At 39.5% G+C, this 57,671-nt stretch carries 53 protein-coding genes, 1 pseudogene and 2 riboswitches; of the genes and pseudogenes, 37 read left to right on the top strand and 17 right to left on the bottom strand.

Annotated elements, in window-relative coordinates:
- Positions 1 to 159: 159 nt before the first annotated feature.
- The 3 genes from aceB (at position 160) to FS608_RS25070 (ending at position 3,711) form a co-directional block, all read left to right on the top strand.
- The gene (aceB, locus tag FS608_RS25080; RefSeq protein ID WP_144555294.1) at positions 160 to 1,752 is read left to right on the top strand and encodes a malate synthase A; all 1,593 of its coding nucleotides are present in this window, start codon (positions 160 to 162) and stop codon (positions 1,750 to 1,752) included.
- Positions 1,753 to 1,796: 44 nt separating this feature from the next.
- Positions 1,797 to 3,080 (top strand): isocitrate lyase, encoded by a 1,284-nt coding sequence (aceA, locus tag FS608_RS25075; RefSeq protein ID WP_144555293.1) that lies wholly within the window; start codon positions 1,797 to 1,799, stop codon positions 3,078 to 3,080.
- A 193-nt stretch (positions 3,081 to 3,273) separates the two neighbouring features.
- Positions 3,274 to 3,711, top strand: coding sequence for a YueI family protein (locus FS608_RS25070; protein ID WP_260871816.1), 438 nt, complete (start codon positions 3,274 to 3,276; stop codon positions 3,709 to 3,711).
- Between the two features lie 69 nt (positions 3,712 to 3,780).
- Here the strand turns inward: FS608_RS25070 and FS608_RS25065 are convergent, their stop codons facing one another.
- Positions 3,781 to 4,233, bottom strand: coding sequence for an OsmC family protein (locus FS608_RS25065; protein WP_144555291.1), 453 nt, complete (start codon positions 4,231 to 4,233; stop codon positions 3,781 to 3,783).
- Positions 4,234 to 4,324: 91 nt separating this feature from the next.
- Between FS608_RS25065 and FS608_RS25060 the strand changes: the two genes are divergently transcribed.
- On the top strand, positions 4,325 to 4,819 hold the full coding sequence (locus FS608_RS25060) for a VanZ family protein (protein ID WP_144555290.1): 495 nt from the start codon (positions 4,325 to 4,327) through the stop codon (positions 4,817 to 4,819).
- 22 nt (positions 4,820 to 4,841) lie between these two features.
- Here the strand turns inward: FS608_RS25060 and FS608_RS25055 are convergent, their stop codons facing one another.
- Positions 4,842 to 5,498: a lysozyme family protein gene (locus FS608_RS25055; protein ID WP_260871815.1), complete on the bottom strand. Its 657-nt coding sequence runs from the start codon at positions 5,496 to 5,498 to the stop codon at positions 4,842 to 4,844.
- Positions 5,499 to 5,731: 233 nt separating this feature from the next.
- Between FS608_RS25055 and gatC the strand changes: the two genes are divergently transcribed.
- From gatC to gatB, 3 genes are read left to right on the top strand one after another with little or no spacing between them, the layout of a single operon-like run.
- The gene (gene gatC, locus FS608_RS25050; protein ID WP_144555288.1) at positions 5,732 to 6,031 is read left to right on the top strand and encodes an Asp-tRNA(Asn)/Glu-tRNA(Gln) amidotransferase subunit GatC; all 300 of its coding nucleotides are present in this window, start codon (positions 5,732 to 5,734) and stop codon (positions 6,029 to 6,031) included.
- A 3-nt stretch (positions 6,032 to 6,034) separates the two neighbouring features.
- Positions 6,035 to 7,492, top strand: coding sequence for an Asp-tRNA(Asn)/Glu-tRNA(Gln) amidotransferase subunit GatA (gene gatA / locus FS608_RS25045; protein WP_144555287.1), 1,458 nt, complete (start codon positions 6,035 to 6,037; stop codon positions 7,490 to 7,492).
- Between the two features lie 12 nt (positions 7,493 to 7,504).
- Positions 7,505 to 8,932 (top strand): Asp-tRNA(Asn)/Glu-tRNA(Gln) amidotransferase subunit GatB, encoded by a 1,428-nt coding sequence (gene gatB, locus FS608_RS25040; RefSeq protein ID WP_144555286.1) that lies wholly within the window; start codon positions 7,505 to 7,507, stop codon positions 8,930 to 8,932.
- A 619-nt stretch (positions 8,933 to 9,551) separates the two neighbouring features.
- Here the strand turns inward: gatB and FS608_RS25035 are convergent.
- The gene (locus FS608_RS25035; RefSeq protein WP_144555285.1) at positions 9,552 to 9,983 is read right to left on the bottom strand and encodes a VOC family protein; all 432 of its coding nucleotides are present in this window, start codon (positions 9,981 to 9,983) and stop codon (positions 9,552 to 9,554) included.
- A 153-nt stretch (positions 9,984 to 10,136) separates the two neighbouring features.
- On the opposite strand from FS608_RS25035, the gene FS608_RS25030 reads away from it, so the two are divergent.
- Positions 10,137 to 10,670, top strand: coding sequence for a DUF1697 domain-containing protein (locus FS608_RS25030; RefSeq protein WP_144555284.1), 534 nt, complete (start codon positions 10,137 to 10,139; stop codon positions 10,668 to 10,670).
- 34 nt (positions 10,671 to 10,704) lie between these two features.
- Here FS608_RS25030 and putP read toward each other — a convergent pair whose 3' ends face one another.
- Entirely contained in the window at positions 10,705 to 12,186 is a 1,482-nt protein-coding gene (gene putP / locus FS608_RS25025; RefSeq protein WP_144555283.1) for a sodium/proline symporter PutP, read from the bottom strand.
- Positions 12,187 to 12,413: 227 nt separating this feature from the next.
- On the opposite strand from putP, the gene FS608_RS25020 reads away from it, so the two are divergent.
- Positions 12,414 to 12,968 (top strand): thioredoxin family protein, encoded by a 555-nt coding sequence (locus FS608_RS25020; protein WP_144555324.1) that lies wholly within the window; start codon positions 12,414 to 12,416, stop codon positions 12,966 to 12,968.
- A gap of 45 nt (positions 12,969 to 13,013) precedes the next feature.
- Here the strand turns inward: FS608_RS25020 and plsY are convergent, their stop codons facing one another.
- The gene (gene plsY / locus FS608_RS25015) at positions 13,014 to 13,637 is read right to left on the bottom strand and encodes a glycerol-3-phosphate 1-O-acyltransferase PlsY (RefSeq protein ID WP_144555323.1); all 624 of its coding nucleotides are present in this window, start codon (positions 13,635 to 13,637) and stop codon (positions 13,014 to 13,016) included.
- A 259-nt stretch (positions 13,638 to 13,896) separates the two neighbouring features.
- Here plsY and FS608_RS25010 point away from each other — a divergent pair, with 259 nt between their 5' ends.
- From FS608_RS25010 to FS608_RS24980, 7 genes are all read left to right on the top strand, one after another.
- Complete coding sequence (locus FS608_RS25010) at positions 13,897 to 14,535, top strand: pentapeptide repeat-containing protein (RefSeq protein ID WP_260871814.1); 639 nt, start codon at positions 13,897 to 13,899, stop codon at positions 14,533 to 14,535.
- A gap of 188 nt (positions 14,536 to 14,723) precedes the next feature.
- Complete coding sequence (locus FS608_RS25005; protein WP_395947825.1) at positions 14,724 to 15,242, top strand: sigma-70 family RNA polymerase sigma factor; 519 nt, start codon at positions 14,724 to 14,726, stop codon at positions 15,240 to 15,242.
- Positions 15,239 to 15,757 (top strand): anti-sigma factor family protein, encoded by a 519-nt coding sequence (locus FS608_RS25000; RefSeq protein ID WP_144555281.1) that lies wholly within the window; start codon positions 15,239 to 15,241, stop codon positions 15,755 to 15,757. The genes FS608_RS25005 and FS608_RS25000 overlap by 4 nt, the downstream gene beginning before the upstream one ends.
- Positions 15,754 to 16,833, top strand: a complete 1,080-nt coding sequence (locus FS608_RS24995; protein WP_144555280.1) for a DUF6677 family protein — start codon at positions 15,754 to 15,756, stop codon at positions 16,831 to 16,833. The genes FS608_RS25000 and FS608_RS24995 overlap by 4 nt, the downstream gene beginning before the upstream one ends.
- An 84-nt stretch (positions 16,834 to 16,917) precedes the next feature.
- Positions 16,918 to 17,838: a hypothetical protein gene (locus tag FS608_RS24990; RefSeq protein ID WP_144555279.1), complete on the top strand. Its 921-nt coding sequence runs from the start codon at positions 16,918 to 16,920 to the stop codon at positions 17,836 to 17,838.
- Positions 17,839 to 18,019: 181 nt separating this feature from the next.
- Positions 18,020 to 18,961: a diacylglycerol kinase gene (locus FS608_RS24985; protein ID WP_144555278.1), complete on the top strand. Its 942-nt coding sequence runs from the start codon at positions 18,020 to 18,022 to the stop codon at positions 18,959 to 18,961.
- A gap of 205 nt (positions 18,962 to 19,166) precedes the next feature.
- Complete coding sequence (locus FS608_RS24980) at positions 19,167 to 20,051, top strand: cysteine hydrolase family protein (RefSeq protein ID WP_144555277.1); 885 nt, start codon at positions 19,167 to 19,169, stop codon at positions 20,049 to 20,051.
- A gap of 284 nt (positions 20,052 to 20,335) precedes the next feature.
- Here the strand turns inward: FS608_RS24980 and FS608_RS24975 are convergent, their stop codons facing one another.
- From FS608_RS24975 to FS608_RS24960, 4 genes are all read right to left on the bottom strand, one after another.
- Entirely contained in the window at positions 20,336 to 21,574 is a 1,239-nt protein-coding gene (locus FS608_RS24975; RefSeq protein WP_144555276.1) for an NAD(P)/FAD-dependent oxidoreductase, read from the bottom strand.
- Positions 21,571 to 21,903: a (2Fe-2S)-binding protein gene (locus FS608_RS24970; protein ID WP_144555275.1), complete on the bottom strand. Its 333-nt coding sequence runs from the start codon at positions 21,901 to 21,903 to the stop codon at positions 21,571 to 21,573. Before FS608_RS24970 ends, FS608_RS24975 begins: the two co-directional genes overlap by 4 nt.
- Positions 21,896 to 22,171 (bottom strand): (2Fe-2S)-binding protein, encoded by a 276-nt coding sequence (locus tag FS608_RS24965; protein ID WP_144555274.1) that lies wholly within the window; start codon positions 22,169 to 22,171, stop codon positions 21,896 to 21,898. The genes FS608_RS24970 and FS608_RS24965 overlap by 8 nt, the downstream gene beginning before the upstream one ends.
- Before the next feature lie 76 nt (positions 22,172 to 22,247).
- The gene (locus FS608_RS24960; protein ID WP_144555273.1) at positions 22,248 to 23,861 is read right to left on the bottom strand and encodes a sigma-54 interaction domain-containing protein; all 1,614 of its coding nucleotides are present in this window, start codon (positions 23,859 to 23,861) and stop codon (positions 22,248 to 22,250) included.
- 214 nt (positions 23,862 to 24,075) lie between these two features.
- Here FS608_RS24960 and FS608_RS24955 point away from each other — a divergent pair, with 214 nt between their 5' ends.
- The 7 genes from FS608_RS24955 (at position 24,076) to FS608_RS24925 (ending at position 33,114) form a co-directional block, all read left to right on the top strand.
- On the top strand, positions 24,076 to 25,251 hold the full coding sequence (locus tag FS608_RS24955; protein ID WP_144555272.1) for an NAD(P)/FAD-dependent oxidoreductase: 1,176 nt from the start codon (positions 24,076 to 24,078) through the stop codon (positions 25,249 to 25,251).
- Positions 25,251 to 26,288 carry a proline racemase family protein gene (locus FS608_RS24950; protein WP_144555271.1) on the top strand — a complete coding sequence of 346 codons (1,038 nt, stop codon included), beginning with the start codon at positions 25,251 to 25,253 and terminating at the stop codon, positions 26,286 to 26,288. The genes FS608_RS24955 and FS608_RS24950 overlap by 1 nt, the downstream gene beginning before the upstream one ends.
- Positions 26,285 to 27,238, top strand: coding sequence for a proline racemase family protein (locus FS608_RS24945; protein ID WP_144555270.1), 954 nt, complete (start codon positions 26,285 to 26,287; stop codon positions 27,236 to 27,238). The genes FS608_RS24950 and FS608_RS24945 overlap by 4 nt, the downstream gene beginning before the upstream one ends.
- 29 nt (positions 27,239 to 27,267) lie before the next feature.
- Positions 27,268 to 28,161: a 4-hydroxy-tetrahydrodipicolinate synthase gene (dapA, locus tag FS608_RS24940; RefSeq protein ID WP_144555269.1), complete on the top strand. Its 894-nt coding sequence runs from the start codon at positions 27,268 to 27,270 to the stop codon at positions 28,159 to 28,161.
- Positions 28,162 to 28,181: 20 nt separating this feature from the next.
- Positions 28,182 to 29,684, top strand: a complete 1,503-nt coding sequence (locus tag FS608_RS24935; protein ID WP_144555268.1) for an aldehyde dehydrogenase family protein — start codon at positions 28,182 to 28,184, stop codon at positions 29,682 to 29,684.
- Positions 29,685 to 29,841: 157 nt separating this feature from the next.
- Positions 29,842 to 31,344: an alanine/glycine:cation symporter family protein gene (locus tag FS608_RS24930; protein ID WP_144555267.1), complete on the top strand. Its 1,503-nt coding sequence runs from the start codon at positions 29,842 to 29,844 to the stop codon at positions 31,342 to 31,344.
- Positions 31,345 to 31,632: 288 nt separating this feature from the next.
- Positions 31,633 to 33,114, top strand: a complete 1,482-nt coding sequence (locus tag FS608_RS24925; RefSeq protein ID WP_144555266.1) for a nicotinate phosphoribosyltransferase — start codon at positions 31,633 to 31,635, stop codon at positions 33,112 to 33,114.
- A gap of 202 nt (positions 33,115 to 33,316) precedes the next feature.
- Here FS608_RS24925 and FS608_RS24920 read toward each other — a convergent pair whose 3' ends face one another.
- Positions 33,317 to 33,640, bottom strand: coding sequence for a hypothetical protein (locus FS608_RS24920; protein WP_144555265.1), 324 nt, complete (start codon positions 33,638 to 33,640; stop codon positions 33,317 to 33,319).
- A 188-nt stretch (positions 33,641 to 33,828) separates the two neighbouring features.
- Here FS608_RS24920 and rlmD point away from each other — a divergent pair, with 188 nt between their 5' ends.
- Both rlmD and FS608_RS24910 read left to right on the top strand, forming a co-directional pair.
- Entirely contained in the window at positions 33,829 to 35,208 is a 1,380-nt protein-coding gene (gene rlmD / locus FS608_RS24915; protein ID WP_144555264.1) for a 23S rRNA (uracil(1939)-C(5))-methyltransferase RlmD, read from the top strand.
- A 189-nt stretch (positions 35,209 to 35,397) separates the two neighbouring features.
- Entirely contained in the window at positions 35,398 to 35,655 is a 258-nt protein-coding gene (locus tag FS608_RS24910; RefSeq protein WP_144555263.1) for a hypothetical protein, read from the top strand.
- 203 nt (positions 35,656 to 35,858) lie between these two features.
- On the opposite strand, the gene FS608_RS24905 is transcribed toward FS608_RS24910, so the two are convergent.
- Together FS608_RS24905 and FS608_RS24900 are read right to left on the bottom strand one after the other, a co-directional pair.
- The gene (locus FS608_RS24905) at positions 35,859 to 36,401 is read right to left on the bottom strand and encodes an RNA polymerase sigma factor (RefSeq protein WP_144555262.1); all 543 of its coding nucleotides are present in this window, start codon (positions 36,399 to 36,401) and stop codon (positions 35,859 to 35,861) included.
- A 241-nt stretch (positions 36,402 to 36,642) separates the two neighbouring features.
- Positions 36,643 to 36,912: a hypothetical protein gene (locus FS608_RS24900; protein ID WP_144555261.1), complete on the bottom strand. Its 270-nt coding sequence runs from the start codon at positions 36,910 to 36,912 to the stop codon at positions 36,643 to 36,645.
- A 1,122-nt stretch (positions 36,913 to 38,034) separates the two neighbouring features.
- Here FS608_RS24900 and FS608_RS24895 point away from each other — a divergent pair.
- From FS608_RS24895 to FS608_RS24840, 12 genes and pseudogenes are all read left to right on the top strand, one after another.
- Positions 38,035 to 38,364, top strand: a complete 330-nt coding sequence (locus FS608_RS24895) for a hypothetical protein (protein ID WP_144555260.1) — start codon at positions 38,035 to 38,037, stop codon at positions 38,362 to 38,364.
- A gap of 311 nt (positions 38,365 to 38,675) precedes the next feature.
- A pseudogene (locus tag FS608_RS24890) lies at positions 38,676 to 41,793 on the top strand (ATP-binding cassette domain-containing protein).
- Between the two features lie 79 nt (positions 41,794 to 41,872).
- Positions 41,873 to 42,054: riboswitch (cobalamin riboswitch) on the top strand.
- A 178-nt stretch (positions 42,055 to 42,232) separates the two neighbouring features.
- On the top strand, positions 42,233 to 44,524 hold the full coding sequence (metE, locus tag FS608_RS24885) for a 5-methyltetrahydropteroyltriglutamate--homocysteine S-methyltransferase (protein ID WP_144555259.1): 2,292 nt from the start codon (positions 42,233 to 42,235) through the stop codon (positions 44,522 to 44,524).
- 118 nt (positions 44,525 to 44,642) lie between these two features.
- A complete protein-coding gene (locus FS608_RS24880) occupies positions 44,643 to 46,814 on the top strand; it encodes an outer membrane protein assembly factor BamB family protein (RefSeq protein ID WP_144555258.1) in 2,172 nt (723 codons plus the stop codon).
- 123 nt (positions 46,815 to 46,937) lie between these two features.
- A riboswitch (TPP riboswitch) is annotated at positions 46,938 to 47,046 on the top strand.
- Between the two features lie 111 nt (positions 47,047 to 47,157).
- Positions 47,158 to 47,802, top strand: coding sequence for a thiazole tautomerase TenI (gene tenI, locus FS608_RS24875; RefSeq protein ID WP_260871813.1), 645 nt, complete (start codon positions 47,158 to 47,160; stop codon positions 47,800 to 47,802).
- The gene (gene thiO, locus FS608_RS24870) at positions 47,786 to 48,916 is read left to right on the top strand and encodes a glycine oxidase ThiO (protein ID WP_260871812.1); all 1,131 of its coding nucleotides are present in this window, start codon (positions 47,786 to 47,788) and stop codon (positions 48,914 to 48,916) included. The genes tenI and thiO overlap by 17 nt, the downstream gene beginning before the upstream one ends.
- 10 nt (positions 48,917 to 48,926) lie before the next feature.
- Positions 48,927 to 49,130 (top strand): sulfur carrier protein ThiS, encoded by a 204-nt coding sequence (gene thiS / locus FS608_RS24865; protein WP_144555256.1) that lies wholly within the window; start codon positions 48,927 to 48,929, stop codon positions 49,128 to 49,130.
- Position 49,131: 1 nt separating this feature from the next.
- Positions 49,132 to 49,899, top strand: coding sequence for a thiazole synthase (locus FS608_RS24860; protein ID WP_144555255.1), 768 nt, complete (start codon positions 49,132 to 49,134; stop codon positions 49,897 to 49,899).
- Complete coding sequence (locus FS608_RS24855; protein ID WP_144555254.1) at positions 49,896 to 50,918, top strand: thiazole biosynthesis adenylyltransferase ThiF; 1,023 nt, start codon at positions 49,896 to 49,898, stop codon at positions 50,916 to 50,918. Before FS608_RS24860 ends, FS608_RS24855 begins: the two co-directional genes overlap by 4 nt.
- A gap of 251 nt (positions 50,919 to 51,169) precedes the next feature.
- The gene (locus FS608_RS24850) at positions 51,170 to 52,243 is read left to right on the top strand and encodes an ATP-binding protein (protein WP_144555253.1); all 1,074 of its coding nucleotides are present in this window, start codon (positions 51,170 to 51,172) and stop codon (positions 52,241 to 52,243) included.
- Positions 52,244 to 52,458: 215 nt separating this feature from the next.
- Positions 52,459 to 53,154: a Na-translocating system protein MpsC family protein gene (locus FS608_RS24845; protein WP_144555252.1), complete on the top strand. Its 696-nt coding sequence runs from the start codon at positions 52,459 to 52,461 to the stop codon at positions 53,152 to 53,154.
- Positions 53,155 to 53,272: 118 nt separating this feature from the next.
- Entirely contained in the window at positions 53,273 to 53,953 is a 681-nt protein-coding gene (locus tag FS608_RS24840; protein WP_144555251.1) for a Na-translocating system protein MpsC family protein, read from the top strand.
- 80 nt (positions 53,954 to 54,033) lie between these two features.
- On the opposite strand, the gene FS608_RS24835 is transcribed toward FS608_RS24840, so the two are convergent.
- From FS608_RS24835 to FS608_RS24815, 5 genes are all read right to left on the bottom strand, one after another.
- Positions 54,034 to 54,783 (bottom strand): amino acid ABC transporter ATP-binding protein, encoded by a 750-nt coding sequence (locus tag FS608_RS24835; RefSeq protein ID WP_144555250.1) that lies wholly within the window; start codon positions 54,781 to 54,783, stop codon positions 54,034 to 54,036.
- Positions 54,784 to 54,796: 13 nt separating this feature from the next.
- Entirely contained in the window at positions 54,797 to 55,483 is a 687-nt protein-coding gene (locus FS608_RS24830; protein WP_144555249.1) for an amino acid ABC transporter permease, read from the bottom strand.
- Positions 55,484 to 55,497: 14 nt separating this feature from the next.
- On the bottom strand, positions 55,498 to 56,298 hold the full coding sequence (locus tag FS608_RS24825) for an amino acid ABC transporter substrate-binding protein (RefSeq protein WP_144555248.1): 801 nt from the start codon (positions 56,296 to 56,298) through the stop codon (positions 55,498 to 55,500).
- 171 nt (positions 56,299 to 56,469) lie between these two features.
- The gene (locus FS608_RS24820) at positions 56,470 to 56,838 is read right to left on the bottom strand and encodes an SET domain-containing protein (RefSeq protein WP_144555247.1); all 369 of its coding nucleotides are present in this window, start codon (positions 56,836 to 56,838) and stop codon (positions 56,470 to 56,472) included.
- Positions 56,839 to 56,965: 127 nt separating this feature from the next.
- Positions 56,966 to 57,190 (bottom strand): hypothetical protein, encoded by a 225-nt coding sequence (locus FS608_RS24815; RefSeq protein ID WP_144555246.1) that lies wholly within the window; start codon positions 57,188 to 57,190, stop codon positions 56,966 to 56,968.
- Positions 57,191 to 57,671 lie beyond the last annotated feature (481 nt).

Here is a 57,671-nt window from a genome sequence, read left to right as displayed (position 1 = left end):
CTGCGGACATTCTTTTTTTGTGGACATTAATCCAAGGTCAGGTAGTTTTTACCTATTTTTATAAAAATTTTCAGAAAAGTAGTTCCATTTTTAAAAAGTGTGTTATATAATACAAAACGTAGATTGTTTCTGTATTATAACAAAGAGGTGATGTAGTTCATGTCGACGCAAACAACAGGAATTGAAGTGGTGGGGGCAATGAAAGCCCAGTATGAAGAGATCTTAACAGATGAGGCATTAAATTTTATTGAAGAGCTAGAGCGAAAGTTTGGCGGGCGAAGAGTAGAACTGTTACAGTACAGGTCAAAACGCCAAGCGGAAATAAATAATGGAACATTGCCTAATTTCCTCCCGGAGACAAAGCATATACGGAACGGGGACTGGACGATTGCTCCTTTGCCTGATGATCTCCAAGATCGCCGGGTCGAAATTACCGGACCGACCGAACGGAAAATGGTGATCAACGCTTTGAACTCTGGCGCAAAAGTATTTATGGCCGATTGCGAGGACGCCACTTCACCAACCTGGGAAAACATAGTCGAAGGACAAATCAACTTAAGAGATGCAGTAAATCGGACGATATCTTTTGAAAATGCCAATGGCAAGAAGTATGAACTAAAGGACGAGACAGCGGTGCTGTTTGTGAGACCACGCGGCCTGCATTTAGAAGAAAAGCATATTTTGCTAGATAGCAAACCTATTTCAGGAAGTTTCTTTGATTTTGGAATGTACTTTTTCCATAACGTAAACCAACTGCTTGCGAGGGGAACAGGTCCCTATTTTTACCTGCCAAAGCTAGAAAGTCACTTGGAAGCAAGGCTGTGGAACGATGTATTTGTATTTGCGCAAGAGAAACTGGGGATTCCGAATGGAACTATTAAAGCGACCGTTTTACTTGAAACCATCATGGGCGCCTTTGAAATGAACGAGATTTTATTTGAGCTAAAAGACCACTCCGCAGGATTGAATTGCGGAAGATGGGATTATATCTTCAGTTACTTGAAAAAGCTGCGTCAACAAAAGGATGTTATACTACCCGATCGCTCACAGGTAACGATGACTGTTCCGTTTATGCGTTCTTATTCGTTACTAACGATTCAAACCTGTCATCGCCGCAAGGCACCAGCGATTGGCGGAATGGCTGCCCAAATTCCAATTCGCAATAACCCGGCTGAGAATGAAGAAGCCTTTGCTAAAGTGCGCGCTGATAAAGAGCGTGAAGCCCGTGACGGTCATGATGGAACATGGGTAGCACATCCAGGTCTGGTCCCGGTTGCTCTGGAGGTATTCAACCGTGAAATGCCGGTTGCCAACCAAATCCATACGAGCAAACAACTGAAGATTACTGTGACCGCTCAAGATTTGCTTGAGTCACCAGGTGGGACGATTACGGAAGAAGGCGTTCGTTTGAACATCAATGTCGGGATTCAATATGTAGCTTCGTGGCTAAGAGGCAATGGCGCAGCCCCGATTCACAACTTGATGGAGGATGCAGCAACTGCTGAGATTTCACGGGCCCAGCTGTGGCAGTGGATTCGCCACCCCAAAGGGATTCTGAACGACGGAAGGAAAGTCACAGTGGAAATGTATGAGCAATATAAGCTGGAGGAATTGCAAAAAATTAAACAGGAAATGGGTGAACCGGCCTTTGAGGGCGGCCGATTCGACGAAGCTGTTGAATTGTTTGACCGGTTGATTCTGAATGAGGAGTTTGCGGATTTTTTAACTCTGCCGGGGTATGAGCTGATCTAGTTTTTAACAAAAAATACTTAATAGATTAATAGGAGGAATAGAAAATGACAAATTCAAGAGTCACGCAATTACAAGAAAGCTGGGAAATGGATAGCCGTTGGAGAGGGATTACGAGACCATACACTGCCGAGGATGTTATCAAACTTCGCGGGTCGATTGATATTGAGCACACATTGGCTCGAAAAGGGTCCGAAAAACTTTGGAAACTATTAAATGAAGAAGACTATGTAAATGCCCTAGGTGCGTTAACCGGTAATCAGGCAGTCCAGCAAGTAAAAGCAGGGCTAAAAGCCATCTACTTAAGCGGCTGGCAGGTAGCAGCTGACGCCAATCTGTCCGGACATATGTACCCTGACCAAAGCTTATACCCAGCGAACAGTGTACCAAATGTGGTCAAAAAGATTAACCAGGCCTTGCAGCGTGCAGATCAAATCCACCATGCGGAAGGCGATCACTCTGTCGATTGGTTTGCCCCAATTGTCGCTGATGCTGAAGCCGGCTTTGGCGGTCAATTAAACTGTTTCGAGTTAATGAAAGGCATGATTGAAGCAGGTGCATCCGGCGTCCACTTTGAAGACCAGCTTTCTTCCGAGAAAAAATGTGGTCACTTAGGAGGGAAGGTATTGCTGCCAACACAAACAGCGGTTCGCAACCTGATTGCTGCTCGTCTAGCTGCGGATGTTATGGGGGTCCCAACTGTACTAGTAGCCCGGACAGACGCTAACGCAGCTGACTTAATCACCAGTGATATTGATATAAATGATGCACCGTTTATTACGGGTGAACGTACAGGCGAAGGTTTCTTCCGTGTGAAAGCGGGGATTGACCAAGCAATCTCCCGCGGGCTGGCTTATGCGCCATATGCAGATCTTGTTTGGTGCGAAACATCAGAGCCGAATCTTGAGGAAGCAAGACAATTTGCAGAAGCCATTCATGAGCAGTTCCCAGGTAAGCTTCTGGCATATAACTGTTCACCATCCTTCAACTGGAAAAAGAAACTCGATCAAGAAACGATTGCGAAATTCCAAGTAGAACTTGGGAAAATGGGCTACAAGTTCCAGTTCGTTACTCTCGCTGGCTTCCATGCTCTAAACCACGGCATGTTTGAGTTGGCCCGCGGCTATAAAGAACGCGGCATGGCAGCATACTCCGAATTGCAGCAAGCTGAATTTGACAGCGAAAAATATGGCTACACGGCCACACGTCACCAACGTGAGGTAGGTACAGGTTACTTTGACCAAGTTTCCATGATTATTACAGGTGGGACTTCATCAACAACCGCATTAAAAGGCTCAACTGAAGCCGAACAGTTTACAGGGAAAAACTAAGAGACGATCCTTCTCTCCGTTTTGGGGGGAAGGATTTTTTAATGGGGGTTTACTTGGATGGGTTTACTGCCGGATAAGCCAAATTTACTCTCGAATAGACTAATTCGCCCAGCTTGAACCCCCATTTTTGGTATGTAACGTTTTTTAGGTTATCATCATAGATAATAATAGCCTTTATATGGAGTTGATTTATTTGAAAAAGACAACCGTTGACGAGGTTTTACAGCAGGGAATCTATGGACCGCTAGAAACAAAACCAGATGAGCGGCGGAAATTCTTAGGTACGCTCCGAGAGCGGATTGTCGTAGCTCTGACAAAAAGCCAAGTGGGAGAAGCAAACGTATATCCTCAAGTTGAGAAGCAGATGAAAGAAAAGCCGAAGTCCCACCTTTTCTTAAATGGGAATATGAGTTATGAAACCCTTTCGAAATATGTAAAGCTAGCCACAAAATATAAAATTGAACACACTCTTGTGACCAATAAAGACCACGACTCGGAAATCGGCTTAGTATTAGCCATGGACCACGCGATTGATAAGGAAGATATATATATCACAAACAAGGAACCAAAAGCGGTCAAGCAGGAAGGTAAAAAGAGTAAGGGCTTTTTTTCAAAAATATTTAACCGATAAAAACATGGTCCTCTTGAGATATTCATGAGGACCAATATCGTCAAACTGTCTTTAATACTCCTCAGATTTTTACTCAACTGCCACTTCCACTGTAGCATGCAGCTCAATCCCCACATTCCCCTGAATCGCACGGCTAATCATACATGATGTCTCCGCCTTTTTGGCCAGTCTCTTAGTCATTTCCACTTCTTTATCAGATGCACCTGGTTGCAAGACAATCAAAGGTCGATGAATAATCCTTTTATAGGTAAAAACCCCCTTGGTAACATCGACAATCCCCTCTGACTCCATTGTTAGGCTTTCCTTCTCTAAACCGCTCCGTTCCATCATCGCCGCAAGGGTGATAATATAGCAGGTCGCAGCAGCCCCCAGCAGCATCTCGTCGGGATTGGTGCCGACACCAGGCCCATCCATTTCTGGTGGGATGGAGATCTTCGTGACCAAATTCCCTGCCTTAATCTCTCCAACATCGTTCCGTAAACCCGGCCAGTTTGCCTTTAAACGAAAAACATGTTCAGCCATTCTAAATTCCTCCAATTCCAGTTTGAGTCCCACGACTCGTAAAAAATATGGTAAGGTTATTTTTGATATGTAATAAATGGAGCAGTGATGAATGAAAATTATTTATAAAATGACCCTTTTCCTAATTCTTTGTTTATATTTAGCCATTCTTTCGAAATTCATTTTGTTTAAATACATCCCGTTATCTGAGATTATTAATCATTTCAACTTTACGTATGATGAATATCATTGGCGGTCGAATAATTTTGTCCCTTTTAAAACGATTAAGTTTTACCTGTTCTTAGCTGATATCAATTTAATTATTCGGATTGAAAATCTAGCAGGGAATATCATCGGTTTTATGCCATTTGGATTTATCTTACCATTGCTGGCGAGGAAGTTTCAAAAACTTAGCGCCGTCACCCTTGCCACCTTCGGCTTAAGTCTGGCATTTGAACTGCTGCAGCTGATTTTTGAATTCGGCAGCTTTGATGTAGATGATTTAATATTAAATACGCTGGGTGGAATCCTAGGGCTTTTGCCTATTAAACTTGTTCTTCTGGTGAGCCGTTTTAAAAAGAAGACCATGACCGAAAATATCAATTAATGAAAAAACCACCGATGAATCCTCAAAACGATTCACCCGTGGTTTTTTCTTCACCCGAAACAGGAACACTGTCTGCTAACAATTGAATATTTTTCGTTACCTTTGTGCTATAGGTAAAATCACCATAGCAGTACGGGTAGCGGAAATTAGTTTTATTGCCGCCACACGTATAAATGGTTGGCTTTTCTTTTACCCGCTGGAGAGAAAATTCCTTCGCCAACGCCTCACTATGTTTCCCGCCATGCTGAGCTACAAAGTTAATATAGCCAATTCCCATGTTGTAAGATTGAATAACGGTCTGGAAATCTACTTTTTTCTTATTCCCATAACTGAGGACGCGCTGAAAATGTTTCACACCAACCTGAATACTTTTTTGTGGATCTGTTATTGTATTTCTTGCCAAACCTGCCGATTCTGACGCCTGCATAGGGTCCCCGCCTTTGCCGCGGCTTTCCTGCTGCATTAAGGCGACAACTACTGTGGTATGACTTTCGAGATGATATTTCGCTAATTCATCATGTATGATAGGTTGATATTTTTTTACATCAGCAAATGGATCCTTTTCGACAAGAAGAGGGGAGCCTTGTTTTTGAAAATAATTTTGGAACATGGCTAACGCGCAAAAAAGGATGAACAGCACAAAAAAGGTTTTGAATTTCTTCCGTCTACGTTTTTTCAAGCAGAGCCCTCCCATCCATGACCATTATAAGGGATGTTGCCAATAATGTCTGTGATAAACTTATTAGAAAAATTTGTATTATTAGGAGAAAAATAGATTGAAATTTCAGGAATTGTGAACAAAAATAAATTCCCTTGACCATACTGATGATGGAATCATTGCGGTAAAGCGGAAAAGTTTGGTATCATCATTAGTATTGATATGACAAGATTGAAGGGATAGGGGGTTATACTATGTCACGAATTTCAAAGGATCAGGTAAAGCATGTAGCCAATCTGGCAAGATTGGCCATAACCGAAGAAGAAACAGAAAAGTTTACGAAGCAGCTGGATGCAATTATTACCTTTGCTGAGCAGTTAAATGAATTGGATACGGAAAATGTGGAGCCTACATACCATGTACTGGATATGAAAAATGTCTTACGTGAAGATAAATCCAAACCTGGATTATCGCGTGAAGAGGTACTAAAAAATGCGCCTCTGCATCAGGACGGACAGATTAAAGTACCATCGATTATGGGGAAGGAGGATTAAAAGGTGAGTTTATTTGATTATAAAGTTGCAGACCTACATGAACTTTTTACAAAAAAGGAATTAAAAGTATCCGACCTTGTCGATGAATCCTATAAGAGAATTGGACAAGTTGAAGATAAAGTTCAGGCATTTTTAACGTTAGATGAAGAGCGAGCACGTCTTTCTGCTAAAGCTTTAGATGAGAAGGTCAATGGTGAAAATGCCAAAGGTTTGCTATTTGGGATGCCGATTGGCTTAAAAGATAACTTAGTTACAAAAGGACTTCGGACAACCTGTGCGAGTAAAATCCTTGAAAATTTTGATCCGATTTATGATGCGACTGTTGTTCAAAAACTGCAGCAAGCAGAAACAGTAACGATTGGAAAGTTAAATATGGATGAGTTTGCCATGGGGTCTTCCAACGAAAATTCCCATTACCAAACGACACGTAATCCATGGAATCTTGAGAGAGTTCCAGGCGGCTCTTCAGGCGGTTCAGCGGCAGCTGTAGCAGCAGGAGAGGTCCTATTTTCACTTGGTTCCGATACGGGTGGTTCCATCCGTCAGCCAGCTTCTTTTTGTGGTGTTGTAGGATTGAAACCAACCTATGGCCGAGTTTCCCGCTTCGGTCTTGTTGCCTTCGCTTCATCCCTTGATCAAATTGGCCCTATTACTAGAACCGTGGAGGACAATGCCTACCTGCTTCAAGCAATTTCCGGCCTCGACCCTATGGATTCGACCTCTGCGAATGTAGATGTGCCAAACTTTGCGAGTGGTTTAACTGGTGATGTGAAGGGCCTTAAAATTGCTGTACCAAAAGAGTATCTTGGTGAAGGTGTCAGCGAATCAGTAAAACAGTCCGTCTTAAATGCCTTAAAAGTACTAGAGGGTCTTGGAGCAACATGGGAAGAAGTTTCCTTGCCGCACTCGAAGTATGCGCTCGCAGCATACTATTTGCTGTCTTCCTCAGAAGCATCAGCAAATCTTGCCCGTTTTGACGGAGTCCGTTACGGCTACCGTTCAAAGGATGCTGAAACATTAATCGATTTATATAAAAAATCCCGTGCAGAAGGCTTCGGTGATGAAGTAAAGCGCCGGATTATGCTTGGTACATTTGCATTAAGTTCAGGGTACTATGATGCATATTACAAAAAAGCGCAGCAAGTTCGAACATTGATAAAGCAAGACTTTGAAAATATCTTTGCAAAATATGATGTAATCATCGGTCCTACTACACCAACACCTGCTTTTAAAATTGGTGAAAATATTGAGGATCCTTTAACAATGTATATCAATGATATATTAACGATTCCGTTGAACCTTGCGGGCTTACCAGGAATTTCAGTACCGTGTGGTTTCGATGGCGGGTTACCGTTAGGATTACAAATCATCGGCAAGTATTTTGATGAAACAACGATCTATCGAGTAGCACATGCATTTGAACAGGCAACAGACTTTCATAAAGAAAAGCCTGTATTATAGGGGGTGAAGAGAATGGAATTTGAAACAGTGATTGGACTTGAAGTCCATGTTGAGTTAAAAACAGAATCTAAGATTTTCTCGGCGAGCCCTAACCATTTTGGGGCCGAACCAAATACAAATACAAGTGTCATCGACCTTGGCTACCCAGGTGTATTACCTGTCCTTAATAAAAAAGCAGTAGAATTCGGGATAAAAGCAGCGATGGCGATTAATTGTGAAGTTGCCACCCATACCAAGTTTGACCGGAAGAACTATTTTTACCCGGATAATCCTAAGGCCTATCAGATTTCCCAATTTGATAAGCCAATCGGGGAACATGGCTATATAGATATTGAGGTAAATGGCTATACGAAGCGAATTGGCATTACACGTATCCATTTGGAAGAAGATGCAGGAAAGCTAAACCATGGCAAAGGGTATTCACTATGTGATTACAACCGTCAGGGCACTCCGCTTGTTGAGATTGTTTCTGAACCAGATATCCGCACTCCTGATGAGGCTTATGCGTATCTTGAAAAATTAAAATCGATTATTCAATATACAGGTGTTTCTGATTGTAAAATGGAAGAGGGCTCACTTCGTTGTGATGCGAATATTTCGATTCGCCCAGTAGGGCAAAAAGAATTCGGAACGAAAACAGAACTGAAAAACCTTAACTCCTTCAATTTCGTCCGTAAAGGTCTTGAATTTGAAGAGAAGCGTCAACGAGAAGTGGTTACTGCGGGTGGAACAATCGAGCAGGAAACACGCCGTTTTGATGAAGCAACGGGGGCTACTCTATTGATGAGGGTCAAAGAAGGTTCGGATGATTATCGTTACTTCCCTGAGCCGGACTTAATGGATTTGTACATTGATGAGGACTGGAAAGCCCGCATCCGTGCTGAAATTCCAGAGCTTCCTGATCAACGTCAAAAGCGTTATATAGACGAACTGGGACTACCTGTTTATGATGCAAAGGTGCTAACGGTTACGAAAGAAATGGCGGATTTCTTTGAAGCGACTGTGAATGGTGGAGCGGATGCAAAGCTTGCCTCAAACTGGATCATGGGGGATGTTTCTGCCTACTTGAATGCTGAGCAAAAGGAACTTCATCAAGTAGCATTAACTCCAGAAGGTCTAGCTAGCATGATTAAGTTGATCGAAAACGGCACGATTTCTTCAAAAATTGCTAAAACCGTATTTAAAGAGTTAATTGAAAACGGCGGCGATGCCGAGCAAATTGTGAAGGAAAAAGGGCTAGTCCAGATTTCCGATGAGGGCACCCTTCTTAAAGTCATTTCAGAGGTGCTAGATGCAAATCCACAATCAATTGAAGACTTTAAAAATGGCAAAAATAAAGCTGTTGGCTTCTTAGTAGGGCAGTTAATGAAAGCAACGAAGGGTCAGGCCAATCCTCAAATAGTTAATAAGTTGTTGCAGCAAGAACTACAAAAGCGTTAATACGAAGGCTGGCAGAGTGCAATCTGCCAGCTTTTTTATGTCGAGCGAAGTTCGACATTGTTTTCGCCATTTCCCGGGAAAAAACCTATATGTTAAAAGGGTTTATCCTTTATCTAATCAAACGTTTGGTTAGTAAGGAATAATAAGGAATGGTGTCGAAACAAAAGAATTTCCCTAAGGAAATCTTAGTATCGACAAGTTTTTTATTTTTTCGTGTGAAAAATGATAACTGGTTCGACAAAGAGTTTTCACAATATAAGGCTGATACCCTTTAGTTATATGGCTTCATAGCTAACTAATTAAACGTTTGGTTAGTTTTATTAAAGAGTGTTAATTCAGCAATATTTTTAGGCCTTTTTGCAGTAAAAACTTAATTCATAAGGGTAACCAGCTAATTTAATTAAACGTTTGATTAACTTGTAGTGAGTCGAAGGATATGGAAATTAAAAGAAAAAGGACGAATAGGAGAAATTGTTACCCTATTTACCGACAAACTTCTTACCTGATTCCATAGAAAAACCCTTTATTTAAAAGGGCTGGAACCAGAACTAATTAAACGTTTGGTTAGTATTATTTTTAGATGAAAATAGTCGAGTCGTGTAAGAATTTAAGCTTTGTCTTAAAAGGCTATCATCGCACCGCGCTCATCAAAAATGGCAGTAGGGTTCCAAGCTACTTCCCAGAGATTGTTTTCTGGATCGGCAAAATAGGCTATGCGTCCGCCCCAGAAGACATCACTTGGCTCTCGCAGTATCTTTGCCCCTGTGCTGCGAATCTTTTCTATCGTTGTATCAACTTGTTCCTGTTGATCAACGTTAATGGAAAAGGTCACACCATGAAAGCTGTTTGGAGAGTATGTAAATTCAATTCCGGTATCCTTTGCTAACTCGGCAATCGGGTATAACGAAAGCAGGACGCCCGCCGTTTTAAAGACAGCGAATTGTTCCGAGCTTATCTCCGTTTCCTCCCATCCCAACGTTTGATAAAACTTTCTAAGAGCAGGCAAATCATATGCGCCGATCGTAAGTAAACTAACTCTTTGTGGAACCATGAGCGAATCCCTCCATAAAAATGATTATTTATCTAATTTTCTCCCAATGACTCAAATTATCCTTCAAAACCAGCAAATAGTAGATAGTTTAAACCAACGAATAAATGGTAAGATTTTAGGAAGGTGAATATCTAAAAAAAGTGAGGTGCACGGATGACCATTTATATTGCGCTGCTGAGAGGAATTAATGTTGGTAAGAATAATCGAATCAAAATGGCCGATTTAAAAATTTTATTAGAAACGCTGGGTTTAGAAAAAGTAAAAACATATATTCAAAGTGGCAATGTTTTGTTTGAATCAAGTAACGATGCATCCCAACTTAGCCGACAATTAGAGGAAGAAATAAGTAAGACGTTTGGTTTTCCGGTCCCTGTTATTTTAAGAACAGCCGAGGAATACGAGCAGATTATCCGTGATTGCCCCTACTCTATGGAATCATTGAAAGAAGGAGAGAGTATCCAACTTGCTTTTTTAGCAGACGAGCCTTCCCAAGAGAAAATAGATCATTTACGCAGTTTCAAAAGTGAACCGGACGAATGTTTTATTAACGGAAAGGAAGTATATCTGTATCTAAGGCAAAGTATTCTCGATTCAAAACTAGCAGGACAGCTCCCAAAACTAGAGGTTCCTGCAACAGTGCGAAATTGGAAAACTGTCATCAAACTATCGACCATGATCGAAAAGTAAATACGCTCGGATCAATGGGATCCGAGCGTGTTTATTATTTTTCGCTTTTTAACAAGCGAACACTTTCAGTAAATTCTTTTTCAATCTCATCATTTTTTCGATACGTCAGCATACTGACAACGACAGCGACAATAAGGTTGAAAACAAAGCCTGGAACAATTTCATAAAGAGTGTCACCAAGGCCGACATTTTTCCAAACGATAACGGTGACCGCCCCGACGATCATCCCGAATAGGGCGCCCCAATTCGTAATCTTTTTCCAGAATAAACTTAGCAAGATAACTGGACCGAAAGAAGCACCGAAGCCTGCCCATGCATATGCGACAAGATCTAAAATCGTGCTATTTTGCTTGAATGCTAGTGCCGCGGCAATGATTGAAACGAGCAGTACTGCCATTCTTCCTAAGAAGACAAGCTGTTTATCCTTAGCATTTTTGTTCATCACCATTTTATATAGATCTTCAACAAGTGCACTGGAAGTAACGATTAATTGGGAAGAAATCGTACTCATAATCGCTGCGAGAATGGCAGCTAAAGCAAATCCTGCGAATAGAGGATGGAATAAAATTTGGCTTAATTCAATGAAAACTGCTTCTGGATTCTTTAAGACATGCTCAGGATTGTTATGGAAAAAGGCAATACCAATAAATCCTGTAAAGATCGTACCAATAAGCGAGATAATCATCCAGCCCATACCAATGCGACGGGCGCTTTTTGTTTCTTTAATTGTTTTGATTGCCATAAAGCGGACAATAATATGCGGCTGTCCAAAATAGCCTAGGCCCCAGGCCATTGCTGAAATAATTCCTAAAAAGGTTGTCCCTTTTAATAAATCAAGTTTCGTAGGGTCAATCGCGCGAATCGTTTCCATCGTTTCAGCAGGGCCTCCTGTGTGGAAGATACCAATTGCTGGAACAAGGGCAAGGGCAATCAACATCATTAACCCTTGAATAAAGTCTGTATAGCTTACTGCCAAGAATCCACCAAATAAAGTGTAGGCAACCGTAACGCCGCCAACAATAAGAAGTCCGGTATGATAGCTTGTGCCAAATGAACTTTCAAAAAAGACAGCTCCAGAAACCATTCCTGATGAAACATAGAAAGTAAAGAAAATAAGAATAACAATACCTGAAACAATACGGAGTAGTTTTGTGTTGTCTTTAAAACGGTTCTCAAGGTAGCTTGGAATCGTAATTGAGTCATTGGCCACTTGAGTGTAAGAACGCAAGCGAGGTGCCACCAATAGCCAGTTTAGATAAGCTCCAATTGTTAAGCCTACGGCGATCCACGCATCTGCTAAACCGGTTACATAAATTCCGCCGGGTAATCCCATTAGAAGCCAGCCGCTCATATCAGCTGCCCCTGCACTTAATGCGGTTACAGCAGGTCCTAAAGACCGTCCCCCAAGCATGTAGTCTGTAAGATTGCTAGTCTTTCGATAAGAGTACCAACCGATAAAAAGCATAGCGGCAATATAGATTCCAATCGAAAGTAGTTGTAGTGATTCATTAGACATAGGTGCCCTCCTTCATTTACTTATCGTAGAAAATACTTTCAATAATATTTCCTATTTATAAAATATTCTATCAACTTTAATTTTCTATTACTAGTGTTAAAATATAGTTTTTTTGAAATAGGAAAAAATACTTGTGGAATAACATTGGCGTATCTCACTAAGCAGTTCTATTGTAACTGATTCTTAAAACGACTATTATAGGATAAAATGAAAGAGGTGCAGTGAAATTGGATTTAAACCAATGGTTTCAAAAAGGATTAACTGTTGATGGGTACATAAATGCTATGACTACCAATAAAGAGGAAATGCTTGCGATCTATGAGGGCTTCACCTTAACGGAAGAGGATAAGAATCGGATTGAGGCATTAAGGCCGCAAAACCTACGTGCGATTGTCCTATCAGAAGATTGGTGCGGCGATGCGATGCTGAATAACCCCATCTTACTAAAAATAGCTGAAGCGGTCGGGATGGAAGTTCGTTTTGTACTCCGAGACTCGAATTTGGAGTTAATGGACCAATACTTAACTAATGGTACATCGAGGGCCATACCTATCTTTATTTTCATTAATGAAGAAGGAAATGAAGTCGGTGTCTGGGGACCAAGAGCACCTGAATTGCAGGCTTTCGTAATGGAAAAGCGTGCTGCCTTGCCAAATAAGGATGCAGAGGATTTCCAAGCGAAACAAACAGAATTGTTTAAGAGCCTTAGAGCAACCTATCAAACAGATGCCTCCATTTGGCAGACAGTTGCTAATAGTATCCTGGCGACACTTATAAAATAAAATGAGGATCCCTAGGCAGTTATAACTGCCTAGGGATCCTTTTACTTACATTTTAAAGCCGCCCTTTGGCGGGATGCGATCATTGATCAAATTTTTATCATTTATTTTAGGCTCGATGCCCAACATAAAATTGCGTATGTTAGAGCGATGCAAATAAATTAAGAATAGCGAGAAAAAAATAAAGATAAGGTCCAATTCGATTTTAGAAGATACTAAAGAATAGATGAGAAGACTAATGCCAACCGTGATGGATCCAAAAAATACATATTTGGTTAAAAAGATAACTAAAAAGAAAGCAACATACGCGATGACCAGGAGATAGACGTTGGCGATTAACAAAGCCCCGGCAGTGGTGGCGATCGCTTTTCCGCCTTTAAAGCCTGCAAAAATTGGAAAGCAATGACCAACAACAGCTATTAAACCACAGTAAAGGGGTTCCACATCAAGATTGAAGTAAATTGGCAGGTAGGCTGCAACAGCGCCCTTAGCGAGATCAATAATAAGGACGAATACAGCAGATTTTTTACCAAGAACCCTCAGGGTATTGGTAGCTCCTGGATTTTTACTGCCATGTTCGCGGATATCCACTCCAAAGATCAACTTGCCCACAATCAAAGCTGTGGGAACGCTTCCGATTAAATAGGAAGCCAAAAGCAACAACCACAACATATGCATCATTCCCTCAACCAGTATTTTAGTAGTAAATTCCCATTATTCCTAGATTCTATCATATTTAAGTGGTATTATTTTGTAGAATTCTGAGTCTTATGTAAAGAAAAGGGATCATTCGAAATGTGATCAATAGATTTTGGCCAAGTTGCTAATACCTATGCAAGTTCATGAGAAGATATTCCGATGGCCTTAATGGGCCGTCTAGTTCTTCTATTGAGATGATATACCACTAATACCTATGAAAAGGATGATCGATTTGAGTCAGAAGCTAAAAATTCAAAAACCGAAAATGCCCTCCAGCTTAACTCCATTTGATTATAATGATAGAGAAGATTCTTATATTAACATGGCGATTATAAGCGACTGTTCGATCTCACAAGAGGAAGTTGAAAAAGTGAGATTCGAAGAGGTAGTGTTTAGAAATGTTACCTTCCTCGATGGCTCGTTTCGCTTTATTCAATTAACCGATGTGATTTTTGAACGATGCGATCTATCCAATGTGGATTTTACGGATGGAATTATCCACCGGGTCGAGTTCCGTGATTGCAAATTATTAGGGTTAAATCTTTCAGATGCTACCCTAAGGAATGTCCTATTTGAAAACTGTAATCTGAATATGGGCTCGTTTGGATATGCCGACTTGAAGGAAATGAGATTTGAAAATTGTTCTCTTAGGAGTGCTGATTTCTACGAAGCCAAATTTAATAAACTTGATTTTAAAGATTCCGATCTTGATGATGTGAACTTTACTGGTACTACACTAAAAGGAGTGGACCTAAGTACTTGTAAGTTTAACCGCTTAAATCTATCACTTGATAGTGTGGCCGGATGCATGGTTTCTCCAGATCAGGCGATTGGATTTGCGAGGTTATTAGGATTGGAAATTAAAGAATAGTAATTGTTAAAACCGTGCGGCCGATACCCGCACGGTTTTTAGGTTCAACCTCATGGTATGATGAAGAGAATTAAAAAAATAATTTTTTTAAATAGTGTAGGGGTAGGTTTCTATCCTTTCGTCTATTAAGTAGTAAGAAAAAAAGAAAGGGGGAGAGAACGATTAGTGATGCAGCCTTAATAGAAAATGTGCTGGACGGCAATGATCATGCCTTTCGACTTTTGGTTGAGAAGTACCGCAATGATGTGTTCCGGACCATCTTTGCTGTGCTTCGAGACCAAAAGGAAGCAGAAGATGCCGCACAGGAAGTATTTATGAAAATCTATACTTCTCTCCCCCAATACCAAAATCAAGGATTTAAAACATGGGTGACTCGAATTGCCGTTAATCATGCCATAGATGTAAAACGAAAACAGGTGCGAAGACGAGAGGAAGTGGCGGAGGACCTCGAACAACAATCTGCCGGGTCACCGAGAGACAGTGTCGAAAAAGAGATTATCGAACTAGACCGGAGAAGGCTCGTCAGGAAAAAGCTTGATGAACTGCCCGAAAATTATCGTGATGTGATTTACGGATTTTACATCGCGGAAAAAAGTTATCAGCAAATGGCAGATGAACAGAATGTACAGGTGAAAACAATTGAAACGAAGCTGTATCGGGCCCGTCATTGGATGAAGAAGAATTGGAAGGAGGACGATTTTTCATGAAGCATTACAGTTTTGAAGAGTGGTTGCAATACGTAAACGACGAAGTTAATGAGAATACCAAAGAGGAATTAGAAAACCATTTATACTCGTGTGATCAATGTCTTGACCAGTATTTAATAGCTGTAGAAGCCAGTGAATCATCACTTCCAATTCTTTCAGACAGTAGTGACTTTACCGACTTAGTCATGGCAGAGGTTTCGAGGCAGAAAACTGTGGTGCCTGACACCGTTAGAAACCTGAACACTATGTCAATTGTTCCTCCGGTGCCTGACACCAAAATGACCAAAATGAAGGAAAAACCTTTTTATCAGCAAGCGGTGTTTCATTATTTATTAGCCGCGGCAGCGACATTATTATTAACCTTTTCAGGAGTCTTTCAGTCGCTAGCGGCGTATGCGAATTCGATTGATAAGCCGCAAATTCAGGAAAAGAAGCCTTCGGTGACGGAGGGCGTTATTAATAAAACTTTTGCATGGATGGATTCACTAGAAAAAAAGGAGGCAAATAAGAAATGAAAAATCCGACAAAAGCATTGACCTTGTCCTTATTTCCAGGTCTTGGCCATATTTATTTCGGCAATATGTTTCGCGGCGTATTTTATCTACTAACCGTGATGGGATTGGCATTCGTCACTGTCATTGGGTTGGTTACGAATAATGAGGAAGTTGCCATCGTGACCTTTATGTTAGGATTGTTCCTTTACCTCGTTAGTTTTATTGACATGGGGGTGCAGGTTTCCAAACATAAGAAGGCGCTGAAGTCAGCTAATCTAGAGGGGCAGCCAAGCCAGGCTTCCCAAGATTCAGAACGGTTTTATACGATTGTTTTATCATTTATCCCAGGTTTAGGCCACTTCCAAATTGGGTTAATGACCAGGGGATTAACGCTTTTGGCGACTTTCCTAGGACTTGGGGTCATGGTCATATTTGTGACAGCCCTATCCAACCGCGCTGAATTTATGGTCTTTCTGGCAGCTCTGCCAATTATCTGGGTGTATGGATTTTTTGACGCTGTGCAGCAGGTAAACAAAAAACAGCGCGGAGAGGAACTTGTTGACCGGACGATATTTGAAGACTTTGAGATGCGCCGGGAAGATGGTAAAAAGAGCAAATCAATTGCGACCTTTCTCGCGATTTTTCCAGGGGCGGGACATCTGTATCTTGGTCTGCAGCGCCGTGGAATTCAATTAATGGCCGCGTTTCTGTTTTCCATTTATATATTAGATACATTACGACTAGGGATCTTCTTATTCTTAATTCCGATTATCTGGTTTTACAGCTTTTTTGATGCAATGCAAAAGGTTTCAAGATACGGGGAAGAAACGATTGAGGATGTACCAATTATTGCATATTTCCTCAATCATCAAAAATGGGTTGGCATCGGGCTTGTCTTAATGGGTCTTTACTATCTCGTGATGAACATCTTTCTTCCAGCTTTTTCACCATTCCTAAACAGGCTTATCAATATTGATGTGATGTATTGGGTCCAAGGATATCTTCAAACAGGACTTGTTTGTCTCTTGTTGATTGGCGGGGGAATTAAGCTTTTATCTGGAAGCAAACAAAAGCGGGAGGCTAAGAAGCATGAGTAAATGGGGAAAAACAATTGCAGGTGCAGCTATAATCGGATTTGGGATTGGGTTCCTGTTTAGAAAAAGAAAGGGTGGGGAAGAAGCATGAGAACTTGGCGTGTTGGAACATTTTCAATGGGGGCCTCGCTTTTATTTCTTGGCCTCTTTCTCTTTTTTTCAAAGTTTTTAGGGTTAGAACTTGTCCAAGTAATGACAGCTTGGTGGCCGCTATTATTGGTCGTCCTCGGGATAGAGATTCTCCTTTATCTATTTTTGTCACGACAGGAAAAGCCGGTGTTAAAATATGATTTCCTAAGTATCTTCTTTGTAGGTGTCATCGGAATGGCGGGGATTGTATTTGCAATCGTAAGTACGACAGGCATCTTGGATAAAGCTGAAGAAGTGATGGCAAGGGAAGAGCGCTCGTTCGAATTGCCTGCTTTTTCCTACCAAATGGATAACAGTATCAAACGAGTGGTGGTTAGGACGGTGGACCATCAGATGACGGTCGAATCTACCGATGGAAAAGAGGTTTCGATGTTCGGCACCTATCGGCTGCAAACCTCCAAGAAGGCAGAGTTATTAAAAAATGCAGAGGATCTGGTTTCCGTAAATCAAAAGGGGGATACACTTTATTTAAACATGAAGTCACTGCCAAACGAAATTGGTCCTTTCCATGCATATGGGGAGGTTGCAGCGACACTGCTGGTTCCAAATGATGTGAAGCTTGAAGTGATAGGCAGTGATAATTCACTGATCTTAAAGCCGCGCTCTCTTGTCAGCGACTGGAATATCGAGAGAGCCTCATCCATTGCGATCAATGTACCCGCAAAAAGTAATTTGAAAATTGATGCAGTGGGTGTAGGAGAGGTAAGAGGAAAGGAGGGTGACTGGAGGGTCTCAAAGGTAAAGACGGCTGATGGAATCGATAATGGCAGGAAAAATGCGGTATATCAGTCTGGCGAAGGAAAGTATCACATCAGCATTGCGGATGCTTATGATATTAGTCTTCAAACAAATCAGTAAAAATCTTGAGTCTATTTTTGCAAAAAAATAAAAAAACGTTATGATAAGAGATGGATGTTTGAAGGTAATATAGTATATACGCATGTCTTGATGTTTGTAAGCAAGAATAATAATTGGTAGAATATTGAAGTGAGCGGATAGCTATTACCGATGTTGATTTCAAAAATAGGATGATGAAACGATGAAAAGAGCAAGACTGATTTACAATCCTACTTCAGGCCGTGAAATTCTAAAGCGGAATCTTCCAGAAATTCTTCAAAAGCTAGAATTGGCTGGATATGAAGCATCATGTCACGCGACAACAGGTGCAGGGGATGCGACGGAAGCAGCACGGATAGCTGTAGAGCGTAAGTATGATATTGTTATTGCAGCTGGCGGCGACGGAACCATTCATGAAGTGGTTAACGGTCTCGCTGAACAGGAATATCGACCGAAATTAGGGATTATTCCGGCAGGTACGACGAATGATTTTGCCCGAGCTCTGCAAATTCCAAGAGATATTGGAGCGGCAGTGGATATTATCACCAAAGGGGAAATGATTCCCGTCGATATTGGGCGTATCAATGATCGGTATTTTATTAATATTGCTGGCGGCGGTAGAATCACCGAGATTACATACGAAGTACCAAGTAAATTAAAAACGATGCTCGGTCAATTGGCTTATTATCTAAAAGGAATGGAAATGCTTCCTTCCATTAAGCCTTCGAAGGTGTCGATTGAGTATGATGGGAAGTTATTTGAGGGCGAGGCGATGCTGTTTCTTGTCGGGCTGACCAATTCCATTGGCGGCTTTGAAAAACTAGCACCTGATGCCTCCATTAACGATGGGCTATTTTCGCTTCTGATTTTGAAGAAGACGAATCTTGCTGAATTTATTCGGATTGCGACACTAGCTCTTCGCGGGGATCATATCCATGATCCAAATGTTATCTACACACAGGCAAACCGGATTAAGGTTCATGCCACGGAAAAAGTTCAGTTAAACTTGGATGGTGAGTTTGGCGGATTGTTACCAGCTGAATTTGAAAACCTCTATCGTCACTTAGAGGTGTTTGTGCCACTTGAAGATATTCGCCCGAATGACCGCCCAACAGATTGGGAAGCGGGGAAAAGATATAGTTAAGAAAGTTCGTTCCATCGGGACGGGCTTTTTCTTTTTAAAAGGCACTATTACATTGCAATCAACATTCAGTTATAACAAAGCCTTTTAAAAAAGGAAAATGTGTAAGAGCCCTAGAATATTTTGTATCATGGACGAAAAATGGTTGAAGCGGTGGCAGAAAATGAAGGCGTTAATAACATTAGGTTTTTATAGGAGAGTGGACTAATTGAATATTTTATTTGAAGAATTATTTGATGATGATCTAGTCGGGAAAGCGAATACGAAAAAACCGAATTTAACAAGTTTAAAGTCTAATCCAACAATGAATAACGAAGTGGCTGTAATAGGTATTGATTTTCAAAATGATTTCTTGGAAGAAGGGAATTTAGGTGTTGCAAACTCTTATCAAGACGTAAGAAACTTTGCCAAGTTTGTTTATGAAAATATTGATGTGATAGATGACATATTTATGAGCTTAGATATTCATCAGCCGAAGCAAATATTTCATCCTGCTTGGTGGGTGAATGATAAAGGACAGTATCCAGAGTCTTTTACAGTTATTACCTATCAAGATGCGTTGGAAGGTAATTGGAAACCCCTTTACCAAGAAAAAGAAAGTATAGAGTATCTACGTGAACTTGAGGCAACTGGAAAGAAATCCTTAATCATTTGGAGTTACCATTGCCTCCAAGGTACATTTGGTGCCGCAATTGAAACGCAATTATCTAATTTGTTATTTGCTTTTTCTTTATACAAAGAGAAGGATGTACACTACGTGACAAAAGGGTTAAATCCTATATCCGAAATGTATGGGATAGTGAAACCCGAATATTCAAAAACAGATTTAACAGACAAAAATCTGCTAAGTAAATTGATGAATTATAAAAGGTTAGTTATTGGTGGAGAGGCTAAGTCTCACTGTGTTCTAGAGACGGTTAAACAGATTGTAGAAGAGTTTGAAAAGGTCAATCACAATGATTATATAATTTATGTTTTAGAAGATTGTACATCTTCCATAGCAGGGTTTGAAGAAACTACAGAAGATGAATACAAAAAATTAGCTGTAAGATACCCGATCAAACTAACAACAACTAAAGAACTTAAGTTTTAGTAGAGAAAGACATGGCAGATAATCGATAATAGTTAACTTCTGCAATATCCTTTCAGTATAATCTGAATCTTTTATATATAGATCTCAGTTTTGGGGGTTTCACTTTAGCTTGATTTTTTTCAGGATCCTCTTGTGCATTCTTCTAAAAACAAAATGACCCACCTTGGTCCGCATTGTTAAGAGGCGTGGTGGGTTCTGTTAATAGTAACATCTATCGGTTAGATTGTTTTGTCAATGGTAGAAGAGATGGTAAGTATATGTTCGAAATTCCAGAATCACTTTATTTATCCTATCTCCTGTAAGGAATCCTGTTCTTTCCTATAAAGATTGTCCCATAGCACATAAATTTTTCTGCGGCCGTTTGCAATGTCAGGGTTGAATTGGATAGCAGCGTTTTGACGGACAGTTTGAACGTTCTTCATTGCCTGTTCAAGCTTCTCATTGATATCATCGCTATCTATTCCAGCGTGTTTTGCAATCGAAATGCCAGCTGTTGTTCCTTGGGCCATGGCGATTTTCCCACTTTCAATTCCGGTGATATTTCCGGCAACAAATAATCCTTCGAGTGGAGTTTCCATTTTTTCAGAATGATGCGGAACATGTCCACCTAGTTCCGGAACGTATTCGAATGGGCAACCGGCAACCGCTGTAAGCTCTGCTAATGGATACAAGCCACCTGCGATACATACGAAATCGGCTTCAAATACTTTTTCCGTACCTTTGATTACATTTCCATTCGCATCAATATCTGCAGTGAGGACGCCTTCCACGTGCTCCTTGCCAAGAATTTCAAGAGCTGCTTTTCTAAGCTGCAATGGTGTGCCATTTACCTTAACACCGCCCTTAGGGAAAAACTTCATTGCTAATTTGCGGAATCCTTCATTTTTCATAAAGCGGCTGCCAAAACGCAACATTGCTGACGGGGCAAGATGGGCCGCATTTAGAAGCGACTTCATGACTTCCTCTGGTTCTCCGGCATTTTTGCTAAGCGGGCTCTTTTCAGGTAAAACAATGCGTTCCACATTAATTCCGGCTAATTGCAACTCGTTTAAAATCGCAAATGCTAGAATGTTAGCACCAATGATGATGCCTTTTTTGCCGACCTCGACACGATGTACATTGGTCATGACCTGTGCAGCGCCAATGGACATAACGCCTGGAAGAGTCCAGCCTGGCACAGGAATTGGAAACTCAGCTGCACCAGTTGCCACTAGCACATAAGGAGCTGTTAGTGTTCCTATATTAGTATGAACATTCCATGAAACCCCATCTTTTTCTAGGTTGTATACAGAAACACCGCAGCGGATATCTACTGATAGTTTTTGAGCTTCATTGTGCAGACGCTCTGATTCTTTTATTCCATTCCACCATTCACCAGACGGTTCCTGGTGTAATTGGCCGAGTAATCTTCCACCTGGTCTAACAAATTCATCAATGACGGTTACTTTTAAGCCATTTTCAGCACAGGATATGGCACCAGCTAAACCAGCTGGACCTGCTCCTACTACGATTACATCTATCATTGCTTCTCCACCATCCTTTTAACAATATTAGGATGCTGTTTCCCGCTTGCAACAACCATATTTTCCGTCACAACAGTTAAACAGGCTCTTACATTGGCCTGACCATTGACATTTACACGGCATTCCATGCAGTGACCGATATTGCAGTAGAACCCTCTTGGTGTTCCGCCTTCCTCATGAAAACGCAGTGTTCTCGCACCGTTTGCTAGCATGGCTGCTGCGATTGTTTCATTTTCATGGGCTTCATATTCTTTTCCATCAAATGAGAAAGGAATCTTTTGCCTATCGTCTAATTTTCCTAAAATAGGATGATCTATAATTCTAGTCATTATTTTCGCCCACTGTTCCAAAAGTTACAGGGCGAATTGGAGGCTGATATTTAAGTGGGATTTCGGCTTCGTTTGTATTCGGTACGACACTTTCAATGATCCGATCGACCGTTACTCTGCAAGTACGTCCTCCGCAGAAACCCATTCCTGCCCTTGTTCTAAGCTTTAGTTCCCTGGCTGTGCATTGATATTCATCCGCTGTTGCGAAAAGCTGTCCATAGGTAACTTCTTCACAACGACAGATCACAAGTGCTTCTTTGTTAGTCATTTGGAAAATCCCCCTCTTAATTATATGTAAAAATATAATGCAAGAATCGTACCAACTTTGAAGCCTGAATGTTAAATTAGCCTAAGCCGAGGCGTTTTAGACGATTGTAAAGGGTCGCTCGGGTGATTCCCAGTTTTTTCGAGCATTCTAATTTGTTGCCATGGGTTAATGTCAACGCTTTTTCAAGCACCTTCTTCTCATGCTGATCCATTTCCTCCTGAAGCGGCAAAATATCTGTGTCCAATTCCAAATAGTTTTCCTGAGGGTCCTTATCAGCCCCATCCGAGTGGATCAATCCCGAATGAAATGGTAAATATTCTTTTCGAATGACGCCATCTGTCGCAAAAACAACAAGACGTTCAACGACATTACGCAGCTCCCGGACATTGCCTGGCCAATCATATTGAAACAATTCCTTCATCACTTCCTGTGGAAAATGATGAATAGGACGCTGATAGCGCAGTGAAAAATCTTTTAAAAAATAATGAATCAGTTCAACGATATCCTCGTTGCGTTCTCTTAATGGAGGAAGTTTTAAACTGACAACATTGAGCCGATAATATAAATCCTCGCGAAATTGACCTTCTCTTATTGATTCCTTTAAATCCCTATTGGTTGCGGCAATGACCCGGAAATTAGCTTCTAGTTCCTTTTCGCCGCCAACTTTGTAATACTTTCTTTCCTGAAGCACTCGAAGCATCTTGACCTGCATGTCTAAAGGCATTTCGCCAACTTCATCTAGAAAAAGAGTGCCGCCTTTTGCGAGCTCAATTTTTCCTTTTTTCCCTCTATGATCAGCACCGGAAAAGGCACCACGTTCATAGCCGAATAATTCGCTTTCAAATAATGTTTCAGGAATAGCGCCACAGTTGATGGAAATAAATGGTGCGTCTGGCCCCTCGGTTGCCTCATGAATAGCTTTAGCAAAGACCTCCTTACCGACCCCGCTTTCTCCTAAGATCAATACAGTTGATCGAACGGTGCACACCTTTTTCGCCATTTGCACCGTTTTCTCCATCACAGTACTTTTCCCTTTAATGCTATTAAAAGGATCTGAAGGCCTGTATTTCGCCATCTCCTGTTCTAAACGGCGAACTTCTGAAGACATATTAAACAATTTTTCATTAAGAACAACTTGGCTTGTCACATCGGTTTCCGAAACAACTGCCCCAATAATACTCTCATTAAAGTAAACAGGGTTTGCATTTATAAGAACAAATAGATTAGATCTTGCTTGGTGATGCTTTCCCCGAATTCTTTTTCCATTGTGCAAGGATTCCAAGATTTCTAGATTCTTATGTTCAAAGAATTCTATGATTGGTTTGCCAATAATCTCATCTTTTTTAACAGAGAAAATTTTTTCTGCTCCTTGTGTCCAAGTACGGACACGCTCATTAGCATCAATCACTGTCACTGAGGCGTCCATCGTTTCAATGACAGTTTCATAGAAAGCCTTTAATTGATTGTAGGAATCATGCAAAAAATCAATGATTTGTTCATTTGTAATGCAGCCAAGGTCTTGACCGCTTGAATCTGTGACGGTAACGGCTGGATAGTGCTTGCAAACATCAGCCAGTACAGAGAAGGAGTCATCCAAATGAGCCCTTCCTAAAGTGCTTTCATTATCTACTTGATTTAGGTGGATAAAATTATTTTCAATTATTTCTTTGACTGACGGTAATTCAAACATAACAGTCTCCTTATAATGTAAAAATATTTTTACACTGTTTAATATTTTATACACTAGTTTATCAATAAATTTGACAATTGCAAACGGATACAAAGGGAATATTCGGAATAATCGTAAAAATAGTATGGGATTTGTTGTTTTTAAACATTTACCAAAGTTGGCACGCAATTTGCATTAATAAAATGATGTAACAAGAAGAAGGGAGGTTGGTTCTGTGAGACATCATTGTGATGTTTTGGTTATAGGCGGTGGAATCATTGGCTGTGCAATTGCCTATTATACTTCTAAATCTGGAAGAGATGTAACAGTAATTGAAAAAGGTGAATTTGTCAGTGGGACTTCATCCCGCTGTGATGGAAATATTTTAGCTATTGATAAAGATCCTGGCTTTGACAGTCAAATGTCACTTGTCAGCCAGAAATTAGTAGATGAATTAAGCAGAGAATTGAAACAACCTTTTGATTACCGCGCGCCTGGAAGCATCCTTGTCTGTGAAACAGAAGAAGAAATGGAAGCCGCACAAAAATGGGTTGACCGTCAGAAGGAGGCCGGTTTGCCATTCAGGATGTTGGATCGTCAGGACATCCGCCAAGATTCAAAGTATTTTGCTGATGATTTATTAGGCGGCTTAGAGTGTGCAACAGATTCAACAGTTAACCCATATCTTCTTGCCTTTAATCTTCTTGATGGTGCAAAGAAGATGGGCGCTAAAGTCCATAAACAAACTGTGGTTACGGGGATGAAAAGGGAGGCGGAGGGTACATTTACCGTTGAAACAACCAATGGGACGTTCACCGCGAACTATGTCATTAATGCTGCAGGTGTATGGGCTCCATATATTGGCGAGATGCTTGACTTGTCGATTCCAATTAAACCGAGAAAAGGCCATATCATTGTTGCATCACGCCAGGAATTTGTTGGGCCAAGAAAAGTGATGGAATTTGGCTATTTAATATCCAAATTTGGCGGCAAGCGCCAGGTGGATCCGATTACAGAAAAATATGGCGTAGCACTTGTTTTCGAACCAACAGAAAGTCAAAACTTCTTAATTGGAAGCAGCCGTGAATTTGTTGGATTTAATACAAAGGTCAACAATGAAATTATTAAAAGCATTGCCAATCGCGCCATTAGATTTTATCCGAAAATGGCTGACATGATGGTCATACGTTCCTATGCAGGTTTACGCCCTTGGACGGAGGATCATTTACCTATTGTGTCAGAAGTCGAGGGGATTCCAAATTATTACATTGCTGCTGGTCATGAGGGAGACGGAATTAGTCTTGCTGCTGTAACTGGAAAAGTGATAGAGGAAATGCTGAATAAAAAAGAGACATGCATCCCGATTGATCCGCTAAAATTTTCTCGATTTAAGGAAAGGGTGTTGATCTGATGAATGCAAATCGAGTTTTTACAACGATTGATACACATACGGGTGGAAATCCGACAAGGACTTTGATTAGTGGACTCCCTGAGCTAAAAGGAGCAACAATGTCCGAAAAAATGCTACATATGCAAAAGGAATATGACTGGATTCGTAAGCTGCTGATGAATGAACCAAGAGGACATGATGTAATGTCAGGTGCGTTGTTGACAGATCCATGCCATCCGGAAGCAGATATCGGAGTGATCTATATTGAAACAGGTGGATACTTGCCAATGTGCGGTCATGACACAATCGGTGTTTGTACAGCATTAGTGGAAGCAGGGCTAATCCCAGTTCAAGAACCAGTGACTTCAATCAAAATTGATACACCAGCAGGCCTTGTGGAGGCTGAGATTAAGGTAGAGAACGGAAAGGCAAAAGAGGTTTCCTTCTGTAATGTCCCTGCCTTCCTGTTAAAGAATGTGTCAGTTGAGGTCGAGGGAATTGGAATCGTTGAAGCAGACATTGCCTATGGCGGTAATTTCTATGGAATCATTGATGCCGCATCTGTTGGATTAGAGCTAATACCGGAGAATGCATCAAAAATCATTGAAAAAGCGATCAAAATTAGAAATACGATTAACGAAATAACGGATATCGTTCATCCGCAGTATCCATTTATACGTGGTTTGACTCATATTGAGTTTTTCACTGAGCCAACTCATGAGGAAGCAGATGTGAAAAATGCAGTTATCGTTCCTCCAGGCGGGATCGATCGTTCACCATGCGGTACAGGTACATCAGCCAAATTATCTGTCCTTTATTCCAAAAAGGAGATCGGCATCGACGAGGAATTTGTGCATGAAAGTATTGTCGGCTCTTTATTCCGTGGAAGAGTCCTTGAAACAACAGATGTTCAGGGTGTGGAGGCCGTCATAACTAGAATCGCTGGTTCAGCATGGTTAATGGGAATGCACCAGTTCTTTTATAACGAGGAAGATCCGCTTAAAGAAGGCTTTTTACTCATTCCCCCAATGGAACATGAAATGGAGGATGTGAAATGAACATTCAAAAGGCTTACACAGCAACTGATGTCCACGTAGCAGGCGAGGCTTTTAGAATTATTAAGGATGCACCATTTATTCATTATCAAAGTTTACAAGAGTTGAATGAACAATTTCCGCATGCCTATGAGGAAGAAATTAAACTTCTTTTAAATGAGCCCCGCGGATTTGCAGGCTTGAATGGTTGTTTGGTCATTCCGCCTTTTAAAAGCGGCGCCGATGCAGCGGTTGTCTTTTTCAATCATAACGGAACCGTTCCCATGCAATATGGCGGAATTGTGGCTGTTATCACTGCATTACTGGAATGTGGTCAATTAAAGGCAAAGCCGTCAAATGAATACAGCATTGAAACAGTCAGCGGTATTGTTACGGTTACGGCTGTGATGAAAGCCAATGAAGTGAAATTAGTTAAGTTAATAAGCGAGCCATGCCAGGTTGTACAAACCCATGTGGCATTGTCTTATTTAGATTTACAGACAGAAGTTACTCTTGTTCAAGCCGATCAGCAATATGCCATTTTTGATAAAGCAGAACTGCCTTTTGAGATTGAGATAGACAACCTTACTGACATTAATCAATGGGGACAAAAGGCGATTGAAGCCTTAGAAGGCAAAAATAAGGTGGATCGAGTAGTCATTCTGGATTATTCACAAAGAAGTGAAGGGAAAATCAAAACGGTCACATTCCGACCGGATGGCTATATTGTGCGTTCCCCAGGATTTGGTACAACAGCTGCTTGCAGCACCTACTTATTAGGAAATGGTGATGTTTCTGTATATAGTCCTATTGAAAATGAAAGCATTTTTAATGGCAAGCTGACAGCAGAACTTTTATCACAAATTGAAACTGATTACGAGTTTAGATTTTCAGCCCGTGGATTTATTACGGGTATGCAGACATATGTATTAGACCCGACAGATCCTTTATCAGCAGGGTTTTTACTAAAATAAAAAATTAAAAATTTAAGGAGGAAAATAAAATGACTAAAATTAGAGGAGCTTATCCAGTATTAATTACACCAATGACACAGGAGCAAGAAATCGATTGGGGCGGAGTAAAGAATAATGTTAATTACTTCATCGATCAAGGTGTGGCAGGTATTGTCATCAATGGAAGTACTGGCGAATTTGTCAGTCTATCAAAAGAAGAAAAATATCAAATGGTAGAAACGGTAATGAAGGAAGTAAACGGACGCATCCCTGTGATTGTGGGCACTTCAGGTGAGACAACAAAAGAAACAATCGAGAATACAAAGCAGGCTGAAGCGCAAGGAGCGGATGCTGCTCTCATCATTAATCCTTATTACATGAAGCCGAAGGAAAATGAAATCTACTACCATTTCAAAGAAGTATCTCGTTCTGTTAATCTACCAATCATGCTTTATAACAACCCATTTACTTCTGGGGTTAATATGAGCACAGATTTAATGTTACAGATTGGTAAGGAATGTGAAAATGTCACTCACATTAAGGAATCAAGCGGTGAAATTGGCAAGGTAAGAGATCTTGCAAGAAAAGGTAAGGGAGATTTTGAAGTATTCTGCGGTGCTGAAGAGCTTGTGATGGAGTCTTACTTAGTTGGTGCAACTGGCTGGATTTCTGTTGCTGGAAACATCGTACCAAAGCTTGTTACAGAAATGTATAACCATTTCCAAAACGGGGAGCTTGAACAAGCGTGGGCAATCAATGATCGTATTTTACCGCTTTGTGCATTCCTTGAAGGATCTGGAAAGTACGTGCAAATTGTGAAGAGAGCGATGGAATTAAATGGACAAGCCGGGGGTCCTGCACGTTACCCTCGTTTAGGTTTATTACCTGAGGAAGATCAACTGCTAAAAGAACTACTTGCCAATTTAGAAACAGTAAATAACTAAAACAGCAAAGGAGAGAGAACATGCAAGCGACAAACTACAATTTGAAACCGAAAGTTCAAGAATTCTTGGAAGGTGTGAAAGGATTATATATTAACGGTGAATATGTACCGGCAATTAGTGGTAAAACGTTCTCCGTCGTTAATCCTGCCAATGAAGAGGTTATTGCACGAGTAAGTGAAGCGCAAGAGGAAGATATTAACGTAGCGGTAGCTGCAGCAAGAAAGGCGTTTGATGAAGGCGAATGGACAACAATGGATGCCGCTGAACGCTCTCATCTAATCTATAAATTTGCTGATCTCTTAGAAGAGAACCGTGAAGAGCTTGCACAGCTAGAATCATTGGATAACGGAAAACCATATACAGTCGCTCTGTCAGATGACGTCGACGGAACGATCCAGCATTTTAGATATTATGCCGGCTGGGCTACGAAAATATTTGGTAAGACCACTCAAATTTCAAAGGATTATGTAACCTATACTCTACACGAGCCAGTTGGGGTTGCAGGGCAAATTATTCCATGGAACTTCCCGCTTGCAATGGCTGCTTGGAAGCTTGGATCTGCACTTGCAGTTGGCTGTACAGTTGTCATTAAGCCGGCAACAGAAACACCACTTTCTCTTCTTTACGTAGGAAAACTATTCAAAGAAGCTGGATTTCCAGATGGAGTTGTGAATATTGTGCCTGGATCAGGAAAAATTGCGGGAGAAGCGATCATCACACATAAAGATGTCAATAAAGTAGCCTTCACTGGATCAACAGCTGTCGGAAGAGAAGTCATGAAAAAGGCTGCGGATCAAATTAAAGGCGTTACACTAGAGCTTGGCGGTAAGTCCCCAGCGATTATTTTAGAAGATGCCTATCTTGAAGAAGCGATTGAAGGGGCGTTTAACGGAACGATGTACAACCATGGCCAAAACTGCAGTGCTTGTACACGTGTATATGTACAACGAAACATTTATGATAGAGTGGTAGAAGCTCTAGCAGAGAAAGCAAACGCTCTAAAGGTTGGGCCAGGTATGGATCCTGAAACAGAAATGGGCCCACTTGTTTCAGCTAAACAGCATCAAACGGTTCTTAATTATATTGAACAAGGGAAAAAAGAAGGGGCACGCCTTGTTGCTGGCGGTGAAAAAGCATTTGAAAAAGGATATTTTGTTCAGCCAACCATTTTTGCTGATGTCGAAGATCATATGGTGATTGCTCGTGAAGAAATATTTGGTCCAGTTATGTCGATTTTCGTGTTCGACACGATTGAAGAGGTGATTAAACGAGCAAATGATAGTGATTACGGCTTAGCTGCAAGTGTTTGGACAGAAAATATCAAAAAGGCTCACTACATTTCAGGTAAACTTCAATCAGGTACAGTCTGGATTAATGATTTTGGTCTTGAATGGGAAACAATGCCATTCGGTGGCTACAAACAATCAGGAATCGGCCGCGAAATGGGTGGAGAGTATGGTTTACAAAACTATACAGAAGTGAAAAGTGTATTTGTTAGCATCAAACAGGATGGGTCAATATAAGCAACAATGGGACAAGTGTATAAATGAACGGGAGCGGGACAGCATGCCTGTCCCATGTCCCTTTCCAAATCCTTTTATTATCTGAAAATTATTAATGTTATAAAAACGAATAACATATATAACGATTTATTTGAAGCGCTTACATAGGAGGGATAAGATGGAAGAATTGGTGAATAAAGCGTCGGGTATGGTTTGGAGTCTGGGGTTGGTGGCGTTTGCACTTGGTGCTGGATTGTTCTTTTCCATTATTACGCGTTTTGTGCAAATTAGATATTTTAAGGAAATGATTAAGCTTCTTTTTGATAAGGGTGAACCGGAATCTGGTGTGTCCTCTTTCCAGGCGTTTTGTATGGCTTTAGCAGGTCGGGTCGGTATTGGAAATATCGCTGGGGTTGCTACTGCGATTGCATTTGGCGGTCCGGGAGCAGTTTTTTGGATGTGGATCATGGCTTTATTGGGAGGAGCAAGTGCTTTTGTTGAATCGACTCTAGCTCAGGTCTATAAAGTAAAAGATGGGAACCAATACCGAGGCGGAACTCCTTATTTTATTGAAAAAGGTTTAAAAATGAAGTGGTTCGGGGTGTTGGTAGCGATTGTTGTTACACTGTGTTATGGAATATTAGTTCCAGGTATTCAGGCTAACACGATTGCTGTTGGATTTGAAAACACAATGGGTCTCAATAAAAGCATCACTGGTATCATTCTTGTGTCATTACTTGGCATCATTATTTTTGGCGGTGTTAAGCGAATCGCTTCTGTTGCAGATAAAGTTGTACCTTTTATGGCTTTAGGATATGTGATTGTCACGTTCGTTCTTTTAATTGCTAATGCATCAGAAATTCCAGCAATGTTTGGGTTAATTATTTCAAGTGCATTTGGAACAAATGAAATGTTTAGTGGTATGTTCGGTGCAGCGATTGCATGGGGTGTTAAGAGAGCTGTATTTTCCAACGTGGCTGGTGTAGGGGAAGGAACTTATAGTTCAGCCGCTGCTGCTGTATCTCATCCGGCAAAACAAGGTCTTGTTCAAGCATTCTCTGTTTATATTGATACGATCATTGTTTGTACAGCTACGGCACTTATGATTTTAATCACGGGCATGTACAACATTACTCCAGAAGGACAGTCTTCGATTGTCGACAATATCCCAGGTGTTGAAGCTGGTCCGATGTGGACACAAGCGGCTGTTGAAAGCGTTATCCCTGGATTTGGTGGTTTGTTTGTTGCGGTTGCGATCTTCTTCTTTGCCTTTACAACGCTAATGGCTTACTACTATATTTCTGAAACAACCCTCTTTTACCTTGGAAGAAATAGAAATTTAAAAGGGTTTAAAGCAGGCTTAATGATTCTTTTCTTAGGAATGATCTATATTGGAAGTGTCGAAAACGCATCCCTATTATGGGGACTTGGTGACTTTGGCTTCGGAAGCATGGCTTGGCTAAACTTAGTGGCTATATTAATGCTAACGAAAACGGCCTTAAAAGTATTTAAAGATTATGAACAACAAAGGAAAGCAGGAATTGAACCAGTCTTCGATCCTGTTAAACTAGGAATTAAAGGTGCTGATTTTTGGGAGGAGAAATTGAAAGAAAGTAAATCAAAAGATAAGAAAAACATAGAGGAAATGCGAGCGCGAACAGGAAATACCCTACATTTATAAATCTAATATTCCCTTATTGCCGTTGGGGATAGCTTAGCTAGTACTTCCCCCAACTTCTGGATTGATTCATTGATAAATATAAAAAGTGAGATGAGGATTAGTAAATTAAAAATTTGCTGGTCCTTTTCTCGTATGGGATTGTGAATTTAATCTAAAAAATTCACGCTGGCCATGAATGGGCGCTCGGACATTTTGAACAATCGCAAGGAGCCCTAGTTAAATAGACTTCCGGGTGTATTATTGGGTATAATGATGAAAAAGCTGAAATAGTACTTCGGAGGTCAGATGATGAAACACTTTTACCACGATGATAGTTTAACTCTGCATACGGATCTATATCAGATCAACATGGTGGAAACGTATTGGAGAGATGGGATACATAATAAACGAGCGGTCTTTGAACTATTTTTCCGCAAGCTTCCGTTCGGAAACGGTTATGCCGTATTTGCTGGTTTGGAGAAAGTGATTCAGTTTATTCAAGGTTTCCGTTTTAGCGAGGAAGACCTTGAATATTTGAAAAATGAAGTAGGTTACCAGGAGGATTTCATTCAATATCTGAAAGATATCCGATTTACTGGAACCATCTGTGCCATGGAAGAAGGCGAGCTTGTTTTCGGCAACGAACCCATTATTCGGGTGGAAGCACCACTAGCAGAAGCGCAATTGATTGAAACAGCCTTGCTTAATATTGTGAATTACCAAACATTGATTGCGACCAAGGCATCGCGTATCAAGCAAGTTGTAGGCGAAGAAGTAGCGATGGAATTTGGCACAAGACGGGCACAGGAGATGGATGCGGCGATTTGGGGAACAAGAGCAGCTTATCTGGCTGGTTTTGAATCGACAAGTAATGTCAGAGCGGGCAAGCTGTTTGGTATTCCCGTATCTGGAACACATGCCCATTCGATGGTCCAGGCATACAAGGACGAATATACTGCCTTTATTAAGTATGCCGAATCACACAAAGATTGTGTTTTTCTAGTAGATACATACGATACCCTCCGTCTCGGTGTGCCAAACGCGATCAAGGTGGCTAAGGAGCTCGGAGATAAAATTAATTTTATTGGTATCCGCCTTGATAGCGGTGACCTTTCCTACCTTTCAAAAGAAGCACGCAAATTGCTCGATGAAGCCGGATTTACTGATGCCAAAATTGTCGCCTCCAGTGACTTAGATGAATACACGATAATGAGTTTAAAATCACAGGGTGCCAAAATTGACAGCTGGGGAATAGGGACCAAACTGATTACGGCCTACGATCAAGCTGCGCTTGGGGCGGTTTATAAAATTGTATCTATTGAGGACGATAACGGTAAAATGGAAGATACGATTAAGATCTCATCCAATCCCGAGAAGGTGACGACACCTGGGTTGAAGAGGATTTATCGAATTATCAATAATACGAACAACCACGCCGAAGGGGATTATATTGCACTAGCCGATGAAAAGCTCCCTGAAAAACGGCTGCGGATGTTCCATCCAACCCATACGTTCATGAACAAAGTGGTTACCAACTTTACCGCAAAAGAATTACATGTGAGAGTTTTTTCAGATGGGGAACTTGTTTATGAAGTACCTTGCTTGGAGGAATCCCGTGATTATTTGAAGCAAAACCTTGTTGCCCTTTGGGATGAGTATAAGCGGATTACTAATCCTGCAGAATACCCAGTCGACTTGAGTCAAAAATGCTGGGATAACAAGATGAGGAATATTGAAGAGGTCAAAGATAAAGTTGCGGCCATGAAAGGCGACCAAGAAGAGAGCTTTTAATTAAAAAGGGCAGACTCCGGCGGGGATTAAATAATCCCCGCCGGAGTTTGCCCTTCATTTATTTTTGCTTAAAGAAATCCGTAAACGCATGGAAAATTTCAATCCCCTGGTAGGTAAGCATGCTTGCAGCTGATACGGAAAAAAAGCCAATAATAATAAAGCGAATCCACATTATAATTTCCTCCCTTATCATTGATTGGTATCAGAATGATTCGGGAGCACAGATCACATAGTTAGATTGATGAAATTTCGGTATTAGAAAAATAAAGCTTCTGATAAAAATGATGGATAAATAAACAAGTGGAGCGTCAATTACTGCTAGGATAACAGGAAGAACAAAAAGAAAGGGTAAGTCCATGGGCAGCTTCTTGTCATCATCCCATTGCCCTTTCACCTTGGCATCATCTATATTGATGATGGCCTTGATATTGGTATGAGAGTGGGAAAGTGAATATGAAAAGTGAAGAAAGGTGAAAGCAAGAAAGGCAAGGAGTAACGAAATCGTAAGGTTATTTTTCATCTTCAACATTATCCACTCCTTCCAATAATGAGATTGTTTTAATCATATACACTTTTAATATATTTGAAAATAAAAATATTCTGACAATTTTCTTGGTTTTTTCGAAAAAAAGGCTCTTTTCCTGAGCAAGTTTCGCAATCAACTATGCTTTGTGTTACAATCTTAGCAGTCAAAACGTGCAAAGGAAGAAACGAATGAGCAGAATCGTACCGGTTAATAAAAATGATTTTATAGATGTAGTGTTTGAAGATTTAACCCATGATGGGTCGGGTGTAGCTAAGGTAGATGGGTACCCGTTATTTGTTCCAAACGGACTGCCTGGAGAAAAGGCAAAAGTGAAGGTCATTAAGACAGGCAAAGGATATGGCTTTGGGCGGTTGGTGGAGCTTTATGAAAAAAGTCCTGATCGAGTCGAGATTGAGAGTCATGATATCCATAAATATGGCGGCTGCCAGCTCGAGCATATTAGCTATGAAGGTCAGCTAAAATACAAGGAAAACCAAGTTCGACAGGTACTTACACGGATCGGTAAACTAGAGGATGTCGTTGTCCATCCCATTTTAGGAATGGACCAGCCCCTTCATTACCGCAACAAGGCACAGGTGCCGGTGGGGGAAAAGGACGGTAAACTAATTGCTGGCTTTTTTAAACCAAGGAGCCATGAAATTGTTGATACGAACGAAAGTGTCATTCAACTGCCTGAAATTAATGAGGCAGTACAGACGGTGAAGGAAATTTGCAGTGAGTTAGGGATTCATGCCTATCATGAGGAATCACATAAAGGTGTGCTAAGACACATTATGGCACGTTATGGTCAGCAAACAGGCGAACTCATGGTAGTCATTATCACAAGGACGGCTGACCTTCCCCAAAAAGACAAGCTAGTGGAACAAATAGTAGCGCGGCTCCCAAAAATAAAGTCGATTATTCATAATGTGAATTCCAAACGGACCAATGTGATTATGGGGGCGAAAACAAACGTCTTATGGGGCAATGAAGTCATTTATGACTATATCGGCGATGTGAAATTCGCGATTTCCGCCCTGTCCTTTTATCAAGTTAATCCTGTTCAAACAAAGGTTTTATATGATAAGGCGCTTGAATACGCGGATCTTAGCGGAGAAGAAAGCGTGATTGATGCCTACTGTGGAATCGGAACAATTTCTTTATTTTTAGCACAAAAAGCACGGAAGGTATTTGGCGTGGAGGTAGTTCCAGAGGCGATTGAGGATGCGAAGCGAAATGCCGCATTAAACGGAATGGAAAATACCGAGTTTGCTGCTGGGGAAGCGGAGGTTGTGATTCCAAAGTGGTATAAGGAAGGGAATGACGCCGATGTCTTGGTCGTTGATCCACCACGTAAAGGCTGCGATGAGGCTTTGCTGCGAACGATCATCGAGATGAAGCCGAAAAAAGTCGTTTATGTATCCTGTAATCCAGCTACCCTGGCGAGGGACCTGCGGATATTGGAGGACGGAGGATACAAAACGGTGGAAGTACAGCCGGTTGATATGTTTCCGATGACGACGCATGTGGAGTGTGTCACGCAACTCATTTTAAAGGAAGGCAACTAACCCTTTGGGCGTTGCCTTCTTACGTTTCTTGTTTTATTTACGTGTGTCGAGAGCAGCACATTTCTTTTTTATTGGCTCTACGGATACTTATCAGTTAATGATTGGAATATAGTTCTCCTTGAAAGTGCTATTTACTGAAATATTCAATATGGTTTATTATGGAAGTTAAGGGTATGAAGGGGGGCTGACATGAAGACTATTATTCAATCATTAGTTATTTCCATTGTAATTCATTTAATCTATATAGTTGGAACTTTGGTAGTTGGCTATATAAAAACAAAGAGTTATATGCCCGATATTGAGAATAAGTGGGAAAATGTAGAAACACTTCAAAATGAAGTAGCTTTCGGGGCAGTAGGGTCTCCACTGTTTTTCCTATTTACCTTCATCGTGGTAGCATTGATTTGCGGATTAATAATTATTTCCTATGGGAAAATTGTTGGGTAAAAAATAATTAAATATCTATATATATATAAGAAACAAGATAGGAGAACCTACAATGATTGTAGCTTCTCTTTATTTTATTTTTCAACTTATTGATGGTTTCTTCTGTTATTCCATTTGACCAAGGTAACGAGGTAATCGGTCGATGTTGATCCGTAAATAAGCACTCTTTGGAACTTGTCGAAAGGGTTAGAACTCCTCTCATTTTACTCAAATTGTAATGCATGTAAGTTGTTTTTTAATAGTAGTTTCCCTCTATGTAATCTTGTTTTTATCGTACTATAATTTACCTTTAAACTATTGCTTATTTCCTTATAGCTTAAATCATCTAAATAATAAAGAGTTATTACATCTTTATAGATTTCAGGTAATTGGTTGATTTCAGTAATAACTTCCATTATTAAATTCTTATTCAATACTACAAATTCTGGTGTGAATTCCATTGAAGGCATATTTTCAAATAACGAGGAAGCAATTAACGACTGTTTATACGATCTTTTCCTTAGAACATCTATGCATTTGTTTGCAGTAATTCGATAGATCCAAGGTTTAATAGAATCACCTCTTAAGGTATGTAATTGCTTATAACAGGTTAAAAAGACTTCTTGCGAAATATCTTTTGCAATCTCAATATCTTTCATATAATAATAGGCTAATCTTTTTACATCATTTTCATATTTCTTAAAAAGCAAAGTTGCTATTTCCTCTTTATCTTTAAGTTTATTTCCTGTCAAAATATATCCTTGCATAATAAATTCCCTTTCTTGCTGAGCAAACAAGTCTAAGTGGTTTATACCCTTTAACTATTCTAACATAAAACAAATGGAATATATGTATTATTTTTACAATTATGGGTTTAATGCTCAATTTAAAACAACATTTAAAAATCACTCCAAATAGTGTTTGCTACCAACAATGTTTTCGTGCTTAGCAAAATAGTAAATCACCCTTAATACCAACGGAGTATTAAGGGTAGGAACTGATACTAATTTATTTTAAAGGGGATTCTTTAACAACCTTTACACCATCTAAAATAATTAATGTTGAATCATGAGCTAATTTTTTTATTTCTTTTAAATCACTGAATTCCTTTATTTTATATTCAACGTGTAAAGAACCTTCCGCCCCAGGATCAATCATTCCAGTACCGCCACTACCCATCGGAAGCATTTTTACATATTTACTTTCTTCTACCAGCTCCATTTTTGCAGCTAACTTTTTATTTGGTTTTATTACTACTTCGATCCCGTAATGATGCATACCAGGGTAATCAAAGTCACTCTGGAATGGAGTAGTTCCAGTATTTTTTATCTTAATATCGTAATGGAGAATCCTTTCTGATTAATTATTGTCGTTTCAATCCTTGTTATTTCAAATTGGTCTACTCTATTGAATCCAGTAAGAGTAAACAATGGAAGAACCAAGAATACCAATGTGAATTTTCTAATAGTGACGAACCTTCTTTTACATATATTATTTTCCTATTATTATTTATTTTGATTTTAAGTAATTATACAAATTGATTAAGGGTTTGGAGATAATACTTTCAGAATAACAAAGGAAAATGAGTTACTTATGAAGGCTATTCTCATTACCCTATTGGACGAAAAAGCAAGGAACAGAAAAGGGTTAAAGGAAGCTATTAAAAAATTAGATAGCAAAGGTAAAATAAGCGGAGAATTTCCGGTTATATGCAGAATGGAGCTCGTTTCGGGGTAAATAAGGGAAGGTTTTCCGCTTATGCAAAGAAAAATCTCCCATTTTCACGTATTTCAAGTCAATAGGCGGAATTTCTCCGTCTATTAATGCTTTTTTAAATAATCATTTCTAATTAAGCGGAATATTTCCGTCTATTTATCAGTTCAGTTTCTTAACCTGATCCCCGACCGAAAAGTGAGGACCCTCTTAATCCTAGATGCGGGAATCAGCAGCTTAAAGATCTTGAATTAAGAAAGCGTTCACACAATTGTAGAAAACCTTTTGAAAAGACTAAAATTAAGAGAATTCTAATGTGATATTATTTTATCTGTAGGAGGTAGCAAAATGGAAACAACACAATAAAAATAATTACTTCTTCAAACTTTGGCGTTTCTGTCCTTCATAATTTTCCCCATCAAAACAATGATCCCATGAAATCCTTATAGAATGATAACAACTAATTAATTATTCCAACGTTCCTGCACACCTCTTAATTGAATCTTCTCATTTTTCTTCCTGACCATTCTTTTTCCAACATTATGTTTCAGCCATAATATTTCAATCTATAAACAAACCTGAAAGGGGTGGTAAGCGATGTAAACTACTTATTTACATTTATAAGATTTCTATGGCCAAGTATATCATTTCTGGTTTACAAATTAATATTTAAAGGAGACTAAATAAATGGGCCACGATATATCAGGTTACAATAAAGCAGGCAAAGAAATTGCTTATGCTCGTTTCAGCATGGGGAATTATAATGCTGTCATACTGTACAGTTTACTTGGTGCAAATAAATACTATGCAGGAGTTAGTGGGTCTGGCGGCAGTGCTACTTTTTCAATACAACAAATTGAAAAGGCTTTGAATGCCTACAAGAAATTATATAATAATGATGGTTCCAAATCAGATAGTGATTTGAGAAATTGGGATCAAAACCAAATCAAGAATTTTATACTAAACTGTTTAGCAACAGCACGAAAAGAAAAGAATGTAAGAGTGTATTTTGGCTAAAATTTTTTAAGACTGTTTGCTGAATTCCTCCATTTCGCGACTTATCCTTATAATAATATGCCATGCATCCCCAAACCATTTTCTGAATTTCTTTTATCCCACAAAAAACACCTACTAAACTTAGACATTTAAGGGTTATCCCATCCTAATGAAAGGGCGCTTTTCTTGAAGAAAGAAGGCGTCTTTTTGTATGGCCCAAATTAATTTAAGAGGATAATAAAATACAACTATGATAACAAAATGAATAGAATGTTCATTTGAAGTTGTGCTAATATGGCAATACTAGATTTAGAGAAGGGGGAAGACATCCGATGAAAATAAATCAATTGATTGCCAACAATATTAACCGTTTAGATGCGGTCTTGCCGGAAAATCAGACGATCGGAATTGCTGGTTTGTCCGGATCTGGTAAAACCACTTTTTGTCAAACCATTGGTGAAGAATCCAAGAAGCGTCTCGTGTCCTTGTTGCCTAAGGCTGAATACCAGTATTTGTTTCCTAATATAATGGAAACGAATTTTAGTGCCATCAAGATGGAAGACATGCCTTTAGTTCTATTCCTAGGAAAATCATCGATCTCTTCTAATCCGCGTTCAACGATTGGCACACATACGGGCGTTTTTAAAGAGATTCGCGTTAGGCTTGCTGAAAAGTTTCAACTCTCGCCAGAAGTTTTTTCCTTTAATAATGCACTAGGCTGGTGTCCTGAGTGTAAAGGACGCGGTACGACCAAAAATGTCGAATGTAAAAAGTGTGAGGGCAGGCGCTACAATCCGGAAGTTGAACAAAAAAGAATAGAATTATGGAATCAGCCACATAGTATTTCCGATATCAACAACTTAAGCATTGAATCAATTTTTTCCCTTTCAGAGGAATTACATATTAGTGAAGCGAAACAACATATTCTTAAAAATATTATCAATATGAATATTGGTTATTTAACATTAAATCGGATCATGGGTACCTTGTCGGGTGGGGAAATCACACGGCTCTACTTGGCTGAATTTATGGCAGCTAGTGAAAATACTGTGATTATTATTGATGAAATCTCAGTGGGCCTTGATCATCAAACCTTATTGAAAATTATAGATCAGATTAAGCAATTGGGTTATAAGAATCAGATTTGGCTAATTGATCATTCTGATACGGTGCTAGATACAGCTGATGAGCAATTGTTCTTTGGACCTGGCAGTGGTAAATACGGCGGGAAAATTGTCGAAGAATCCCCTCGTCCCAAGCCCGTTTTTTGGGAACGAAATCAGGCGATACCAACAGAATACTATCAATTTCAAAACCTTTACTGTCGCAATATTCAAATGGATGAAATTCAAATTCCAAAAAATAGACTTGTAACCTTTACGGGTGAATCTGGATGCGGTAAATCGACCCTAGTCAATGAGTGTATCTCAAAGGATTTTCTAAAGCGATATCCAAAAGATAAACTGGTCATGGTAGGACAAGATCGAAACCAATCGATTACCAGCCGGTCAACCGTTGCGACGTTTCTTGATATTAAAAGGAAACTCACGAAATACAGCGACGAAATTGATGATATTTTTCAACGCTCCATTGAAGACATTATTGAGGACCTTCCAAATGAAGACATCGCTCATAAACGCTTGAGCCTATTAATCAAACTTGGACTTGGGTATTTGACACTGGAAAGGAAAACACAGTCCTTATCGACCGGCGAATTTCAATGTGTTCATTTAGTTTCTGAGCTGTTTTTAAACGCAAGAAACCCACATACCCTGTTTATTTTCGACGAACCTTCAAAGGGGTTATCACAAAATATTTTAAACCAATTCATTGATAGTATCAGGGGAATCCTAAAAGATGAATCTATCTCCATCATGATGATTGAACATAATGCCTATATGCTAGAAAGCTCAGATTTTATCGTTGATTTTGGGAAAAGACAGCTGGAACCTGTCAGGTATCTTGATGTTGTCAGTCATGATGATTATTTTCTTCAACATAATAGCACTAATAGTGTTGCTTCCTTGCATATTTCTTCAACACTAGAATCAAAGAAAGCGATTAACTACCTAAAAGAAAATCATATTAGCTATTTTAAAAACGCAGAAAACATCTATAAAGGCGGTATCTTGAAAAGCTTATCATCAATGGCCCGTTTGATTTATGGTGAATACGAATCTGATAAAATCGCACCCGTTATCGCGATTGATCTTGAAAGACACTTGTATAGTCAGTATAGTTTTCTTTATGAAATGGGTGGATTAATCAACCATATTGTGGCTGCACATCCAACCAATAAAGATACAAAGAGCTTCGATTTCTTTAGATTTTAATGTGGTCATACAAGACAAAACAGTGCCATTTTGGGATGGCTTATTACATCCGGACGTAATGGAAGTATTAAAATATTATCAATATCCGAAATTGCAATTCCTTTTTGATGAGATCAAGAATGAACTTGGTCAAGATATTAGTAAAAGCTACAATGAGATGACAGAAGCTGAAAGACATACTTTTTTATACGGCTATTGGGAAAAGTCATTTTATGATAAAGCAGGCAAGGCGCAGAGAAAATGGGAAGGTTTCAATACCATCATTGGGCGGTATATGTTCATTTCAAAATCTATTATTAAAGAGCATATGAAAGCATCAAAAGAGATGATTACCTGTCCAGTCTGTCAAGGAACCGTGCTAAACCACCATAAAAAACTTAAATTTGGTGACACGGATATTCGTGAGATTATTCAACAGCCTATTGATCAGGTCATTAAAACAGTAGGGAAGATACCAGAGCTTGAAAAAATAAAAGCAATTGTTGGTGGCGAGATGACACTTACGGAAGATGTCTCCTTGCTCCCAAGGGAAACACAAGTATCGCTGAAAATGCTTGAATTAGAACTAGCAAGCTTCGCCGGTTATGAAATGGTAATACAAAATGTTTTACCATTCTGGGATAGAATTAAAGGAAATATCGAGGCAATAAGCAGCAAAAATCTGATCACAATCTGTGACTTTGCCAATATTGACGAAACTAGAGAAACCATTATTGATAAGTATTTCACCAATGGAAAATACAAAAAACTAACATATGTCTATGAAGCGTTTAGTTACAAAAGAATTGTTACCCAAATTAATAAGATTAAAGCAGGTCATCCGTGTCCATTCTGTAAAGGAAAGAAAATAATTTCTGAAGATAATCTCCATGATGGCGTGTATAAATTAACGATCCCATGTGTTAGTTGTCATGCGAGCGGCATCAATGAAGAGGGTCGAAAGGAAATAGTCGAGGGCATACCAGTACAAACATGGCTAACTGGTAGCCTAGGTGATGTTGTTGCTGAAAGGTTACTCACGGAGGCTGTTGCAGATATTCCCATCTTCAATCGTATTCGTGAGTTGAATAAGCGAGAAATGATGGCGGTTTATCAATGCCTTGAGCAAAATAGTTAAATTCTAATCATGTTAATCTGACCCTTTATCAGAAAATTATGTACACCAAATTATTAATATGTTATAGTTAGTGAAAATTCCATATCGTGTAAGAATTGGTGCCAAGCTAAGGCTTGGCTTAAAAGGGAAGAACGGTGTAATTCCGTCGCTGTCCCGCAACTGTAAATCGGAGTGAATCACAAATACCACTGTCTATACGACGGGAAGGTGTGAGGAACTATGATGATAAGCCAGGAGACCTGCCAAATTCCAGTACACACCAAATACCTACGTGGAAATAGGTGGTGACATTCATTTGTACGACAAACGAGTTATGAGCAGCGTTGTTTAGGCATGCTGTTTAGATAAACTTTAACTTGATTGTAAAGCCGTTTCCATTTTGTGGAGACGGCTTTTTTGTATTTGGGAATTTTGTAACTATAAAAAGGAGGAATGAATAATGAATTTAGTAAGTACAGCGATTGGTTACCCGTACATTGGTGATAACCGGGAGTGGAAACGGTGTCTAGAATCTTATTGGAAGACAGCGTTAACAGAGGAGCAATTTAGTATAGAAATGAAAACGATTCGCTTAAATAATTTGAAGCGTCAGCAATCATTAGGCTTGGATTTACTAACAGTTGGAGATTTTACCTTTTATGACAGGATGCTAGACCATGCGGCAATGTTCGGAATGGTTCCAAATCGTTATCAGTGGACAGGTGATGAAGTAAATCTATCAACCTATAACGCAATGGCACGTGGGGCAAACGATGTTGTGGCTTGTGAAATGACAAAGTGGTTTAACACTAACTATCACTACATCGTTCCTGAGTATGAAGGTCAGTCATTAAGATTAACGAAGAATTACATCCTAGATTATTTTCTAGAAGCCAAACAGGAATTAGGTCTAATTACAAAGCCTACCTTAATCGGTCCTTTTACTTTTGTGAAATTAGCAAAAGGATACGATGCCAAATCCAAAGCATTGTTTATTTTAAAACTTCTACCGCTCTATGCACAAGTATTGCAGCAACTTGTCAATGCAGGCGCTCAGTGGATTCAAGTGGAAGAACCCGCACTAGTCCTTTCACTTACAGCAGATGATGTAAAACTAGTCCAAGAGATTTACAAACAATTAGCAGAACAAGTACCAGCTGCCCGAATCATGTTACAAACCTATTTTGAAGGATTATCAGCGTATGAAGAGCTATCTCAATTACCGGTTGCAGGGATTGGTCTTGATTTCATCCATGGTTCCGAAGAGAATATGGCCTCACTTCGAAAACATGGCTTCCCACAAGACAAAGTACTAGGAATTGGCATCGTAAATGGAAGGGATATTTGGCGTGCGAATTTGGCTGAAAAAGCATTCAATATAAAAGCTATTTTATTATTAAGCGGTGTAAAAGAAGCTTGGGTTCAGTCTTCATGTAGTTTACAGCATGTACCTGTGACAACGATGGCAGAAACACGTCTAGATGCCACATTAAAAAATGCTCTATCATTTGCTGATGAGAAAATTGTGGAGCTGACACAGTTAACAGCCTATGTGTATGACGAGGCGTGGGCAGGAAATAAGAGTGTGTCACAAAGTATGAAAGCAACCCAATCATTAGCGCAGCATGAGGCGCGGAAAAATGCACGGGTGAAGGAGCTTGAATTACAAGTAAAACCCGAACATTTTGCCCGTCCATTGACATTTAACGAACGCCAGCCTTTGCAGAATGAGGCATTAAATTTACCAGATTTTCCAACCACAACAATTGGCAGTTTCCCTCAGTCGGATCTAGTAAAACGTAAACGCACTGCCTGGCGGAGAAAAGAACTTACTGACGCAGAATATGCAGTGTTTTTGAAGGGGGAAACAGCTCGTTGGATCCAAATTCAAGAAGAGATTGGACTGGATGTTTTCGTACATGGTGAATTTGAGCGCACAGATATGGTTGAGTACTTTGGAGAAAAGCTAGAAGGTTTTGCCTTTACAGAAAAAGCATGGGTGGTATCCTATGGTTCACGCTGCGTCAAACCCCCAATTATTTTTGGTGATGTTGAGTGGGTTGCCCCAATGACCGTGAAGGAGGTTGAAGCGGCACAGCAATTAACGTCTAAGTATGTGAAAGGGATGTTAACAGGTCCTGTCACCATCTTAAATTGGTCTTTTGTCCGTGATGATATTTCACGTGAACAAGTAGCCAACCAACTTGCTCTAGCGCTGAGAGAAGAGATAAAAGCGTTAGAAGATGCAGGCATTGTCATTATTCAAGTAGATGAACCAGCATTACGCGAAGGATTGCCATTACGTAAAGAAAAGTGGGCGGAATATTTGGCATGGGCGGTCAATGCCTTTAAGTTAGCCACTTCCAGTGTGAAAAATGAAACACAAATTCATACCCATATGTGTTATTGCGAGTTTAATGACTTCATTGAGCCTATTCGTGCCCTTGATGCAGATGTTATTTCAATCGAAACGTCTAGAAGTCATGGGGAGTTGATTCAATCTCTTAAGCACAATCCATACGAACTTGGGATTGGTTTAGGAGTATATGATATTCATAGTCCACGAGTGCCTGGTGTAGAAGAGATCAGTGCAATATTAAAAGATAGTTTAGCGGTTATTCCAAAAGAACAGTTTTGGGTCAATCCTGATTGTGGTCTAAAAACACGTCATGAAGAAGAAACCATTGCATCTCTTAAAAATATGGTGACTGCTGCCCGGAAACTCCGGCAACAGCTGCATCAAACGGTGTAAATCCAAAGAGCCTTTTCCATTATTAGAAAAGGCTCTTTGGGTTGTTTAATTAAACATCACCACCTAGGCAAATGTGCATAAAATGATGAAAGCACAATAATGGAGGTGATGTTCCCGAATGATGTTCAATCATTATGATAGAAATAATCCATTCGATATTTATAGACAATACAAGCAATTACAGGCTCAAAACGAACAATTAACAAAAAGAATAAAAGAATTAAAGGGACTTTTAAGGAATCAGAATATAAGGGCGAATGACCAAAACTGGGAAATGCATTTAGCCGATCAGGGAAATACTAATTTTTCTAGTGCAACCTTGCCTGCTGATTTGACGTTATTGGCGTTAAAGAAGGATCCATTTAATAATGCTTCTGCATTGTTTAGTGTAAATCGCAATCAACTGTATTCGGCGGAACGGATTTCAAAAAAAACACTCTCTGCCACCGACTTAGATACCTATAAAGAGAGATGGAATTTTTCAATAGAAGAACAGAATGGGTTTCTTGACTTGATAGCAAGAGACGGAGTAATTTACGCTTCAACGATGACTAAAATTTATGCGATTCAGGATAACGGTACCTCTCCACAGACACTTTGGACCGTTGATAGCTTTGCGAACCGTCTCTTAATTGATCAAAATACGTTGTATTATTTAACGAGAACCACTGAAGGTTTGAATGCAATTGGTACGGTTGATGTAAATATGGGTCAAAAGAGATGGAATTATCCCTTAAAATTCCAAGAGCAGGTGGAAGGAGTTTTTGCTGCCGGTGATAACCGACTGTTTGCAAATATACGGAATCCAGTCCAAATGACATCCAAAATGTATGCATTCGACACCTCCACAGGCACTGTGCTTTGGACATTTAATCTTGACTCAAGTTTGCCTATTTATGGGGCTCCTGTCTATAAGGATGGGAAGCTTTACTTTGAAACAAAACCGGCAACTACAAGAAATATTTGGGCATTGGATGCCGCAAGCGGAAGAACATTATGGAAGTTTAGCCCAACGGGTATGTTTACACAGCCTCTATCTGTAACGAGTGATTCTTTAATTATCCTAGATGAGACCAATATAATTGCTGTAGACAAAAATACCGGAGTGCAAAAATGGAAGACCTTGTATGCAGAACAGTTTGTTGCTGGTGGACTTCAGACCGTTAGAGGGTCAAGTGGAATGGTCACAGCCTCTGATAGAATTATTTTGGCAAATTACAACAAAATAAAATTCTTTAATATCGCAAATGGTCAGCTTATTTATTCAACTCTCCAGCTGACGCCAACTACTGGCGCATCTGGCTTGCGACCAATCGGCGTCATCAAAGACACGATTTTTGTAACAGAGACTAATCAATTTCTATATACGTACGCCGTGCCAAAAACATCCCAGTTAGATACAGAAAAGCCAACGGCAACAATCGATTTACCAGCAGTCAGCCAGCTTTCTATTCAGGATGGGAAGAACCAAATTAAAATTCCCATTACCATCAGTGAAACGGCAGATATGGATGTAACCATTATTGATGAAAGCGGACAGTTAGTTCAGACCATTGGGTGGGGACGCCACTTGAAGGGTACATCCAATTTTTATTGGGATGGAAAAAACAGCCGTGGCTTTAATGTAATCCGTGGAAATTACTACCCAATTGTAAAACTCACAGATCTTGCTGGGAATAAAAATGAATATACAGCACGTGACAAATCAATTCTGATTACAGAAGGTTTTGGTTTAACCTTGAAAAATTCCAATTTGCGCTCTGTAGCCACCACTCAAAGCACCATCCTAACAACAATCCCCGCTGGTTCAGAAGTTGTTATAATTGGGGAGACAGGTGATTGGTATCAGATTGAGTACAGGATTATCAGCGCGGTTCTAAAAGGATATGTCTCCAAACCATTAATCAAAGTTCCATCCAATCAGGAGATTCAAGCAATCGAACATGCTAAGACAAGGACAAACGTCAATGTTAGAACCAATCCTGGAACTCAGTATGATACTAAGATTGTGCTCCCGATGAATACAGATATAATTATATATTCCGCAATCGGAGACTGGTATTCAATAGAATACAAGAAAGACATCAATACTCCGGATTCTGGGTATGTAGCAAAATTTACTGTAACCCTTCCAACAGTATCAACTGTTGTATACACTGTTGTTGCTGGCGATTCTCTTTGGAAAATAGCCCAGAAGTATGGTGTAACGATTGACTCTATAGTCAAAGCAAATAACCTCGATCCCAATCAACCGATCTATATTGGTCAAAAACTGACGATAGTGAAATAATCTTTTTCCATGTAAAGGTGAAGGCAGATTATATATGAAAAGGATGTATAAGAATTTATTTGACATTTCTAATCGAAGTGTTAACATTATCCATGCAAGGGGTTTTTTAAAAATGAATAGATAACAATCCGCTAGAGGTGCCTTTTTAAAGGGCTGAGATTGAAGTGATACTTCGGGACTCTATGAACCTGATCTGGGTTATACCAGCGTAGGGAAGTGGAAACATGGATATTTGAAGAAACATGTTTTATATTTCAAATTATCAACCACTTTCTTATCAAAAGGAAGTGGTTTTTTGTTTTCCACCTTATTTCATTGAGCTTCGGAATCTTGATTATAGGGGGTGACTTATATTTTAACTAGTGTCAAAGAGTTACATATTATCTCAAATGGTAAAATGCCGATCGAGCAGCTATGTGAAATTATCATGGATATTCACCCATATGTAACCGCGATTCACTTACGAGAAAAACAAAAAACAGCGAGGGAGCTTTTTCAAGCAGTTGAACTATTAACCACGGCAAACCTGCCACTATCAAAGATTATTATCAATGATCGAGTGGATGTTGCCTTAGTTACAGAGGCTGGTGGGGTTCAATTAGCCTTTCATAGTTTAGATGCAGCCATTGTAAAAGAGAATTTTTCTCAGCTTAGGGTAGGAAGTTCCATCCACTCCTACGAGGAAGGACAAAAAGCAAAAGAAAAGGGTGTAAATTACGTGCTTTTCGGCCATGTCTTCCCTTCACAATCAAAACCAGGAATGACTCCTAAAGGTCTCGAGGAATTATCCAGGATCACCAAATTAGAGGTTCCGGTTATTGCCATTGGAGGCATAACCCCTGAGAATACGGGGCGGGTACTCGATGCAGGGGCAAAAGGTATCGCAGTCATGTCAGGAGTTTTAGAAGCTCGCGATCCATTAGTAGCAGTAAAAGCTTATTTAAATGTATTAAGAGATGGAGATGGAAAAGGTGGAAAATTCATATGATGTTGCCATTATCGGAGGAGGGATTAACGGATCCTCTATTGCCTATCAACTATCAAAAATGGGAAGAAAAGTAATCATAATTGAGAAGGATAGATTGGCTTGCCAAGCTTCCAGTGCGGCTGCCGGTATGCTGGCAGCACAAGCTGAGATTGAACAAGATGGTCCTTTATTCCAGTTGGCATTAGAGAGTCAAGCAATGTTTTCTACTCTATCAAGCGAGTTATATGAATATACTGGAATTGATATCGAGTTTGTGAATAAAGGAATGCTGAAAATTGCTGAAACGGAAGAAATAGCAGTAGAAGTAAAAAAGCAGGTCAACTATCAAAGGAATTGGGATCCAACAATAAAATGGCTGGATGGAAAGGTATTACGAGAAATGGAACCGTCTTTAGCACCAAGTGTTGTTGGAGGGATGTATCTCCCCAACGATGGACATGTGCAGCCAGCAAAGTTAACACAAGCGTTTGCAAAAGCAGCTGTTTATTTTGGAGCGGAGATTCGTGAAAATACGGAGGTTCTTTCTTTTATTTTTGATAACGGTCAGGTTAAAGGGGTTAAAACGACCAATGGTATCATACATAGTGAACAAGTTGTCGTGGCCACCGGAGCTTGGGCAGCGAAATTAATGCTTGAATCTGGGCTGGACATTAGCGTGTATCCTGTTAAAGGGGAATGCTTTTCCGTTCGAACGGAGGAGCCGATTATTAACACGACTATTTTTTCCGACAAACGCTGTTATCTAGTACCAAAACGGAATGGGGAAATTTATATTGGTGCTACCATGATTGAAAATTCCTTTGATAACAAGGTTACACCAGAAGGGATTGCTTCATTAATAGAAAGAGCGACTAATTTAGTTCCTCAGATTAAGGAAGCAGCATGGGAGCGAGTGTGGTCAGGATTCAGACCACAGACAGGCGATGGAATCCCTTATATTGGCGAGCATCCAAGATGGAAGAGATTGTTCGTTGCAGCAGGGCATTTTCGAAATGGGATTTTATTAAGCCCTATTACAGGGAAAATAGTAGCTGACCTATTAGCAGGTAGACAGCAAGATGAGGCACTTCTTGCAGCTTTTCACCTTGAAAGACACAAAGAGATAGTTGGTTAGGAGATTAAAGATGGAAGTAATATTAAATGGCGAGTATATCCAATTACCAGAGCATGTCGTATTTGTTTCAGATGTTCTCAATCATTATGAAATCCATGAAAAGGTCATTGTCGTGGAAGTTAACGGTGAAATCTTAACCAAAATAGATCACCAAAATACTAGGTTATCAGAAAAAGATCGAATTGAAATAGTCCATTTTGTAGGAGGCGGTTGACATGTTAAAAATAGGTTCATTATCCTTTCAATCTCGTTTGTTTCTAGGAACGGGAAAGTATCCAAGCTATGAAATCCAAAAGGAAGCAGTGGAAGTCTCCGAAGCTGAAATCCTCACGTTTGCGGTAAGACGAATGAATATTTTTGAATCAAGTCAGCCGAATTTTTTAGAACAGTTAGACACCAAAAAATATACGCTGCTGCCTAATACAGCTGGTGCAAAAACTGCGGCAGAGGCCGTCCGTATCGCAAAATTAGCAAAAGCATCTGGCCTATGCGATATGATTAAAGTGGAAGTGATTGGCTGTGATAAAACATTACTTCCTGACCCGATTGAAACTTTAAAGGCGACAGAAGAATTAGTGAAGGAAGGATTTATTGTCCTCCCTTATACCTCAGATGATGTTGTTTTAGCTAGAAAACTTCAAGAAGCTGGCTGTCATGCTGTCATGCCAGGGGCCTCGCCAATTGGATCTGGTCAAGGTATCATCAATCCCGTAAACCTTAGCTTTATTATCGAGCAAGCCGTCGTTCCTGTTATTGTGGATGCTGGAATTGGCTCACCGGCAGATGCCGCTTTAGCAATGGAATTAGGAGCCGATGGCGTCTTATTGAATACGGCTGTATCAGCGGCCAAGGATCCCGTAAAAATGGCAAAAGCAATGAGACTAGCGATTGAAGCTGGACGTTTAGGCTATGAGGCCGGCCGAATCGAGAAAAAGAGATATGCTACAGCAAGCAGTCCAAAGGAAGGAATGAGTATCGGGTGATTAATCGGTACTCACGACAAGAACTTTTTTCACCCATTGGAAAAGACGGGCAGCAGCGAATTTCCGATAAACATGTACTCATAATTGGAGTGGGAGCACTCGGATCAGCATGTGCCGAAGCACTTGTCCGCGCTGGAATTGGTAAACTAACCATTGTTGATCGTGATTATGTAGAATGGTCCAATTTACAGCGGCAGCAGTTATTTACAGAAGAAGATGCCAAAAATCGAATTCCTAAAGTAATAGCGGCCAAAAACCGCTTAATAGCCATTAACTCTTCTGTGAAAATTGAGGCAATCATTGCAGATGCCTCTGTGTCAGAGCTAGATGACTGGGCCAAAAGAGTTGATCTTATTATGGATGCAACGGATAATTTCGAAACAAGAATGATCATTAACGATGTATCCCAAATGTATGGTGTCCCATGGATTTACGGTGCTTGCGTTGGAAGCTACGGAATCTCCTACACGATCATTCCTGAAAAAACACCTTGCCTTTCTTGTTTAGTAGAAACCGTTCCTCTTGGAGGTTTAACCTGTGATACAGCTGGAATTATTAGTCCAGCTGTTAACATGGTCGTTTCTTTTCAAATAAGTGAAGCATTGAAAATTTTGGTTAGTGACTTGGATTCATTGCGAAATAAACTTGTTTCTTTTGATTTATGGAAAAACCAATATAGTTCCATACAAGTAGATAAATTGAAAAAAAGGGATTGTCCTTCTTGCGGGGAAGAACGTACTTACCCTTATTTATCATTCGAAAATCAAACAAAGACAGCTGTCCTATGTGGAAGAGATTCAGTTCAGATACGTCCTTCGATTCCAATGGTTCGTGATTTGGAGGCTCTAGAAAAAATATTTGCGAATCAAGAGGGAGCGGCGGTACAGCGAAATCCATACCTTTTATCTTATACAGTGAATCCTCATCGATTAGTCTTTTTTAAAGACGGAAGGGTTCTGGTACACGGAACGAAGGATATTTCTACAGCAAAGGCGCTATACCATAGATACTTGGGTTAATAAAAAAGCAAATTGCCTAAATTGAAAAAATTAATTGAATATTTTTACAAATAAGTATAGTATTAAAAGTGGATATAGGGATATATGCTCTAGTCTACTTGTGAATTATAGAAAAAAGTCAGCGAACGCTTTTTATAGGCAATGAATCTCTAGACATGTTGATGCTAGAATTTAAGCCAAAATAAGCCGTAGATACTACGCTTATTTTGGCTTTTTTATTTTTTTTAAAAACTAAAGACAGGTGGGGGAAAATGGAGAGGGATGAGATAAAACGTTTAAACTTTTTGCTTCAAATATATATCGATGTCAATGTTGATAAGGATTTCTCTGTTTTATCAAAAAGTGCAGACCCATTCTTTATCCTGAGTATGGATGGGCAATTGGTCTATGTAAATGATGTTTGCGAAACACTCTTAGGTTTTTCCATACCTGAATTATTACAGATGAGGTTAGGTCGTATATTCCTCTCCACATGTTTGAATGAATCACAAACGTTTTTCTTCGAAAAAGGCCGTGAAAAACTGACAAATTTTGATGCAAAGATTAATATGAGACCCGAAACATTAATGGATGTAAACGTAACTGCATTCCCAATTCTTTTTAATAAAGAAGTGGTGGGGTCTTATGTTGTTTTAAAAGATATTACTCTAATTAAAAAGGAAAGACAATTACTATCGGAAAAACAAGCGGTGGCAGGTCAATTAGCAGCGGGAATTGCCCACGAGATTCGAAATCCAATCACAGCGATAAAAGGTTTTTTACATTTAATGGCCAGGGATTATCATGGGGAGCCTATGTATTATGATATTGTAGAGTCAGAGGTTGCCCGTATTGAAGTAATTCTTAAGGAACTAATGGTACTGGCTACACCAATCAAAAAAAAGTATGAAAAATTGGCGATTAGTTCCCTATTAGATCAAGTTACAGTATTAATGGAGTCCCAAATGTTATTAAATAATATTCAATTTGAAAAAAAGTTCAGTTACCTAGAAGACATTTTAGGGGATGAAAATCAATTAAAACAAGTATTTATCAATTATATAAAAAATGCAATTGAGTCCATGCCAGATGGCGGCAGGATCTTAATAGAAGGGTCCAGTATTGAGGGAAAACGTGTTCAGATTCGAATCATTGACCAAGGTTGCGGCATCCCTCCCGATATGATTAACCGTATAAATGAACCGTTTTATACGACAAAAGAACATGGGACCGGGCTCGGAATGCCGGTAAGTTATCAAATTATTGAAGAGCATAAGGGAAAAGTTCACATTACCAGCAGCAATAATGGAACCTGTATCGAAGTAAGTTTACCAACCTTCCCTTAAATTAAATGATTGCTAGTTGGGTAAATATCGTGTTAAAATATTAAGGTCTAATGTCTTGCAGTCATTAGTTATGGCAGTTAATATATATCCAGCAAAAATATATGACAATCACTTGTATGGTAAATGGAAGAAACTATAAAAATAGTCGTCTTAGCCGTGGCCTAACTTCTTTTTCTAGAAGTTAGGCCTTTTTATTTTTCTGAAAGGAGAAGTTAATGAGTAAATCTACACAAGAGAATTTGCTATATCTTAGCAGTACGTTTAGTAAGCTCCTCAAGCGCAGATTTGGCAAGGGTCCAGAAACTTGTACGATGATGTCAAAAGGAAACCGATTATATATATACATGCGAAACTTTATTACGCCAGCAGAGGAAGTTTTGTTGAAAAATAATCAGTTGATTTTAGTCCATAATTTTCGTTCAGCCGTAATCAATGCAGTCATCAATGAGTTTAAACCGGAAGTTTCTAAGCTATTCGGAGGGAAAATTGATCACTTTTTCCATGATTGGAATTATGATTCGAATACAGGAATTATTCTGTTAGAAAATGTTCCATCTACTGATGAAGTAAAAATGGAAGAAGATTTTGAGAAAACTCTTTTTAACTTGATTGATTTTGTAGGGACCCGGTATCATAAACGACCGGTTGGTTTAAAGGTAGTAAAGTTTACACAAAATATTTGTGCGATTGAAGCTAAAGAAGTCCTCTTACAATTAGAAAGTTTAGCGTATGAACAAGGAAATCTCGATCTGCTTCTTCATCAAGCAAGGGAAATCAAAAGCGGTTATTTGAAAAATAAGAGTCTCTTTGAAGATTTATTTAATCGCGTCATCGAAGATATATTTATTGTCTGGGATTATGAAAAGAACCGCAACTATCTCATTTTTGTTTTTTTCAAGGAATACCAATGAATCGAAAACATGTGGCAACAGGATTTTCCTGCTTATCACATGTTTTTTTTTAACAAGCTGGGCTTTGGTACATAATAAAATGATGGATTATTTGTACCTAATTAAGGAGTAGAAAAGGATGATTAATCAAAACAAGGAAGAATTTATTAGTAGTTATGTTAGTAAGTTGTTAAGAAAAAATTTTGGAAAAGGCCCGCAGACATGTCGGACCACCCTGTCCAAAAATCATCTCGTCACGTATATTCGTGGGTTTTTAACCCCAATGGAAGAGATCTTGTTACAGCAAGGACAGAATAGGTATGTTGACAATATAAGAGCCGTTATTATTAACCACGTCTTGAGTGAAATAACAGGGGTAATAAAAGTGACTCTGGGAGTCGATGTAGAAAAATACTATCATGATTGGAACTTCCCAAATAATTCGGGCATTCTTATTTTTGTCTTAGAGGAGGTAATAGGTCAGGTTAGTCAAGCGGGTATAGATATGCAAAGGTTAGAATCGGAGGTTGGGCGGATCAGCTGCTTGGTTGAAAAAGTACCAGATCATATACATATCTATCCCATCTCACCATCCGTTTATTTAGTTGAAAGAAGCGGTATATTTGTACCAATTGAAAAGGCATTAATTGATAAAGGGTTTGAAAAAGAACTTAGATTTACAAAGGATGAGTTGGAAAAAAAATATTTCCACCGGGAAGGCAGATTTGAGGATATTTTTAATAAATCAATAAGAGATATTTTTATTGATTGGAATTTTAAAGAAGATAAATCATTGATGGCCTTTATGCTTGGTTCATAAGCTTAGGGTTTATAGGTATAAAACAAGCTCTTCCAAGAAATTAGTAGGAAGAGCTTGTTGTGAATGGATCTGTTTATCTGCTAGGATCTCGAAGCGACCTTATTTAAAAACTGTAACGTTCGTTGATTTTGGGTGTTCTCAAATACCTCTTCGGGGGTACCCCTTTCTACGATAACTCCTTGGTCCATAAAGATGACTTGGTCGGCAACATCTTTGGCAAAGTTCATTTCATGGGTTACAATGACCATCGTCATATTCTCCTTTGATAAATCCTTCATGACCTTTAAAACTTCACCAACTAACTCGGGATCTAGTGCAGAAGTAGGTTCATCAAAAAGCAGTACTTTAGGGTCCATGGCCATAGCTCGGGCGATTCCCACACGTTGTTGCTGCCCGCCAGATAATTGATGAGGATACATCTCAGCTCGTTCTTTCAAACCAACTTTATCCAGAAGGGTTCTTGCTTTAGTTTCTGCTTCTGATTTTGATCTTTTAAGAACAGTGGTCTGTCCTTCCATTACATTTTCAATTGCTGTCAAATGTGGAAATAGGTTGTAATTTTGAAAGACCATGCCGGTATTTTTACGAAAAGAAACAAGTTCTTTTGCCTTCATTTTATGGTTTTGGTCAAAATTTATCGATTGTTCCGCAAGTTTAATTGAACCTTGATGAGGCACTTCCAACAGGTTAAGACAGCGTAGTAAGGTTGTTTTTCCCGAGCCGGAAGGACCGATAATCACGGCTGTCTTTCCAGTTGGGATGGTCAGGTCAATTCCTTTTAATACTTCAAGTTGCCCAAAACTTTTATGCAAATTATCTATGTGAATCATTGGATCACCTCCATTATTTAGCGACACTTCGCTCAAATCGAATCTCCATTTTTGTCTGGAAATAAGAAAGAACTGTACTGAAGATTAAATAGATAAAGGCGACTTCAATATAAATCCACAGAGGTTCATAGGTAGCAGCCGCGATTTGTTGACCTTTTTGGAATAGTTCCGTAACCGTAATGGTTGCTGCTAAGGAAGTGTCTTTTACTAAACTAATAAAAGAGTTTCCGAGCGGCGGCAATGATACACGAATGGCTTGAGGAATAATAATTCGTCTCATCGCCTGAGATTTTGTCATTCCAATTGAAAAAGCTGCTTCCCATTGTCCCTTTGGAATGGAAAGAATCGCTGCCCGAATAATTTCCGAACTGTAAGCACCTTTATTTAACGTAAAAGCAATGACCGCAGCCGGAAATGGATCAAGTGTTATTCCCATACTCGGTAATCCGTAAAATAGAATAAAGATTTGAACGAGTAAGGGAGTGCCGCGAAAGATCCAAACATAAAATTTGGCGACAGCGTTTAAGCCTTTCATATTGGATAGCCGTGCAAGTGCGATAAAGAAGGCTAATATTAGCCCTAGAATAAAGGTGATAATTGTTAATGGTATCGTAAACTGAATTCCAGCTTTTAATATAGGAAAAAAGGAATCACTAAGGATTCCAATAATTCGATCTATTCGTTCTTGGTCTGCAAACATATTGTTCCATTCCTTTACTTAGATACGTCCTCATTAAACCATTTTTTAGAGATTGCTAGGTACGTACCATCTTTTTTCATATCTGCAAGAGCGCCATTTACTGCGTCAACTAGCTCTTTATTTCCTTTACGGAAAAGAAAAGCATTGCTTGTTGCGTCTGCTTCTTCATAAACCTTTTTAATAGGAAGATCTGGACGCTGTTTTTTCAAGTCTAGGTATGAAAGGCTATCGTTAATTGTTGCATCAATTCGTTTTGAAGTGATTAGGTCGATAGATTGATTAAATCCTTCCACTACTGTATTAGTTGCCCCATGTGCTTCAGCAATTTTGCGGTAGTTACTGTCTAAAGATTGTCCAACTTTTTTACCCTTTAAGTCATCAAGTGTTTTAATATCGTTATTGTTCTCATGAACAACAAGAACTGCTTTTGAGACAATATACGGTTCTGACATATCGTATTTCTCTAAACGATCAGGACGAACAGCCACTTCATTTGCAACCATGTCATAACGTTTAGCATCAAGACCGGCGATCATACCATCCCATTTTGTTTCAACGAAAACGGGTTTAATATCTAATCTTTTAAATACTTCTTCAGCAATTTCTATATCAAAGCCTGTTAGCTTTTGAGAATCGTCATGATAAGTAAAAGGAGCATAGGTACCTTCTGTACCGATTGTAATTTCACCTTTTGCCTTAATCTGCTCATAAAGGTTTTTACTCTTAGCAGAACTTGCCTTTTCTTCTTTACTGCTACAAGCACCTAAAGCTACGGTAAGAAGGAGGGCTAAAAAAATAAGTGCGTATTTCTTCATGTTTCTTACATCTCCTAGTATTTTTATAGGTTTTATATAAAATAACCTTACTAGAATAATATACATCTAAATAAATGTCAATTTAAATGGGGGAAAATAGCCTAAAAAAATGAGTCCAAATCCTTTTTCAATAAGGAATTGGACTCTTTCTTGATATCTGAAAAATGTGTTTTATTTTTCTTCAAACCATAACCGCGTTTTGTCTTCAGGGTCACCATTGTAATTAATGCGAATTTCCTCGCCAGCTTCTATGTCGGTATAGGCATAAAAGTTAATGGTTCTTTTTTTTAGTTTCCGTTTAAAGATAGCGTTCGGTTGGCTGGAATGGTTAAATAGCGAACCAACTCCTAATGCTAATGCACATTCATCAAAATCTTTTCCCCACCAAAAGACATAGTCAATCAAAGTCGTTTTCTCCAAATACTTAAACTCTTCTTTCGGGAAAATGATTACAGGTGACACCTCTAATAGCTCATCTTTCTTGATATCACGTGTAGCAAAAATCCCTCGCCCATGTTGAGATTTCTTTAGCTCCAACATAACTCTGTATACCTCCAGTTTCCTTTCTAACATTTTCTGCTTTTTTATTAATGTATGAAAAAGGAATTGGTTTGGTATAGGTTATTTGGGGCGGAGCATATTAAAATTGAAAAAATCAAGTTAGCTCTTACCAGTTATTAAAATAAACCGATAATGCATTTGTAATATCATCTTGGTCATTTGTTTTAATCTGATAGTGGTCACCATCTAAAGACGTGGAAAAGTCACTAAGTCCCTGATTATTTAAAAAGCCGTCAATATTGGAAAGTTTCTCGCCAGGGTTCTTAAGTGTCTTATGTCCCACAAAATGATCATTCACATATACTTCATAACGGTCTTCATTTAATTTCAAGTTGGAGTCATCGTTATTAACTAATGGAAAGACACTATCCCTATTGATACCATTAAAAAAGCTTCCATAGATAGACTGTGGCAGGGATAGGAAACTATTAACGCTACATGTAAAAACCAAGCACTGGCATATGTTAAAGGCTTCCGTTTTCGGGTGCTTTCATATTAACACGAGAATTGACATACTCTTTTTCTTTATTTATCAGGGGTGTTTGTACTTATCGGTTGGGGGGCAGATTAAGCACCCGAGCTGATAAATAAACGGAAAAATTCCGCTTAGTTCGTAATTATTATTTAAAAGGGCTTAAATAGACGGAGAAATTCCGCCTATTGGCTCAAAAAATTTGAAAAGGGGAGATTTTGCTTTGCATAAACGGAAAATCTCCGCTTATTTACTTCGAAACGAGTCAAGCCCATTATTATGTGTAAATTCATTCCTGATGAAAAACAATGTTAAGCAGCTGATTTATTTTTTGTGTACT

It is taken from the genome of Bacillus sp. X1(2014), from assembly GCF_007678255.1.
Note: the sequence above shows the minus strand (reverse complement) of the source record. Positions and strands in the feature narration are given on the sequence as shown.

Coding starts and splice junctions, on each gene's coding strand:
- FS608_RS24905 (WP_144555262.1), bottom strand. CDS start 36,401: ATGCAAGGATATATTTTGACAGGAAATAAACTTAAAGATAAAGAGGAA.
- FS608_RS24960 (WP_144555273.1), bottom strand. CDS start 23,861: ATGTTTGAATTACCGTCAGTCAAAGAAATAATTGAAAATAATTTTATC.
- thiS (WP_144555256.1), top strand. CDS start 48,927: ATGGAAGTAATATTAAATGGCGAGTATATCCAATTACCAGAGCATGTC.
- FS608_RS24910 (WP_144555263.1), top strand. CDS start 35,398: ATGAAGACTATTATTCAATCATTAGTTATTTCCATTGTAATTCATTTA.
- gatB (WP_144555286.1), top strand. CDS start 7,505: ATGGAATTTGAAACAGTGATTGGACTTGAAGTCCATGTTGAGTTAAAA.
- FS608_RS24965 (WP_144555274.1), bottom strand. CDS start 22,171: ATGACTAACAAAGAAGCACTTGTGATCTGTCGTTGTGAAGAAGTTACC.
- FS608_RS24860 (WP_144555255.1), top strand. CDS start 49,132: ATGTTAAAAATAGGTTCATTATCCTTTCAATCTCGTTTGTTTCTAGGA.
- FS608_RS24820 (WP_144555247.1), bottom strand. CDS start 56,838: ATGTTGGAGCTAAAGAAATCTCAACATGGGCGAGGGATTTTTGCTACA.
- FS608_RS24840 (WP_144555251.1), top strand. CDS start 53,273: ATGATTAATCAAAACAAGGAAGAATTTATTAGTAGTTATGTTAGTAAG.
- gatC (WP_144555288.1), top strand. CDS start 5,732: ATGTCACGAATTTCAAAGGATCAGGTAAAGCATGTAGCCAATCTGGCA.
- FS608_RS25000 (WP_144555281.1), top strand. CDS start 15,239: ATGAAGCATTACAGTTTTGAAGAGTGGTTGCAATACGTAAACGACGAA.
- FS608_RS24975 (WP_144555276.1), bottom strand. CDS start 21,574: ATGATAGATGTAATCGTAGTAGGAGCAGGTCCAGCTGGTTTAGCTGGT.
- metE (WP_144555259.1), top strand. CDS start 42,233: ATGAATTTAGTAAGTACAGCGATTGGTTACCCGTACATTGGTGATAAC.
- FS608_RS25030 (WP_144555284.1), top strand. CDS start 10,137: ATGACCATTTATATTGCGCTGCTGAGAGGAATTAATGTTGGTAAGAAT.
- FS608_RS24945 (WP_144555270.1), top strand. CDS start 26,285: ATGAACATTCAAAAGGCTTACACAGCAACTGATGTCCACGTAGCAGGC.
- FS608_RS24950 (WP_144555271.1), top strand. CDS start 25,251: ATGAATGCAAATCGAGTTTTTACAACGATTGATACACATACGGGTGGA.
- FS608_RS24835 (WP_144555250.1), bottom strand. CDS start 54,783: ATGATTCACATAGATAATTTGCATAAAAGTTTTGGGCAACTTGAAGTA.
- FS608_RS24995 (WP_144555280.1), top strand. CDS start 15,754: ATGAAAAATCCGACAAAAGCATTGACCTTGTCCTTATTTCCAGGTCTT.
- FS608_RS24935 (WP_144555268.1), top strand. CDS start 28,182: ATGCAAGCGACAAACTACAATTTGAAACCGAAAGTTCAAGAATTCTTG.
- FS608_RS24985 (WP_144555278.1), top strand. CDS start 18,020: ATGAAAAGAGCAAGACTGATTTACAATCCTACTTCAGGCCGTGAAATT.
- putP (WP_144555283.1), bottom strand. CDS start 12,186: ATGTCTAATGAATCACTACAACTACTTTCGATTGGAATCTATATTGCC.
- FS608_RS24830 (WP_144555249.1), bottom strand. CDS start 55,483: ATGTTTGCAGACCAAGAACGAATAGATCGAATTATTGGAATCCTTAGT.
- FS608_RS24895 (WP_144555260.1), top strand. CDS start 38,035: ATGGGCCACGATATATCAGGTTACAATAAAGCAGGCAAAGAAATTGCT.
- FS608_RS24880 (WP_144555258.1), top strand. CDS start 44,643: ATGATGTTCAATCATTATGATAGAAATAATCCATTCGATATTTATAGA.
- rlmD (WP_144555264.1), top strand. CDS start 33,829: ATGAGCAGAATCGTACCGGTTAATAAAAATGATTTTATAGATGTAGTG.
- FS608_RS24925 (WP_144555266.1), top strand. CDS start 31,633: ATGAAACACTTTTACCACGATGATAGTTTAACTCTGCATACGGATCTA.
- FS608_RS24845 (WP_144555252.1), top strand. CDS start 52,459: ATGAGTAAATCTACACAAGAGAATTTGCTATATCTTAGCAGTACGTTT.
- FS608_RS24990 (WP_144555279.1), top strand. CDS start 16,918: ATGAGAACTTGGCGTGTTGGAACATTTTCAATGGGGGCCTCGCTTTTA.
- FS608_RS24900 (WP_144555261.1), bottom strand. CDS start 36,912: ATGCATCATTACGGGATCGAAGTAGTAATAAAACCAAATAAAAAGTTA.
- FS608_RS25035 (WP_144555285.1), bottom strand. CDS start 9,983: ATGGTTCCACAAAGAGTTAGTTTACTTACGATCGGCGCATATGATTTG.
- plsY (WP_144555323.1), bottom strand. CDS start 13,637: ATGTTGTGGTTGTTGCTTTTGGCTTCCTATTTAATCGGAAGCGTTCCC.
- aceA (WP_144555293.1), top strand. CDS start 1,797: ATGACAAATTCAAGAGTCACGCAATTACAAGAAAGCTGGGAAATGGAT.
- FS608_RS24930 (WP_144555267.1), top strand. CDS start 29,842: ATGGAAGAATTGGTGAATAAAGCGTCGGGTATGGTTTGGAGTCTGGGG.
- FS608_RS25065 (WP_144555291.1), bottom strand. CDS start 4,233: ATGGCTGAACATGTTTTTCGTTTAAAGGCAAACTGGCCGGGTTTACGG.
- FS608_RS24850 (WP_144555253.1), top strand. CDS start 51,170: ATGGAGAGGGATGAGATAAAACGTTTAAACTTTTTGCTTCAAATATAT.
- dapA (WP_144555269.1), top strand. CDS start 27,268: ATGACTAAAATTAGAGGAGCTTATCCAGTATTAATTACACCAATGACA.
- FS608_RS25060 (WP_144555290.1), top strand. CDS start 4,325: ATGAAAATTATTTATAAAATGACCCTTTTCCTAATTCTTTGTTTATAT.
- FS608_RS24970 (WP_144555275.1), bottom strand. CDS start 21,903: ATGACTAGAATTATAGATCATCCTATTTTAGGAAAATTAGACGATAGG.
- FS608_RS24825 (WP_144555248.1), bottom strand. CDS start 56,298: ATGAAGAAATACGCACTTATTTTTTTAGCCCTCCTTCTTACCGTAGCT.
- aceB (WP_144555294.1), top strand. CDS start 160: ATGTCGACGCAAACAACAGGAATTGAAGTGGTGGGGGCAATGAAAGCC.